The following is a 57,671-nucleotide window of genomic DNA, read 5'->3' as shown; positions in this document are numbered from 1 at the left end:
TCGGCTCGTTCGTGCCGCCGAAGCTTCTTCCGCAGATGGCTGACATCCGGGAAGTCGTGGCTCACGCGCTTTCCATCCCGGGTTTGCATGTAGCCGTGCTCGCGCCAAACCTGCGCGGTTGCCAGAAGGCTTTTGAGGCAGGTGTTCATAAAGTGACGCTGCCTGTTTCGGTGACGGACGAGCACGCGATGGCCAACATCCGGAAGACCACTGCCCAACTGATCGATGAAGTGCGCGAGATCGTGGCTTTGCGAGACGCCCGATTTCCCGGCATTGAAATCGAGGCCGGCGTATCAGTCGCATTCGGCTGCACCATCGCGGGCACCGTCACAGACGACCAGACGATACGGATGTGTGCGGCGATGGCTGAGTGTGGCGTCGACGAAATTGGTCTGTCCGACACGAGCGGTTACGCCAATCCGACGCAGGTTCGGCGCCTTTTCCGTCGCCTTCAGACCGAGTTCGGCGATAAGGCGGGCGGCGCTCATTTTCACAACACGCGGGGTCAGGGTCTGGCCAACGTCGTCGCTGCCCTGGACGCAGGAGTCTCGACTATCGATGCGAGTCAGGCCGGTTTGGGTGGCTGTCCGTATGCGCCGGGCGCAACTGGCAACATCGTCACGGAAGACCTGGTTTTTCTCCTTGAATCCATGGGCTACGACACAGGCGTCGACGTCGATGCGCTCATTGCAGCTCGAACGATCCTCGCCGAGGCGTTGCCCGGCGAAGCGCTCTATGGGCACGTCAAGGACGCTGGCTTGCCAAAGGGGTTCACGTATGCAGATGGTCGCGCACCGAGCGCGCCGCAACCCGAAGGGTGCCTCCTGGGAGTCGCGCAATGAGCGAAAGTCAAACCGGTCAATCGCTGCCCTACAGCGGCGTTCGCGTCGTCGAAATGACGCATATGGTGATGGGCCCCACGTGCGGCATGGTCCTCGCGGACCTGGGTGCCGAGGTCATCAAGGTCGAGCCCATCAACGGGGACAGCACCCGCGCACTTCGGGGTTCGGGAGCGGGCTTTTTTAGCACGTTCAATCGAAACAAGAAGAGTATCGCTGTCGATGTGAAAGACACGCGCGGCGTTGAAGTCGTGCACAAGCTCCTCTCAGGTGCAGATGTGTTCAGCGAGAACTTCAAGAGCGGGACGATGGACAAGCTCGGGCTCGGCTATAGCGCTCTGTCGAAGCTCAATCCACGCCTCATCTATGTTTCGCACAAAGGCTTCTTGCCGGGTCCGTACGATCATCGCACCGCTCTTGACGAAGTCGTGCAAATGATGGGCGGACTGGCATACATGACGGGCCCCGAAGGTCGGCCGCTGCGTGCCGGCACCAGCGTCAACGACATCATGGGTGGAATGTTCGGTGCGATTGGAGCGATGGCTGCGCTCGCTCAGCGGGAGCGGACCGGCCGAGGACAAGAAGTCCAGAGCGCACTATTTGAAAACAACGTTTTTCTGGTCGCCCAGCACATGATGCAGTTTGCCGTGACGGGTAAGGCAGCGGCGCCGATGCCGAGCCGGATTTCGGCATGGGCGGTCTACGACGTCTTCTCGGTCAAGAACGGCGAACAGATTTTCCTGGCGGTCGTCTCGGATACGCAGTGGGGGATTTTCTGTGACGCCTTCGGCCTCGCCGAACTGAAATCCGACGAGCGCATCTCGACGAATAATCAACGCGTACAAGCACGTGATTGGTTGCTTCCTCGGTTGCGCAAACACATGGAGGCGTTCACCGCCGCGGAGATAAGCGCGGTGTTCGAGCGTGCCGGCCTGCCGTACGCGCCCATTACCCGGCCCCAAGACCTGTTCGAAGACGAGCATCTGCTCGCAACGGGTGGTCTTGCCGATGTCACCTTGCCCGCGGATGCGAGCGGCGCGGGGCAGCCCATCGCTACCAAGACGGCATTGCTGCCCCTGACGCTCGGAGGTGAGCGTCTTCGACTGCGCGCGGCGCCCCCGTCGCTCGGACAGGACACGAGAACACTGCTTCATGAGGTCGGTTACTCGACGGAGGACGTGAGACAACTGACGGAGGCTGGCGTCGTTAGATGCGGCGAACGCCAAACGGGCGACGCATTGGACCCGTCAGCCAACGAGATTGCGAGCGCCTGAATTCCACGCAGAAAAAGCGACATGGCCCTGCGGAGAAACGTCCGCGGAGGGCCGCGATTTGTCCGGAGACGAAACATGACATCCATATCCACGAACATGACCGACGGAAGCTCGGCGATTTCTACGCTTGAACAACAGGCGGTCAGAAAGGCAGCGTGGAGATTCATTCCACTTCTCGCGCTTGCATACTTCTTCAATTACCTTGACCGCACCAGCGTCGGCTTTGCTGCGCTGACGATGAACCGCGACCTCGGCCTGACCGCTACGCAATTTGGTTGGGGCGCTGGAATCATGTTTGCCGGTTACTGCATATGTGAGGTGCCGAGCAACCTTGCGCTATATCGCTTTGGTGCACGGAAGTGGCTTGCGCGAATCATGATTACCTGGGGATTCTTTGCGGCGGCGACCGCGCTGGCAACGGGTCCAACCAGCTTCTACGTCATCCGCCTCCTGCTGGGCATTGGCGAAGCCGGATTCTTCCCGGGCGTCATCTTCTTTTTGGCTGTCTGGTTTCCGGCGAGCTACCGGACACGCGTTCTCGCCTGGTTCACCGTGTCGACACCCTTGTCGTCCTTCATTGGTGGCCCGCTTTCCGCATGGTTGCTGAAGCTGGATGGTGTCCTTGGACTCGCAGGTTGGCAGTGGATGTTCATCGTCGAGGGATTGCCCGCATGCGTGCTTGGTATCTTCGTGCTGAAAATGCTCGCCGACAAGCCGGCAGACGCGAAATGGCTCTCGGTTGAAGAGCGACAAGCCCTTCAGGCCGCCTTCGACCGCGAAGGCAACGCTGGCCAGAAGAAAAAGAACTTCCTGGCGGCGCTCAAAGACATTCGCATGTACATCCTCGCGATGATTTCGTTCGGCTTCACGATGGGCTCATATGGCATTGGTATCTGGTTGCCCCAGATGCTAAAGGCGCATGGGATGAGCGTCATCGAAACGGGCTGGATTTCGGCAGTTCCGTATTTCTTCGCCACCATCGCGCTTCTTTGGTGGGCTCAACGCGTTGACCGCCGGGGCGGCCATATTGCGAACCTGGCTGCGGGGCTTTTCATCGGCGCGGTGGCGCTCGGCGTTTCCACGTACTTCCAGCAACTGCTTCCCGCAATGACCGGCATCACGCTGGCACTCATTGGCACCATCGCAGGGCGCACCATCTTTTACACGTTGCCGGCACGCTTTCTGTCTGGACAGGCCGCGGCGGGTGGGCTCGCACTCATCAACTCCATTGGAGCGCTCGGTGGCTTTGCAGGGCCATATCTCGTGGGCTATTTGAAGGACAGCTTCGGCACATTTTCTGCCGGAATGATTGGTCTGTCCGTCGTACTGGGCATCACGACCTTGCTCACGCTGTCGCTTTTCGCTTTCAACCGGGGGGAGTGAGCATGCAAGGTCTTCGTTCTTCAAATCGTCGTCGTATCCTTCGCGCGGCTGCTGCCTCAATTCTGATTCCCGCAGTGGCGCAACGGCCAAGCTTCGCAAAGGAGGAATCGCGAACAATGTCTACATCGAGCAATTATCTTCCCGTGCGCGCCGAATGGCTGGCATCCGGTACCGAGCCGGCTCTTGAGCCCGATATGCCAATCATTGACGCGCACCATCACTTCTATGAGCGTCCAGGCTGGACGTACATGTTGGACCAGTATCTCGAAGATGTGACGTCCGGGCATAACATCACTGCATCGGTGTATATGCAGGCATTGACCCGGTATCGAACGTCCGGGCCCGAGGAACTGAGACCGGCCGGCGAAATCGAGTACGTCGCAGGCGCCACTGCACCTCTACAAAAGGGAAAGCCGCAGGTCGCGAAGGGCATGGTCGGATACGCGAACCTTCGCCGTGGCGCCGCGGTCCGTGAAGTATTGGAAGCAGAGCTCCAAGCGGGCGATGGGCGGTTCCGAGGCGTTCGGCATCTCGTGACCTATGACCCGGACACGACGCTGGCTAACCCGCTAACCGCGGCGCCCCGCGGGCTGCTGCTCGACAAGGAGTATCGAGCCGGTTTCTCGCAGTTGGCTCCTTTAGGCTTGTCTTACGATGCGTGGCTGTTCTTCCCGCAGTTACCGGAATTGTTCGACCTGGCGAAGACGTATCCGGAGACGCCAATCATCATCAACCACTGCGGCGGAGTGGTGAGAATCGCCAGCTACCAGGATCATCGCAAAGAGATCTTCGATAGCTGGTCGCGGTCGATGCGCGAGTTGGCACAGTTGCCGAACGTGTACGTGAAGGTAGGCGGGCTGGGCATGCGAATTAACGGCTTTGATTTTGAGAAAGGAGAACGACCGCCGTCCTCGAAGCAACTGGCCGAAGCATGGAAGCCATGGATGATGACGTGCATTGAAGCCTTCGGTCCGAACCGCTGCATGTTCGAGAGTAACTTTCCCGTTGACAAAGGTTCGTATCCCTACAGCAACGGATGGAACGCCTTCAAGCGTATGACGTCGCAGGCAAGTTCTGAAGAAAGAACGGCGCTTTTCCGAGGAACGGTGGAGAAGGTCTACCGGCTGGCTTAAGCCACCCTCGGTGGCAGGAGACGAGCTAGGCCCTGCGCGTCGAGCTCGAACACGCGAATGTACCCGACCTGCGGCCCGCGAGGCATGAACGGGTCAAGTCGGCCGGTTCCCGCCTTTCGCCGAGACCAACGCGCAGTCATCCAATCGGCTGTTGTACTCCAAACAGCGGTCTTCCGACGCGGGCCCGCGCCCCGATCGCGTTTGAGCACTGTGTTACCGCTTCTCCGTGCTATACGACGAAACCTCTCCCGTGACCTGTGCTGACAGATGCGTGCGTCCAGTGTTGCCCGGACAAGGTTCATTTCGGAAACGGTGACGAATTCATTTATCTACGATAGTGCCCCGCTTTGGCAGGGTCTTCGGGAATCGATACGAGCGGATGAGTCGAGTTGATTCTCGTTTCGACCCTGCATCGAAACGCGATCGACCGTTCAGACTTTTATCGACCGCAACGACTACCGATTGCCGCGCACAGTTCTCTTATCGATCTCATTGAATATGCGTAGGACGCCGCATCGACCTATACTCAGAGGTGAAATTCTCGCAGCGAGGCGGCTCATTCATGCTCTGAACGTGATAGATAAAACTGGCGGCAACGAACTCGGTGAAGGCGAAACGGCCAAGATCGAGCAGCACGCTGACTCCGCGGCAAGAAGAGATACTCGAACTGGTGACACGCGGCATCAGCAATAAGGCCATTGCCGCTCAACTTGGAATCAGCGTCGACACCGTGCGTCGCCACGGTGCACGAATAAAGAACAAGAAGGCGGCTTCGACGACCGCGTCTATCGCGTGTCAGCAACTCTGGCCCATCCTCGATCAGGCTCTCGTTTCATCGTTGCCCGAACGGCTGTTGAGTCCCGCGGAAATGCGCGTCGTGGCATTGCTTTGTCGCGGGCTGTCGAGCAAAGAGATCGCGCGTGCTTTGGAAATAAGCTCACGCACGGTCGATAAGCATCGCCAAAACGTGCTGAATAAGCTCGGCATGCATTCGACGCGTCAGCTCACATCGTGGATCGCGAGCCGATGCATCACCTCGACGCTATCTGCTTCTGATCCGGACGATCGAAGCTGAACAGGCGCACGATCATCGCGTCGATCACGCGGAAGAAGCCGTCCGCGCCATAGCCCGCGAGAAATGCGATCCCCGATGCCGACAGCGTCAGCACGCCCGTGCCCGACGTCGCCTGTCCCCCGACGGACGCCGGTGTGAAGAACAAGCCGACGGCAAGCCCGGCGATCGCGCCGAGTATCAGCCGGATGATCGCGAGCGTCTCATCTCGCGGTGCGAGAATGCTGCTGGTTATGCGGCTGCTGATATCGCGCAGAAATGATGCAATCGTCCCGACGAGCCCGAACATGACGGGCAGCACGAAGCTCGCATACGCCGATAAGACGAGCGTGATCGACTGAATGCTTTCCTGCTTCGATTGCGGATGCGCAACCGGGAACGGCACCGTCAGCCACGATGAAAGACCTTTGTCCGCGAAGCTCGCGTCATCGCTGATGGCTTGTTCATAGCGCGCCTGATGATAAGCCCATTCATTACAAAGCAGTCTCATCGGGTTGCTTTGCTCGTCGAGCTTGTCGGTGCAACGCGCGGAGATGCTCGCGTGACTTTGTTCTTCCTCGGGTAGCGCGGCGTTTTGCTTATCGGCGAGTGCATAGATTTGATTGGTCACTTCCGCCAAGCTCTTTTTCTCGTCCTCGAAGCGCGAAGTCAGCTCCGCGCCATACACAACGAGCCATAACAATATTGCCGCAAGGAAAGTTATCGCCGCGCCGGCGCGCGACACATTCCGATGAAACGAGCGGAAGCGCTTGGCGCTGCGGATCAGCCCCGGATAGGCCGATTTTGCGACATCGGCGCGCGTCGACTGATTGAGGTTCCACGCTTCTTCCTCGCGCTTCTCGCGCCGCGTCCTGGACGACGTCTCTTCGATAAACATATATGTGTAAGCGATCATCACACCGTTCGAAGGACTGGCGATCGAATTGAGCTTGTCCTTCATGCAGAGCAGCAACGCCGCATCGTCGGCGCGATCTTCGATGGTGCGCGTGTCAACCGGCGGGTAACGCAACGCGCAGATGCGCCGCAAGATATCGATGGACGCCAGCGTCGCGTTCGGCGCGTTTGCCTCGCCATTGCGCCGCACCGGATATTTGATGTCGCCGATATCCCAGATGTGCACGTCTTGTCGGCCGGAAATGAAGTCGAGCAGCAAAAGGACTTCGTTGAGGTCGCGATGCAGAAACAGTTGAGAAGGCGACAACGATGATTCATCCGCTTCGCGCGGGTTCTCGGATTCGAGCGTGACTGGGGAAGCGCTCATGTCTTTTTGCTAAACCAGCAACGCCGCACAACACGTCTTGTAGCGTGCGTCGCGTGCGGACTTGCCGTCCATCGCCGGATTGATCGCGCGCGTGCACGCGTCGAAGTCGCTGGAATCGGCGGCCTCGTTGCAACCGCGCGATTTCCAGTACCAGCCCGCGCTGCGTGCGGCCAGCAAATCATCATTTGCAAGCCGGTCCGGGTCGGCTACGAGATCGACGCCGAGCGCGCGGCCCGCATCGCGATAGTTGTCCTTGAACGTAACCTGCTTCAGCCCGCGACCACGATATCGCCAGCCGTCGCCGCTCGATGCGTCGCCGTTGCCGAATCGCCCGCCATAAGCGATGTTCGCAATCTGCGCCTGCCTTTCGATCGGCACGACTTTTTCACCGGCATGCCGTCCGAGATCCGCGCGCATGTTTGCAGGAATGCGCGAAAAGATGCGCAGTGCGTCCGGCGCATAGTTGAAGCTTTCGCTCAATAGCCTGAATCCGCCGCTCTCGTGTCCCATTTGCGCGATCCATGCTGCAAGACGCGCGGGCGAGTTGATATCGAACTCCTCCGCGGCCGATGTAATCGGCAAAAGCCAGCGTTCGGCGAGCGCAGGCGAAAGATTCGCCGCGCGCTGGAATGTCTCGATGTCCATACGACCTCCGATGAAGCCTCGCTCGATAACATGATAGGGCGCCTTGCCACAATTAGTTATCCAATTCTTTCCTGAAACGGCTAATCCGATAAGGCGATCTCGTGTGTGTTAGAAAATATATTCGAACCACATATTTTATCGACAGTCAATACGCAAAGAGTGGCATACCTATAGTGTCTGAAAAATCCTAAGTTAGATACGCCACGCCGCGCTTCTTTTACCGGGCGGCGGCGCCTAAGAACATCAGAAAAACGCAGCTTCCGCAAAGCCACCATAAAAAGCTGGACCACATCGGGATCGCGCAATCGCGGCGCGACACGCGCGATTGCGCGCCTTGAATTTCGCGTACTCACTCTCTTTTTTTCGATCGTTCGTTATGGATGACTTACGATAATGTGTCGTCGCTGAGCGATGACACCCGGAGGATGCATCATGCCAATAAGCGGAAAGGTCTCTGAAAACATCGAGCGCGGCCGGATCGGCATCAAGATCGAAAATGGAGCGGGAAAGCCGGGCGGCTTCTTTGTCGATGGTTCTTCAAGCGGCGGAACGATGCTCTTCGTCGTCCGCAATCAGCCGTTCATGTTTTCTGTTTCGGGCGCGGGCCGGCGCGGCTTTCAGGCCCGGCTCGAAGTGCGTGGCCGCGAACGTCCCGGCGCACCCACGCGAGCCGTCACGGTGCAAAGCGCGGACAACTTCGATCCGAATGGTGTCGACAGCACGGGCTCCGTTCTGATCGATCATTGGGGCGACAGTAATCGCGCGCTTTGCGCGGTGCCGCGCGAGGAGATCGGGCTCGATGGCGCGGACATCGACGCCGACGATCGCCAGATCATCACGCTCAAAGTCGTTCCGATCATCAAGGTCGATGCAGCCGGCTTGCGATGGACCGATCTCGGGCCTTTCTGCTCGCGTCAGGAATACGAGGAGCTCGCAGCGCTGATGGCCGCTTATGCGCCCGGGCGTTATCTCGGCAGCGTGCCAAAGGACGGCATCGCAAAGCTGATCAAGCATCTGCGCGAATTGAAAACCACCGAAGGCATTTTCGATGTCGATACGCAGTTCAGCTCCGTAGGTTTCGCGGGACGCGTGGAGCAACGCGAAGTCGTCGCGACGGATGAACTTTTCGACGTGCCCGCCGATTTCTCCAAGCCGATTGCGACGAAACCGAGCGCCATGCCGACGACGCCCACGCCTTCTCCGGCTCCGACGCCCGTCCAACCTGCGGTGCTGCAAGCGGCGTTGACGGGAACGTCCGCGCGCAAGGGTTATCTCGCGCATGGCACGCCGATTCCCGCGCGAGCCGCCGTGCCGATCGTGCTCGCTGAAGCCGGCGGGGAAGTGGCGGTGGATCTCACGTTGATCATCGTCGATACGGCGGAATCGCTGGAAGCCGCGCGCAAGAAGATCACGCCGGCATAGCGCAAAGGAGAGGCTCACATGATCAGCTACACGCTCCAGGCGCGCGATGGCAAGTCGCGCGCAGACGCCGCGCCCGACGCCGCGACGCTCGCCGTTCTGCGCAAGGTCTTCGTCAGCACGGGCGAAATGGACAGGGACGACCAGTTTCGCTGCGGCGACACTGCGGACGCGCTCAAGGCGGTCGCCGACGCCAGGGAAGATGCGACGCCGATCACCGATAACATGATCGTGGCGATCGTGCCGATTCGCCGCACGATCACATTCATCGACAAGAAGGGCAAGAAGCATCAAGTATTCGTTCGCCCCGACGAGACGCTCGCGCGGTTTCGCGAGAACAACACGGATATCGTCGGCAGCGCGGATGTGTTCGTCATCGACGGCGAACCCGTCGACACCGCCGACGAGGCCGGCACGTATCTGCGACGGCTCGATCAACTGGAAGTGGAGCGCGAATCCAAACCCGCGCCCATCAAGAACTACAAATTGCTGCTGCTCAAAGAGGGCGGCAAGCCCAAGGAGATCGACTGGCCCGGCGGCAGCGAAGACAAGACGCTCAAGGATTTGCGTGCGTTTCTGAAGGACGAGGCGCCGGCCGATCTGCCTTTTCTCGATACCGCGCAAAAGCCCGTGCCGCTCGACATGGAGCCGTTCGAAACCGTCGGCAGCAAGCTCGGTAAAGCCGACGAAAAGCTGCAGTACCTGCGCTTTCGCTTCGAGACCCCGCGCAAACGCAACGCCGCGACGCCGGCGGGTGCATCGTCCGGAGCAGGATCGAGCGCTGTCGCCGCGACGCCATCGAGTGCACCGGGCACGACGCCGAGCCTGCGCGATACGCAAGACATGCTATCGCCATTGCTCGGGCGGCCGAGCACGCCTGTCGGTGCGCCGGTGGACGTGTTCGATCGCATGGACATTGGGGAGCAAACCGCGCTGCTCGCGGCGATGCGTCATCTGCACGGCTTGCGCTTCGTGCTCGCCTCCGATGGCAGTTACGAGCTCGAACGCGCAATGCGCCCTGCGTTCGATGGCGATTCCACCGCTGATTTCCTGACGGTCGTGCGCCCGGTCACATCGACGCGCTTCTCGGCATCGGCGACGCAGGTGCGCACGCTCGACGCGATCTCGTCATCGCTTTCGTGGAACGTCGGCGGTTCGGTTGGCGTCGAGGGCAAGGCGGCGAGCTTGTCCGTCAAGTCGGATTACAAAGACGAGACGACGCGCTCGAACGAAACCGCGAGCAGTCAGTTGCATCTGCGCGTGGAATATCTCGTCGCGCGCGGCGAAGCGGTCATCGATCCGCGCAGCATCACGCTCTCCAAACCCTTGTTCGACGAAGTCAGCCAGCTCGCTGCGCTTGCGAAAAGCAACGCGAAAGCGGATTGCGTCGGCGCGCTCGCGCGCATTCTCGACAGCTACGGCACGCATGTGCCGCTGCGCACGATCTTCGGCGGCAAGCTGATTTATCGGCAAGACCGCAAGCTCGAAGCGACCACCGACAAGAACGAACGCGCGCGCGAGTTCAGCGCCGATGTGCAGGGAACCTACAAGGCCGTGACGGCGAGCGCGCGCAGCGGCTTCAAGTCGAAGGAAACGTCGACCAAGCTCTATGAATCGAACGATCAGGCGATCGAAGTGACCGCGTCGGGCGGCAATCCGGCGCTCGCGCTGGATCCCTACGGTTGGGCGGCGACGCTCAGTCATGCGGGATGGTGGAACGCGATCGCTTTCGCCGACGTCGTGCCCCTCTTGTCGCTGTTGCCGCTCGAGCTCAAGAAGGCGATCGTGCCGATCGTGCTGGAGAGAAGCGATCTTGCGAGCAAGCTGTCGACGCCCATCGACTGGGATGACTATCGCGCGCAGATGCTCAAGGAGCACGTCATCAGCCAGCGCGGCAGCGAGGAAATCAGTTTCGATGCGAGTCCGGCGATCGATGTCAATGAACCGCGGACGCCTTCGCCGCCGCAGCCGGTTGCGCCGCCGGTTGCGCCGCCCGTTGCAGCGCAGCCGGTTCCCGTGCAGGCGGGCGAACCGCCAGCTCAACCACAGCCGGTCAAGCCGGGAGGAGAGGAGGTGGACATCTGACATGAATGCGATGCCGCTCCCATCGTCGGCGGGCGGCGAGACTGCGGAGGAAGGAACATGAACATCGAAAAAATCAGCCTGAAGAACGGCGGGGGATTCGTCGCCAAACTACACGTGATCGCCGCGCCGGCCACGGGCGGCGACGGCAAGACATATCCCGATAACAGCGACATTCCGCTAGGCAAGGAACATACGGTCGATCTCGCGTCGCTGGGCGTGCCCGATGGCTCGAAGGTCAAGCTGAAGGCCATTGTGGTCTGGGGCAAGGACAACGAAGCGCAGCAGGCTTTCACATTCGAGAAAGGCTGCGGCAAGACCGCGCGATACAGCATCACGGGCACTACGCTGGGTAACGAACTCGGGCTGATCAACGTCAGTTAGTTCGATGTCGTTTTGGGTCGCGCTAATTGATTGGAAGTCCGAAGGACGAAAAAACTTTTTCAGGAGGTCGTATGCCGGATACTGTCGTGAGTCTGAAAACAACGGAACTTGCCAATAACTTCGTCGGATTCATGAACCCGACGAACGTCGGTCCGCTCGAGAATGCGGTCATGCAGGCGCTCAATGCCGCGCCGTACAACATGGGCGTGACGGCCGTGGATGCGTCGATCGAAGCGGACGGCAGAGTGGTCAAATTCACCTTGACCGCGCCTAACGACCTGGATCCGGCAAGCGTCAAAGCGGTGCTGCGCTAGTGTCGAGCTTCTGGTGATTTAACCGCCGGATCGGCGGTCCACGCCGATTCGGCGGATCGAACTCCGTCTCCGTGCATCCGCAGCTCGCTGCCAGCCCGTGCGAGGTGCTAGCTGAAACGGCTGACCGAAAACCGCTCCAGCACCGTCGTTCGCTTCCCGTCGACGAGTTGCGCCACCAATTCGCCCGTCGCGCCGCCGAGCGTGATGCCCAGATGCTGATGCCCGAACGCATAGATCACGCGCTTGTCGGCCGATGACGGCCCGATCACCGGCAGGTAATCCGGCATGGTCGGCCGCGACCGCGTCGGTGCGCGCATTGCGCTGCCTCTGGCGGTCGGCTGGTGGTCGCTATTTACCCCGCTTATCGCTGCGGCGACGACCGTGACGGGCATGTTCGGGTGCCGCCTGATGCTGGGCGTGGGTGAGGCGGGGGCCTATCCGTCTTGCGCCAAGCTCGTCTCTCAATGGTTCAAGCCTGAGCAGCGCGCGTTCGCAACCAGCATTTTCGACAGCGGCTCGCGCGTGGGCTCGGCGCTGTCGATTCCGGTTGTCGCGTTGATCATCAGCTCGTTTGGCTGGGAAGCGTCGTTTGTTATCACCGGAGTTGTCGGTTTCGTGTGGATCGTCGGGTGGTTCGCAATTTATCGCAACAAGTCGAAATGCGAACTGACCGGCGCGGAAGAAACGATTGCACAGCCAGTTGTTCAACGCAGCAAGGGTAGGCGGGATGCTGATGTCATCGGTGATCACGTTGTGCGCCTTCACGTCGAACATCTATCTGATGCTCGCGTTCTTCGCAATCGCCTACGGCAGTCTCGCTTTCGCCGCGGCAAGCATCTGGTCGCTTCCGGGAGACGTCGCGCCGACGCCGGATTACGTCGCATCGATCGGAGGCGTTCAGAACTTCGCGTCGAACCTTGCAGGCATCCTGATCACGACGTTCACCGGCGTGATGCTTGCGATCACGAAAGGCTCCTTCACGATTCCGTTGTGCGTCGCAGGCGGGTTCTGTTTCCTGGGGGCGTTCAGCTACCTCGTGATCGTCGGGAAAATCGAACCACTGACACAAGACGCGAGCGAGCGCGCGCCATCCGATTCCGGGCAAGCGGTCGGAACCTGAACTTCGAGCCAATGCCACGCGGCGACTCCGAAAGGCGTTTGTCGTTAATAAGTAGAACATTCGCCGTGCTCGCGGCGTTATCGAGTGTTGCTTACGCGCAAAGCAGCGTCACGCTTTACGGCGTTATCGACGCAGGTTTCCTTTATTCGCAGAACAGCAACGGTTCAAAGCTGTATGCAATGCAGGCCGGATGGCTGCAGGGGAATCGTTGGGGCTTGATCGGGACGGAGGATCTTGGGGGCGGCTACAAGGCGATCTTCAGGCTGGAGAGCGGCTATTCGCCATTGACGGGCGCGTTGGGGCAGGGCAATTCCATGTTCGGACGGCAGGCCTACGTGGGCCTCGATACGCCCTATGGTACGGCAACGCTCGGTCGCCAGTATGATCTCGTCGTTGATTACGTCGCACCGATCCGTGCCAGTACGGGTTTCATCGTGAATCAGCCTGCGGAATTCAACAACCTGGGGAACGACTACCGGGTCAACAACGCGATCAAATATGCAAGCAAGGACTATCGGGGGCTCAAATTCGGCGGGCTTTTCAGCCTGGGTAGAACGGCGGGTGACTTCCAGAGAAATCGCGTCTATTCGCTCGTGGCGTCGAACGCGCAAGGGCCCATTTCCGTTGCAGCCTCTTATCTGAATGCACGCGAGCCCAACTTCTCGTACTACGGCAACAATCCGTCTTCGAGCACCACTGCATCGAACATGAGCGCGTATACGATTTTTTCCGGCTACGCATCAGTTCAGACGCTTCAAACCATCGCGGCCGCGGTCGGCTATTCGGTGGGCAACTTCAGGCTCGCTGCTGTCTATACCAATGTTCAATATTGAGATCTCGGAGCGATTGCCGCGCTGAATCCACATGGCTATTCCGGCAATGCCGTCTTCAACACAGCCGAAGCCGATGCAGGCTACTGGGTGACGCCGAGCCTGGCGTTGAATACATCCTACGTGTACGTTCACGGCGCACCCGTGAGCGGTGGGACGGTAGGCCGCGTGACGTATCATCAGGCTAGCGCTTCGGTCGACTATTTCCTTTCGAAGGTTGGTGCGCCGGATGGCATGACACAGTGCCGGAGACGTCGTTGCGAGCGATCGGCGGAGCGAAGGGTTATTTGCCCGGACACGGCGATAAGTCGTCGGGACATTGGCCGTGTCCGGCGCTGCCGGCTTATTTGGGGTGGCTCGCGACGAAGTTCTTGAATGCCGTGTACGCAGCTTTCTTTGTCTTGCCGTCGCTTTGCAGCATTCCGTAATTGCCTTCCTGGGAGTCGTACAACTCGAAGCCCTGTATGGACTGGATGTTGTACTTCGACGCCTGCGTGTAGTACTGCAGCATCATCAGATTCCCGGTCAGGTAAGCGGCGATGGCGTCATTCGAGCCGTATTCCGGACGCACGCCGTACTCGTTGATCCAGACCGGTCTGCCGAACGAGCTGATGATGCCGAGAATGTCGTGGCATCCCGTGCCGCCGCAGGCATGGGTCATGTCGCCCTGGTCGGAGTACCAGTGCCATGCGGTGATATCCCAGCTGACCGTCGGGTGACCGTGCGTGCCGTCGGGCTGCGAGCCGTCGAGGAGCATCTGGAAGAACGCAATATGCTTCCACGTGCCATCGACGATGATCTTCGCCGAGCTGTCGACCGACTTCACACCTGCGATCATGCCGCGAATGACGCCGCGCGCGATCATGAACGGCTGGTTGCTGTACTGATACCAGATGTTGCCGTCGTAGTTGCCGGCCAGCGCGGCTGAGTCGAGCTCATTCGCAACTTCGTAGTAGGCGTACTTGTACGTCTGCGCCGTCTGTTGGCCCATCGTGTAGCCGGCGTTGTAGGCCGCTTCCTCGGTATCGAAACCGAGGCCGAGCAGCATCACCGGATACACCTGAACGCCGCCTGCCGCGAACTGCTTGGCAACCGTCGCGAGCACCTTGGCCGAGGCCAGGTTGTACACGTCGTTGCGGAAGATCTTCACGCCGAGGTCTTGCAGTTGCGAGAGCTGCGTCGCGTAGGACGTGTTGTCGTACGCGCCGCCGTTGGTGATGTGACCGTTCATGCCATAAAAGATCGAACCAGTGGTGGCAGCCTTCGCGGTCGCCTCGGGCATATCGGCGGCCTTGACCGTGGCGGCATCGACGGTGCCTTCGCTGCCGCCGCCGCAAGCTGCGAGCATCAGGCTGGTGGTGACTGCAACGGCGATAGCTGAAATCTTGCCGAGAGGGAAACGGTCGAGCAAAGAATTGCTCGCTTGATTTTGATTGGTCATTGTATTTAGTAATGCGTATTTTATTTTCTAAACCTAAGGCGGCGCAAACTGATGACCCTAGGGCTTTGGTCCAATCACCAGTCGTCGATATAAATCAGTAACTAACCGATGAAAGGACCGACTTTCACGAATCCGTAAGTACCCCATACGGATGCAGCGCGATAGCTGACCCGCCGCGACTTTCGCGGCATGGCAGCGGGTTTAATGGATGAGCCTCACTGGCGCTGCACGGCGTGCATGCGAGCTAGCTTGGCGGAAGAGAATCACAAAGACTGGCCAAAATTACCGTATGGCCGAGCCTTATAAATGCTTTTACGGCAAGACCTACGGATTTCTTTAGCTCATACAGGAAGATGCTACGGATTGCTCGCCCCGTTGCGGTGTAGTGAAGTATTAATTACAGGGGGAATTCCGAAACGGCCCGACGCAATGAGTGATCGTGTTTCGTTGGAGCCGATAGGCAAAAGTGGACACGGCGATCAAAATCCCTTCAAACCGATCAGGCGTCTGCATCGACGAACTCACGTGCCTGATGGTCTCGCATGACCCTTCCGGAATCGGCATGCCGCATCCCGACAGCTACGACACCCGTTCGAACGCGGACATCCTCAGAGAAACTCCAACACGGAATGCGCGATCAGCACCGCCGCAGTCGCAATCGTCGCGAGCCAGCTAAGCGCGCGTAACGCCCAGTGCGCAGCGAGATCGCCCACGGCTTCATGGCTCGTACTGAGCAGGACAAGCAGAACGAGCACCGGCGTGACAGTCATGCCGTTGAGCACCGCGCTCCAATAGAGCGCTCGCACGGGTTCGACATGAAAGGCGCTCAGCCCCACGGCGACCGCCATGCCGAGCACCATGATCGCGACGAGCAGCCACGCGATCCGCGTATCGCGCCGTTCGCCGGTCTCCCAGTCAAACGAGCTCGCTACCGCCAGCGCAGCCGAGCCCGCCAGCGGCGGAAGCGTCAGGAGAGCCGAGCCGAGCAGCGCGACTGCGAGCACATGGCCCGCATAGCCATGCGCGAGCGGCTCCAGGACGCGGTCCAGCTGCACGGTGTCGCCGGCAGGCGTGGACTGCATGAGATGCAGCGTCGCCGCCGCCGCGATCATCACGCATACCGCAACGGCATTGGACAGCAGCGTTCGCAGCAGCACTTCGCCGCGCATCCCGCCCATTTTCCGGTCCAGCGCTTGCCGGCGCGACGCCTCGTTTTCTTCGACATCCCGCACTTCCTGCTCGGCCTGGGCGAACAGCAGATAAGGACTGACGGTCGTGCCCAGCACCGCGATCAACATCGTCATATAGTTTTCCGACCAGACGACACGCGGAATGAGCAGACGGCTCGCGACCGTATGCCAGGGCACATCGACCAGCACGAGGACGCCGGCATAGGCGAACATCGCGAGTGTCAGCCATTTGAGGAACCTCGCGTAGCGTGCATAAGCGATGCCCCATTGCAGACCGAGCGACGCACATCCCGACAAGAGCGTGAGCCATACGAGAGACCCGCCGCTCAGTACCCGCAGTGCGACGCCCATGGCGAGCACATCGACGGCAATGTTGAACGTATTGGCGATCAGAAAGCGTGCGACGGCGAAGTAAAAGAAGGGAGGCCAGTCGTGCTTGCGCATGTTCGCGGTCAGACCGCGCCCCGTGATGGCCGCGACGCGCGCCGCGATGAGCTGCAATGCGACCGTCGACGGATACGACAGCACGCAGATCCATAGCTGGTCGAAGCCGTACCACGCGCCCGCGAGCGTATAAGTAGCGATACCGCTGGGATCGTTGTCCGACGCGATCGTGACGAGCCCCGGGCCGACGCGCGCGGCCCATGAATGCGCCGGGCGCGCGCGTCCTCGCAGGTCGCTGTCCGTTGCCGGCTTGTTATGACGAAAGAGCATGGGAAACTCATCAGCGTATCAGTGGCGCGTTCGCACGAAGCATTCCAGCGCGGATAAGATTGAAAATGCAATTGCCGCCACGCGTACTGACGAAACGATCTCGCTTCTGTCGGTGACATGGTTTCACGTAAGAAGAAAGCCTTCGCTGAAGAAGCGATGGGCGCTCACAGGAGACTGCCATGCTTATCGGTGTACCCAAGGAAGTGAAGAACCACGAGTATCGCGTGGGTCTCACGCCGGCCAGCGCGCGAGAGCTCACCGCTCGCGGACATCGTGTGGTGGTGCAGTCGGAGGCGGGTGGCGCCATCGGTCTGTCGGACGAGCAGTACCGGCTGGCGGGTGCGGAGATCGTGAAGGAGGCCGCCGAAGTGTTCGCCCGTGCCGACATGATCGTGAAGGTCAAGGAACCGCAGCCCGCCGAATGCCAGATGCTTCGGCCCGGACAGATCCTGTATGCGTATCTGCATCTCGCACCGGACCCGGCCCAGACGAAGGCGCTCGTGGAGTCCGGCGCGATCTGTATCGCTTACGAGACGATCACCGGACCGGGCGGTGGACTGCCGCTGCTGGCGCCGATGAGCGAAGTCGCCGGACGTATGGCGGTGCAGGCCGGCGCGCACTTTCTCGAGATCGCCCAGGGCGGGCGTGGCGTGTTGCTCGGGGGCGTGCCGGGCGTGACGCCGGGTCACGTCGCGGTGATCGGCGCGGGTGTGGTCGGCACGAATGCGCTGCAGATGGCGGTGGGTCTCGGCGCGCGCGTCACGGTGCTGGACAAGAACGTCGATCGCCTGCGCCAGCTCGATCTGGTTTTCGGCAACCGCATCAGGACCGCGTTCTCCGACGCGCAGAGCATCGAGGATGCCGTGCTCGATGCCGATGTGGTGATCGGCGGCGTGCTGATACCGGGCGCGTCCGCGCCGAAGCTCGTCACCCGGCAGCACGTCGCGGGCATGCGCAAGGGAGCGGTGATGGTCGATGTAGCGATCGATCAGGGTGGCTGCTTCGAGACGTCTCATCCGACCACGCACGCCGATCCGGTCTTCCTCGTCGATGGGGTCGTGCACTATTGCGTCGCGAATATGCCGGGAGGCGTGGCGCGCACGTCGACGTTCGCGTTGAACAACGCAACGATCGGCCTTGCAATCGTATTGGCGGACAAAGGCTGGAAGCGTGCGATGAAGGAAGACGTGCATCTTCGCCGCGGGCTGAACGTGTGCGATGGAAACGTCACTTACAAGGCGGTCGCACGCGATCTGGGATATCAATACGTCGATGCGGAGTCGCTTCTCGACTGAGGGTTCGGCTGCTCGGCGCGGCGCCGGCTCTCCGGCCGCAGAACGAAGGCGAGTCCGGGCGTCGATCACGGTAGTCGCAACAGCGCCTCATGCGGCTACCTTCACTCGCGCGACGACGGAAACCTGACGGTTCCCTGCATGACCGGCTTCTTTCGATCAATGCTGGACGGCTATTTCATGTGCCTGAAGGGGCGCCCGATGCGCCGGATCGTGGCAGATCAGGGATAGGCAGCCGCCGCGGCGAGATAGAGCACGACCGCTATCACGACCACTGCAGTAAAGCCCAGATGAATCGCCAGTATCGTCGCCAGGACCGCGGCCACCACGGACGTGCACGCGTTGACGCCCCAGGCCCAGGGCACGAGCGCTTCGGCGCAGCCGGCCACGCGGCTGAGCCCAAGCGGAAACGGCATGCCCATCGCGAAGCCGAGCGGCGCGATGAGCAGCACGGCAATCGCGATTCTGACCGGATCGGGCAGGGGGATCAGAAACGAGAACAGAGGGGGGAGCACGAGCAGGTAGCCGAGCGAGATGGCAGAGATGGCCACGATGGCCATCGCCGCGGCCGACCGGTGACTTCTGTTCCTGCGCCACCGCGACGCGGCACCGGCGACCTGTGCCTCGCGACCCAGCAGGCGCTGGGCGTACCGGCTCCCGAGTCCCGCGAACGAGAGGAATGCGCATAGCACGACCGCCACGGCGTAGAGCGGGTGACTCAGGAGTAGAACGAACTTCTGGATGAATGCGATCTCGATGAACATGAAAGCGAAGCCGATCGCGACGAAATAGATCGCGACTCTGTTTTCCGATATCGCCGCTACCGAACGGGTGCCATCACTGCGGGCAGTGCCGTCCAAACGCGTTGAACCGTGAGCCGTGGCGGTGCGGCGCTTCATCACCCACAGAGGGAGGAGGATCAACGCCAAGGCCATCGAGGTCGCCTGCAGCAGGGTCGCGATCAGTACCGGGTAGCCCCATTCCAGCAAGGGCATGCCGCCGCGCCCTTTCAACGCGATGAACTCGGGCAGCGAACGCCATTTGAAGAAGTGAAAGAAGTACGGTTTGTCGTCCGTGGCGGGGCGGATGTCGAACTTGTAGCGTGCCCAGAACGTTTCCCGCCCGGGACTCAGCAGAGCGTGCGCCGCTTCGAAGAAATAGGGTCTTTCGAGCACGTTGTAGCGATTCGCTTCGCCGGCCTGCATCCCCGGGTAGTATCCGACGTCGAACGAACGGGCATGGCAGAAGCTGCGCAGTGCGGCGACGTCCCGGTCATCGAATTCACCGTTCTTGACCAGCAGCGTCGCGGTCTTCCATCCGCGGATCAGCATGAGCCGGCGAAACGGTTGCCTCACGCCGGCGTGCTCCATCGCCAGCACGGCCGTCGCAAACAGCTTGAGGACGTCACGCGGGGGCAGCGTGACCCAGCGAGTGATCGCCAGTATTCCGCCCGGGTTGAGATGGCGCAGATAGTCCTGAAACGCCTGCACCGTGTACAGGTAGCTCTCGGACAGGGCGTAAAGCCCGGCCGATGTGGCACTGAAGGAGTCCAGCAGCGCGACCTGGATGAGGTCGTAGCGCTCGCCGCGCGCGGCGACGAAACCACGCGCTTCGCCGGCGAACAGGCGAACGTTGGGTGCGCTGTACGGCTTGCCGGAGAAGTCGGCAAAACGGTGCTGAACCGCTTCGACGATCTGCGGATTCAGTTCGACCGCGTCGATTGCGCTCGCTTCGTGGTACAGCGCCTGCAAGACGTCGCCGCCTGCCCCGCTGCCGAGCACGAGGACTTTGGGTCGCCGCAGCAAGTGATAGGGAAGCGCGGAGGTCAGAAAGTCGAGGTAACCGAGCGGCTCGCGCCGCCCGTCATAGCGATTGAGCGCGGACAGTCCGTCGCCGTCGGTGAACACGCCGAGTTGCGGCGGCGGTTCCATCGTCGCGTTGAGGCTCAGCCCGGGCGCATGACGGAAGGGAATCGAGGGGCTTTCCACCACCGTGACGAGACCCAGCGGGCTCGAGCTTTCGGCCACCACGTGCGCATCCTTGACGCGCAGGGCCTGGCTCAGTTCCTTGTATTCCGATGGCCGCAATACGATCCAGTCTCGCGGCAGGCCGACGGACAGCATCGCTGCGGCGCCGAGCAACAGGACCGGCAACCATTTCCGATGCCAGCGGCATTCGACGCATGCCAGCGCCGCTGCGGCGATGCCGGCGGCGCCCAGTAACCGCAGCGCATCCGGCGGACCGAGCACGAATAGCGCGCCGATGATCGCGACGCTGCCCAGGCCCGCCCCGCCAATATCGAAGCTGTAAATGCGCGGGATCTGGTCCTTGAAGCGTGTGAAGGTGAGACAGACGCTGGTTGCGGCGCAAAAGAATGGAACGAACAGGAGCACATAAATCAGGAGCAGTCGCAAGGGTTCGCGCGGATTCCAGAGAATCTCCAGCGGATTGAAGGCGATGCGCTGAGCGAGCGCGAACGAGGTGACCGCGAAGACGCCGAACAGGATTGCGCCGGCGACGAAAACGGCTGTGAACCGGAGGGCGAGCCAGCGCTGCGCAAGCGCGACCATCGCGCCGGCTGCTCCGTAACCCAGCAGCGCCGCGCTGATCATCATGTACGCAAAGTGATGCCATTGGATGATCGAAAAGAGCCGCATCAACAGCAGCTCGTAACCGAGGGCAGCGGCTGAAAGCAGCGAGACGGCGAGCAACGGCGCGGCAGGCATGATTGCACCTGAAGGGGATGCGGAAGGCGCGCGCTCAGCCATGCTGCCGGGAGGGTTCGCGGCGTCTGTTTACGTCGGTCGATTCAGTGTCCGACGAGAGGCACGAATCGGACGGGCAGAATCTGTCGGGTGGAGACGGTCCCATCGTTCGCCTTCGTGATCAGCAGCAGATATTGCGTGAGAAACTGCGCGCCTACGGGAATGACAATCCTGCCGCCCGGCTTCAACTGCCGCACGAGAGGAGGGGGGACGTGGCTCGAGGCGGCGGTGACGATGATGGCATCGTAGGGCGCGTGGGCTTCCCAGCCGTAATAGCCGTCTCCTACCCTGGTTTCCACGCGCTTGTAGGCAAGCCGCTGCAAGCGGTCCTGAGCCGCTTTGCCCAAAGGCTCGATGATTTCGATCGTATAGACCGATCGCGCGAGAGTCGAGAGAATCGCCGCCTGATACCCTGAGCCGGTGCCGACTTCCAGCACGACGTCAGTGGGCTTGATCATCATCAGGTCGGTCATCAACGCGACGATGTACGGCTGCGAAATGGTCTGGCCATACCCGATGGCAAGCGGCCGGTTCTCGTAGGCATTGCGCTCTTCGTCGGACGGAACGAACTGGTGGCGAGGCACCTCGTTCATCGCGGCGAGCACGCGCGGATCGATTGCGGCTCTGCCGGTTGCGACGGAAGTCTCGGTCGCAAGCTCCGCGATGTTCTTGATCATCGCCGCACGAAGGGGCGCAAAGTCGTCGGCGGCGTGCGTGCCGAAAGGCATCCACGCCAGTGCGATTGCTGGAATCAGGATGCGCAGCCAGCGCAGCATGACTCGGTTCACCGTGCGGCCCCGGTTGCTTGCCTGCTGAGATTCTACGCCCGCGCAGGCGGGGCCGGCGGGGTGCATCCGGCCGTTCGCCGCGTGTTTGGCGCAGCGTCGAGCCGGAGACGAACGTTGGCTCACGCGAGTGACTACGCGAAGGACGCACACCCCGACATCCGAACGGGCGCCCACCGACCCGCACAGAGCGAATCAATAGGATGATCACGGCGACGAGGCCGTTCAGCCTCCGACCTCATTCACGAATGACCTGCACACGTCCCGACTCGACCGCTGCCTTCAGGGACGTCCAGTCGACTTCATCCTGTTCTGCATAAACCGGCGCGCATCGCTCGATGGCGTCGTCGAATGTGCTCGACTTTCCGATGTATCCGCACAGCGGCGCAGGATCGCAGTCAAACTGATCAGGCGCATTCCCGCTCAGGTCAACAACTGTCGCGCTGTCAGCAGAATCGCCTGCAGTTCGACGTTGTCCGCTGGCTTGGCCAGGTGGCCGTCAAAGGAAGCCGCCAGGATCTGCTCCCGGTCGGTTTTTTGCCCGCGGCCAGTGAGCGCCACGATCTGCATCGGCGGATGATCCGGAAAGTCGCTGCGCAAATGCCGTGCGACCTCGAACCCATCCATCCCGGGCATGGCCAGATCCAGAAGCACCACGTCCGGCCGGCGCCGGTGCGCGCTTTCCAGTGCCTGCGGGCCTCCGTATGCCGCCTCCGCGTCGTGGCCGTCCAGCCGCAGCAACTCGGCCAGCGCATCCGCGCCGTCGCTCCTGTCGTCCACCACGAGCACGCGCAAGGGCCGGCTGGGCGAGGCCATCTCGGCGTGCGCCGCCACGGAAAGCCTGCTTGCGGTGGCGACCACGGCGACCGGCAGGCGCACGGCAAACGTGCTGCCCCGGCCCGCTCCGTCGCTCGCGGCGGTGACGCTGCCACCGTGCATCTCCACCAGTTGCTTGACCAGCGAGAGACCGATGCCCAGACCGCCCGCCGAATACGCCTGCTGATCACGGACCTGCGTGAAGAGCTCGAAGACCTGGGACAGCGCCGCGGGCGGAATGCCGATGCCGGTATCGCTGACTTCGACCAGCGCCTGCTCGCCGTCGCCTGCGATGCGCACCGTGATGCTGCCGCCATCATCCATATACTTCGTGGCGTTGGACAGCAGATTCGACACCACCTGCGTCAGGCGCACGCGGTCGCCTCGGACGACCAGCCCGGAGCCACCTTCGTCGATGACGGTCAGCCGGTGGTGTTTACGCTCGACCTCCGGCCGACAGGCATCGAGCGCAAGGTTCACGATGTCGCGCGGCTTCACGAGTTCGAGGTTCAGCTCGATCTTGCCGGTGCTGATGCGGGCGACGTCCAGCAGGTCGTCGACGAGGTGGACGAGATGCCGCAACTGGCGGTCGCTGCGGGCGAACAGCTCCTTCGTCAGCGCCGCGTTGTCCGGGCGGCTGTTGCCGATCTGAACGTTGTAGACCAGCGGTGCCAGGCCGTTGCGGAGTTCGTGCGCCAGCACGGCCAGGAACTGATCCTTGCGGCGGTCGGCGTCATGCAACGCTGCCTCGGCGTGGGCACGTTCCATGGCTGCCCACGTGCGTTCGGCGGCTTCCTCCAGCAGGCCGAGTTCCTCGTGCGTCCACGCCCTGGGTCCCGTGGTCGCGGCCACCAGGCCCCAGACGTAGTTGCGCTCGCCGCGTCGCAGCGGGGCCACGAGCAGCGCGCCGATCTGGAGCGCGCGCAGCGATTGCCTTTCCAGGTCCGAAAGCGCCGTATCGCTCGCGACGTCCGGATAGAACACCGACTGCATCTCCATCAGGGCGACGGCGTCGGGGAAGTCCTGCAGGCGGTATTCGCCCTCCACCGACGGCAGGTCGGGGCGCCGATATTCGAACTCGGCCCAGCACTTTCCGGCATCGCGCGACAAGCGGACGATGTAGCAACGGTCCACCCCCAGCTGCTTGCCTACCAGCCGGGTGGTGGCGCTGCCGATGATGTCCGGGTCCTGCTCGACGCGCAGCGCATCGCTCAGCTCCAGCAGGAAGGATTGTCGCTCCTCCCGCTCGCGCAGCACCCGCTCCGCGCGCTTGCGTTCGGTGATGTCGTTGAAGACGAGAGAAAGTTGCAGGCCGCCCTTCGGTCCGACCGGCGAAACGAACGCCGTGTACCAGCGTCCGATCTGCTCGACCTGATACTCCAGACGCGCCGCCTCGCCCGTAAAGGCGACCCTTGCGAACAGGTCGAGCCATTCCTCCATGCGGGGAAAAATGTCGGACGCACGCTTGCCGACGACATCGTCGAGCCCGGTTTGCCTCTGATAGGCAGGGTTGACCTCCAGCATGACAAAGTCGGTGGCGGTGCCGCTGTCATCCAGGATCATCTGGATCGTGCAGAACCCTTCGTCGATCGAGTCGAAGAGCATGCGGAACTTCTTGTCGCTCTCGCGCCTGGCCTGCTCGGCGTGGATGCGCTGCGTGATGTCGCTGCCCGCCCCGAACCATTCCGTGATCTCGCCATCCGGCCCCAGCAGCGGTACGGCGCGCGAGAGCACCCAGCCCACGCCGCCGTCGGCCAGGCGGACCCGATGTTCCAGCTCGAAGAGCGACTTGGTGCGGATGGCCGCCTCGATGGCTCGGCGCACCGCGGGCAGGTCGTCGTCGGGGATGTATTTCTCGACCCAGTCCTCGATAGGCGCCGCGGTGTTGGCCAAGGTTTGACCGTCGAGCTGAAACATCAGCCGCCAGTCGGGGCTCATCCGGTAGATCGAGTTGCCGCCCGCCGTGACCAGCGCACGGAACCGCGCCTCGTTCAGTCGCAACCGGGCATTGGCAACGTCGCGCTCGCGCTCGGCCTGCTCGGCCCGGTGGTTCGCGGTCACGTCGACCGTCACGTTCAGCAGTCCGGCGACCGCGCCCGATTCGTCTCGCATCGGCGAGTACGAGAAGTTCCACCACGTGTCCTCGGCATAACCGTGCCGGGTCATGACGAGCGGCATGTCGTCGAAACTCACCGTCTCGCCGGCGAACACTTGCTCCACGAACGGCTCGATGTTCTGCCAGATGTCGGGCCATGCTTCGCGAAAGGGGATGCCGAGCGCGCGTGGGTGACGGTCCCCCAGCATCGGGGCGTAGGCATCGTTGTAAAGGACGATCTTCTCCGGTCCCCAGGCCAACTGCATGGCATGACCCGACGCCAGGATCAGATCGACTGCGCTCCTCAGGCTGTACGGCCACTGCGCGAGGGGACCAAGCGAAGTCGCCCCCCAGTCGCACGCCCGAATGAGGCGGGACATCTCGCCGCTACCGCGTGGCCAATCCGTCATGAAGGTAATGCTCCTGCTGGGAATCGCCGACGATAGATTCGTGGCAAGCGCTCAAGACGAGGGCTGGCTGTGCAATGTTACGGATGGTTCAATCAAACGCAAGCAGTGCCTTCTGCCACGCGACCGCCGACATCGAAAGGCCGGCCGGGTTTGCCGCTCATCGCGCAAATGAACGCCTGGTCGAGTCGATCCTCGATGCCTTCGACGTCTTTCTGCAACCTGAACCACCTGGCGACGTTCGTAAGCCACTCCTTGTGGTGGACTTTGAAATCTCGTCTTTGCGATGTGGTCACTCTTCGCCTTCTGCACGCCCCCGCGCTCGATGGCTTCCGTAGTCCGAATACCGTTGCTTTACGTACGGTTCATCTTGCGAAACGGGCCGGGCCCGTTCAAAACGCTCGCGCGTAACGACGCCCGCGAGCCGGCCGGAGTCGCGACACGCAGGGAACAGGCAGGCCAGAGCCTGGAAGGGGAAGAGGTCCGGACCGGGCCGGCGACGCCGTGCGCAACGGCGAACGATCGATCAGGCGCTTTCCCGGTCCACGATCGTGAATCCGGTATCGACACGCAATGCGGCAGGTGCTTGCTCTTTTCCATCGAGCCTGCGCAAAAGCGCTTCGGCGGCGAGCTTGCCGATCGCCGCGCCGTCGATCCGAACGGTCGACAGCGCCGGATGGACGTGCGCGGCAGTGCTGAGATCGCCGAAACCCATCACGGCCACTTCTCGCGGAATGCTGATCCCGCGCCTCGCCGCTTCCGCGAGAACGCCCTGCGCGAGGGTGTCGGTGCTGCACGCGATCACGTCGGGCAAGCCTTTCTCGAGCAGGCGGACCAAACCTTCGCGCCCGGTTTGCAGGGTGGCGGGCGCGCGCAGGACTTCCATCGGCACGTCGTGCACGCCGTGCCGCTTCAATTCCTCGACGATGCTTCCGCTTCGCCGCAAGCCGCGCGGATCGTCGGCGGACAGGACCGCGAAGCGCCGATAACCCTTGTCCAGCAGATGGCGCGCAACGGCGCGCCCGACGGCCTCGTGCGAGAAGCCGATCAGCATGTCGATGGGATCGTCGGTCAGATCCCAGATCTCGATGATCGGCACCTTTGTCTTGAGCAGCCGGTCGCGCGTGATCGCGGAATGATCGGTGCCGGTCAGGACGATGGCATCCGGACGCCTGCCGAGCAACGTCTGCACGATCTGCTCCTCGCGATCGCGAAGATAGTCGGTCAGGCCGAGGAGCGTCTGGTAGCCGGAGGCGGCGAGCGTCGACATCATCGCCTGCACCATGTCCGTGAAGATGGATGTCGCGATGGTCGGCAGCAGCAGGGCGACGAGATGACTTTTGTTCGTCGCCAGGGCGCCCGCGAGCATGTTGGGGACGTAACCTGTGGCCTGCACCGCATCCAGCACGCGTTGCCTGGTCTCTTCCTTCACCAGTTCGGGCCGCTTCAATGCGCGCGACACGGTCATCGCCGTGACGCCCGCGAGGCGCGCGACATCCTCGAGCGTGACGCTCTCGTTCGCCTGATTCGATCGGCCAGCCGCGGGCCTGTAGCTCTCGTCCATTTCCACTCCGTTGTCATGTTCATTTTATCGGTACGGTCGAACGGATTGCGCCTTTCATGACATAAGACATCCTATAAGCAAGACGCGGGAAAACCCGAATTTTCTCAATGTTTGCGCTAACATATTCTCCAAACCCATGGGACATCACACAACACCGGAGACAAGAATGGAGAATGGCGTACAGCGGGCGCGAGATTCGCTTGCCCAGGAAAGTGCCCGTGGCGGCGTCGCCGCGGCTGGCAGGGCCGACGCGACCAGTTACGCGGGACGCAGCAAGGCGCGGTTCCTGATCGTGCTCATGCTGTTCCTCGTCACGACGGTCAACTACGCCGACCGCGCGACGCTGTCCATCACGGGTTCGTCGATTCAGCACGCGCTCGGCATTTCGCCGGTCGCGATGGGGTACATCTTCTCGTCGTTCGCGTGGGCGTATGTGATCGCGCAAATTCCGGGCGGTTGGCTGCTCGACCGCTTCGGCTCGAAGCGCGTGTACGCTTGCAGCATCTTCTTCTGGTCGGTGCTGACGGCGCTGCAAGGTTTCGTCGCGGGCTTGCCGGTCGCGGCGGCGATCGTCACGCTCTTCGCGCTGCGCTTTCTCGTCGGCGCGGCCGAGGCACCGGCCTTTCCGGGCAATTCCCGCCTGACGGCCACGTGGTTCCCGACGGCCGAACGCGGCACGGCGTCGGCGATCTTCAATTCGTCGCAGTATTTCGCGGCCGTGCTGTTCACGCCGATCATGGGCTGGATCACGCACACTTACGGCTGGCCGTACGTGTTCTTCGCGATGGGCGCGCTGGGTGTCGTGCTCACCGGCGTGTGGCTGAAGACCATCTTTGCGCCGCGCGAACATCCGCTCGCGAACGACGCCGAAGTCCGCTTCATCGCCGATAACGGCGCGATGGTCGACCTCGAAGACAAGCAGCTCGCGAAGGAGCGCCGCGCCGCGAGGGCGGGTTCGAAGGACGGCGTGCATGGCCGCAAGGTCTTCGCGCAACTGCTCAAGAGCCGCATGATGCTCGGCGTGTTCATCGCGCAATACTGCATCACGACGCTCACCTACTTCTTCCTGACCTGGTTCCCGATCTATCTCGTGCAGGAACGCCATATGTCGATCCTGAAGGCGGGCTTCGTCGCATCGATTCCGGCGATCGCGGGTTTTCTCGGCGGCGTGCTTGGCGGCGTCATCTCCGACCGGCTGATGAAGAGCGGCTTCTCGACGTCCACCGCGCGCAAGGTGCCGATCGTCGTCGGCCTGCTGCTGTCCACCTGCATGATCGTGTGCAACTACGTCGATAATCAGTGGCTCGTGGTGGGCATCATGGCCGCGGCGTTCTTCGGCAAGGGCATCGGCGCGCTCGGCTGGGCCGTGGTCTCCGATACCGCGCCGAAGCAGGCGAGCGGGCTGTGCGCGGCGCTCTTCAACACCTTCGGCAATACGGCGGGCATCACGACGCCGATCGTCATCGGCTATCTCGTGCAGGGCACCGGCTCGTTCGCATCGGCGCTCGTGTTCGTGAGCGCGAATGCGCTGATCGCGATCGTCTGCTATCTGTTCGTCGTCGGCAAGATTCAACGCTTCGAACTGGCCGAGTGACGCACACACGACGTCGACTCTCGCCGTACGCGCTTTACATGGAAACCCAGGGCGCCGTCTGATTCTCACGGCGCGCGCCATGTCTCAATCAACAACCGGTACTTCGCTCATGTCTACGACCTCAACTCGCGTCAACGCAACGCCTACCGTCACCGAACTGCGTGTCATCCCCGTTGCGGGGCGTGACAGCATGCTCATGAATCTCTCCGGCGCGCACGGACCGTTCTTCACGCGCAACATCGTGATCCTGAAGGACAGCGCGGGCAATACGGGCGTCGGCGAAGTGCCGGGCGGCGAGAACATCCGCAAGACCATCGACGATGCGCGTGCGCTCGTCGTCGGGCAATCGATCGGCAATCTTCATTCGGTGCTGAATCAGGTCCGCACCAAGTTCGCCGATCGCGACGCGGGCGGACGCGGCCTGCAGACCTTCGATCTGCGCACGACCATTCATGCCGTCACTGCGCTCGAAGCGGCGTTGCTCGATCTGCTCGGCAAGCATCTCGGCGTGCCCGTCGCGGCGTTGCTCGGCGAAGGCCAGCAGCGCGATGAAGTGGAGATGCTCGGCTATCTGTTCTATGTTGGCGATCGCAACAAGACCGACCTGCAATACGCATCCGGCGCGGACGGCAAGGACGACTGGGAACGCCTGCGCACCGAAGTCGCGTTGACCCCCGAAGCGGTGGTGCGTCTTGCCGAAGCCGCGCAGGCGCGTTACGGCTTCAACGATTTCAAGCTGAAGGGCGGCGTGCTCGCGGGCGATGAAGAAATCGAAGCGGTCACCGCGCTCGCCGAGCGCTTCCCCGATGCGCGTGTGACGCTCGATCCGAACGGCGCGTGGTCATTGGCCGAAGCGATCCGCCTGTGCCGCGACAAGCACGATGTGCTCGCCTACGCGGAAGATCCGTGCGGCGCGGAGAACGGCTATTCGGGCCGCGAAGTGATGGCCGAATTCCGCCGCGCGACGGGCCTGCCGACCGCGACCAACATGATCGCCACGGACTGGCGCCAGATGGGTCACGCGATCCAGTTGCAATCGGTCGATATTCCGCTCGCCGACCCGCATTTCTGGACGATGCAGGGTTCGGTGCGCGTCGCGCAGATGTGCAACGACTGGGGCCTCACGTGGGGTTCGCACTCGAACAATCACTTCGATATTTCCCTCGCGATGTTCACGCACGTCGCCGCTGCCGCGCCGGGCAAGATCACCGCGATCGATACGCACTGGATCTGGCAGGACGGCCAGCGTTTGACGCGCGATCCGCTGCAGATCGTCGGCGGCAAGGTGAAGGTGCCGGAAGTGCCGGGTCTCGGCGTCGAGCTGGATATGGATGAAGTCGAGAAGGCGCATGCGCTGTATCAGCAGCACGGCCTCGGCGCGCGCGATGACGGCGTCGCGATGCAGTATCTGATCCCGAACTGGAAGTTCGACAACAAGAAGCCGTGCCTCGTGCGTTGATGCGATAGCGGTCTGCGGCGGGCAGTTGTTGTGGCAACTCGCCCGCGCCGATGGCGATGGCGGTCTCGTTCTTCGCCTCGCGCGGGTCGCCATGGAACTGCTTGCGGGCAGACGCGTCGCATGCCGAATACAATCACGCGAATTGTCTTCTGCATCCATAAAACCATGAGTCACTTTCTTCCCGTGAAGCTGGAGCACGCCAGCCGCCTTATCAACCATGGCCCGACCGTTCTCGTGACGAGCACGCATGGCGGCCGCCGCAACGTGATGGCCGCCGCGTGGTCGATGCCGGTGGAGTTCACGCCGCCGCGCATCGCCGTCGTGATCGACAAGAGCACGTACACGCGCGAGCTCGCCGCCGCGAGCGGCACGTTCGGCATCATCGTGCCGGGCGCCGCGATGATCGATCTCACTTATGCGGTCGGCTCGTCGAGCGGGCGCGACATCGACAAGTTCGAAGCCTTCGGCATCGAGACGGTGCAGGGGCCGGTGCTCGGCCTGCCGCTCATCGAAAAGAACTGCGCCGCGTGGCTCGAATGCCGGTTGATCGACGAGAAACACACCGAAGACGCCTACGACACCTGTTTCGCCGAAGTCGTCGCGGCCGCCGCCGATGCGCGCGTGTTCGCCGACGGCCACTGGATCGTCGACGAGTCGAACCAGCCGCTGCATACGATTCACCATCTGGGCGCGGGCAAGTTCGTGCGCGCGTCGGCGATGGAGCAGGCGAAGCCGCTCGTGCGCTGAGGTTGTCGAGGCTGCGTCGCGTTCCGTCGACCGGAGCGGCGCATGCGCCATTCGATGATGCGGGCGCGCAGGGCATTGAGCCCGTCCACCGGCTCAGCGTGCGGTCTGCGCTGCTGTCGGGGGAGCGGTCGCTGCTGACGGAAGGCCGGGCGGTGGTCCGCTGTCCGCGAGTGCGAATATCGGCATCCCGCTGGGGCAACGGAAAGTCGTGAGGAGATCGCTCGTGAGCGGGTTGGCCACGCTGCCGGGGCTCGCGATATCCAGAACCGCCTTACGGCCGTCGAACTCCAGTGCGACGCGTGTGCGTCCGGGCGTGGCCGTCGGAACGACTTGTCCCTTGCGCAACAACCGCATCAAGGCCCACGGACCATCGACGGCAATCGTCGACGTTTCCTGGCGGATTCTCGGGCTCGCCGTGATCTCCGCATGCACGCCGCCGCGCGGTCCGGGCCATGCGGCGAACAACGGCCGCACCGGGCCATGTTCGTACAGCATGCTTTGACCATCGATATCGATTGCAAGACTCAGGACCGTCGGGTCGAGGTCGGGCACGCGCAGTTCCATCTTCCACGACAACTGCTTACCCTGTTCCCCAAAGAAAACGTTGCGGATATCGCGAGCATGCTCGAAGGGCTCCAGATCCGGGCCATGAACCGGCTCCGTGGCGCCAGGCAGCGTCTTGTAGCGCCACGGCTTGCCGGATACGTCGACGAGCGGCCCGAGATTCTTGGTGAAGAAATCATCGATGACGCCGCCCTGGGCGAACATGCGCGTGAAGTCGTCGATGCTGACATCGCGCTTACTGTCGGGCGAAAAAGGGAAGTTGCCCTCGATCGCAAGGCGGCAGACATCGCCGACGACCGACTGCATCTGACGCGAAAGCAGCTGGCCGATGCCTTCAGCGACCTCGCGCGAGCCTTGTGACGACAAGCCGAGGAGCACTTCGCGAAAGGGCGCGGGCATCGTGTTCGCCGCCATCTTCAACTTCGCCGACGCGTCGCTCGCGGGAGGCAGACTATTGTTCGTGAGCGCATTGTCCGCGACGGTCATCGCCGTGTAGTTCTCGTTGAGCAACGCGCTCACGCCGTCCAGCCCCGTCTTGTTTCCCGGTGTGCCCGGTGTGGACGCGCCGTCCTGGGCGGACGCGTCGCCGGTGACCATTTCCCGTAATGCGGCGAAACGATTGTCGACGAGCTCTCGCTCGATACGTTCCTCCGCCCGGATGCCGAGCGCCTTGTCCGCCTTCTGCGCGAGCTGGTCGCTGGTCTTTTGCAACAGCGAGTCATTGGCGCCGGGATTGCGCGTCAATGTGGTTTCGCGGACGGCCGCTCGTGCGAGACGCGCGAGCGGCGAATCCGGTGCCGCGAATTGCCTCAGGATCTGCAGATTGAACGAAAGGCTCGTGCCGGTCACCGGACGGATATCGGCGAGAAAGGCCTCCCATCGCTGGGCATATTCCGTCAGATACAGCCGACGAATGGCTTCGCTGAGGGAATCGTCGGCACCCGCCGCGGATTTCACGAAGTCAGCTGTTTTTTTTTGATCCGTGTTCGACCAATCCTCGAGATACGACCGCCCCATGACCCACGCGTCGTCGTTGCGGGCGCGCTGGACGAACTCGTGCAGGCGCTTGTCGAACAGGTTGCGATAACCGTCGTAGCTGAAAAGCCCCGCCACGCCGCGCGAAAGCGGTGCGCCGCTCGCCCGCGTAACTACGGTACCGGCCTGTGGACCCACCGCGCGCAGCAGCGTGAACTCGTCCGGCGATTCCGCCGTCATCGCGGCCTTGGCGCGCTCGTAGAGGCGCTGCGTTCCGTTGCTGGTGTCGAGCAGGGCGCGGGCGCGCTGAATCAGCGCGTCATTGCGGATCAGGGGCGATTGCACGATTCGATCGCCGGAGAATAGTTGCTGCACGTGATCGATCATCGACGCGCGGCCGCCGAACACCGACGCGCTGTCGGTTCGGGCCCAATCGTCGAGCACCCATGCCTTGACTTCGCCGGCGTCGAATTTCTCGCGGTCGTACAGCATCAGGTAGACGCGCAGGGCGTTATAGGAGGCTGCGGCGTCTTTATCGGTGATCGCTTGAGAGAGCGCATCCTCGAGGCGATGCACGATATGCGGTAACAGCAAGTTGTTCTCCAGCGCGCGATACGTCGCGTCGCTTGCGTCAACGACCGCGGGCGCCGAATAGAGGCCGAAGCGGAAGCCCGGATCCGGCGCGGAGAGATCGAGTCCCGTCCAGGTGGGCAGATAACGCGCCTCAGTGAGCGCGTCCGGGACGCTCTCCGCTTTCGGCTCACGATAAAGCTGCGTGATCTTCGCGGACAACGCATGGGTCTTGCGCGTGATGGCGTCGAGATAAGCGCTGTTATTGCCGAAGCTCGTGAACAGGCCCACTGCGAGCCATCCGAACAGCAGCAGGGGGAGCGCGTGGCCGACGAGCCGCAGCGCGCGAAACCGGTATTCCCACCGCAGATTCGGCCGCACGAGGTGTGCTTCCCGCAGGATCACCCTGGCGAAGAGCGTATGCAGAAAGTAGCTCTGATTGCCTGCCTCGTGCGTGCGATCTACAAGCTTCTCCGCTGTGATCCGTCGCATCACGGTCAGCGGCTCGGCAACGACGTCCATGCCGCCTTGCATCGCGCTCGTGAAATAGACGCCGCGCAACATCGCGCGTTGCTGCGTGTCGTCGTAGCGCGAGTCGACGAACAGTTCGCCGAGCACATCGCACAGCGGCGCGATGATCGCGGCGAACGCTTCGGGTAGTCTCGCGAGACTGCGTCGGCAGTTCATGTCGTACTCGTCGTCCAGGCGCGTGTTGACGCCGGAGGCCACGCGCGAAGCGAGTGCTCGCAGTTGCTCCTCGCAGAACGTCCGAAGCGCGAGATGCTCGGGCGACGCGCCAGCGGGCAAGGTGACGCCCCATATCTGGGCGCGGGTTTCTTCGGTCAGCGACGCGAAATAGTCCAGAAAGCCCGGCAGACGATCCATCTGCGTGATCATCACGTACACCGGAAAGCGAACACCGAGCGTGCTGCGCAAATCGGCGAGACGTTCGCGAAGCGCGTGCGCTTCGGCGATGCGCGCGGAAGCGTCAGGGGAGGTCAGCGTATCGAGCCGGATGGTCAGCAACGCACCGTTGACGGGTGCGCGCGGACGCCGGCGTCGCAGCAGCGCGAGCAGGCCGAACCACTCATCATTGTCGAGAAGGCGATGATGATCCGTGTCGGAAACGGGAACGCTGCTCTTGCTCGAATTCGGACCGCGGGTCAGCGGTTCCCGGTTCCGGGTGTTTTGATCGCGGGTGTCCTCCGCTGCGTCCGGCAGCGAGTGCAACGACGTGCCCGGGCGAACATAGTAGCCGGCGGTGTCGATCAGAACGGCTTCATTCGCGAGCCACCAATCGACCTGCTGTGTGGCGCCGGGCGCGCTGCCCGCCCGCAAGGTGGAATTGCCCTCGGGGAATGACAGTCCCGAATTGAGCAACGCGCGCGACTTGCCGGAAGACGGGGCGCCCAGCGTGATGTACCACGGCAGTTCATAGAGATAGCGCGTGCCCTGGAACAGGCGAGTGAGCCCCCTCGCACCTGTGCGCATCGATTTCAGTCGCGCCAGTGCGACATTCATGCGCGCCTCGATCTGTCCGATGCGTGCGGCTGCCGGGGATACCGTCTTGCTGTCGAAGCGCAGCGCCTTCTTCAGGAACTGTTCGTCGCTGCGCATCCGCTTCCAGACCCAATGAAGGCCGAAGAGGGCAAACAGGACGATCACCGCGGCGATCAAGCCGACGCGCGCCGCAGGGGAAGCCAATGGCCGTGCCTGACCGATGCTCAGAAGCGGCGCGCCATGCCAGATGGCGAGACATGACAGCACGCCGAACACAATGGCCGTCGACCAGCCGTTCAGCCACAGCAAGACACCGCACAACAATAACGCGATGACCAGCACCCGTATGCCGACGCCCTCCAGAGGCTTCAGTTCATTGAACGCCAGATAGGGGCCGATGAACCATATCGCGAGAGAGAGCAATGCCAGCGCAAGCAGCGCCAGAAACCAGCGCGAAACGAGAAACGACAACTTCTTCATGCTTTGATTCCATTCGACGAAAGTCGAGAGTGGGCTGCGTTCAGGGTGCGATCGAGATTTCGACGCGCCGGTTCCGCGCGCGCCCCTGGACTGTGGCGTTGTCGCCAATAGGGTTGGACGCGCCCTTGCCAATGGCTTCGAGACGACCAGCGGGAACGCCCGCGGCCTGCAACATCTGCATCACTTGCGTGGCGCGCTCTTCAGACAAGCTGTCATTCGATGCGAACTGACGGCTCTTGACGGGCACGTTGTCCGTGTAGCCCGCGACCGTAACCTTGCCGGGCACCTTCGCGATCTCCTGAGCGATCTTCGCGATGAGCGGGCCCATCGTTGTGTTGACCGCGACGCCTCCCGGGGCGAACATCGCATCGCCGCGGAAAATCACGGCGCTGCGCTTCGCATCTTCCTCGACGCTGACCGTGCCGGTAGCGATCTCATTCTTCAAGAGTTCTTTCAAATGCGGGCGGCGCGGTGCCGGGGGCGGCATCATCCGGCCGATATCGACGATCTGTTTCTCGAGGCTTGTCTCAGCGGTCAGCAATTGATACTTGAACCACGCGAACAGCGAAAGCAACGTCACGCCGAGCACGGCGACCGTGATCCACACCGGGAAGTCGTGGAACGTGAGTCGCCGGCCTCGTGCGTCGGACAGCGCATTCGGGGACAGCAGGCCGTGCGAACTGGTCTGGTTCGTGCGGATCTCATGAAAGAGCCGTTCACGAATGGCGTCGCGACTGCGCGTGTCATTGACGTGGTTGCGATAACGGCCCATGAAGCCGAAGCTCAGAACCCGATAGATGACTTCGAGCAAGTCGAGATGCTCGCGCGGCTCGCTCATGAGACGGCCGATCAGCAAATAAACCTTTTCGCCGCCGCGAACATCGTTGTGGAAAGCGACGGCGAGCGTATTCGTGCTCCATTCGCCCCCCGCCTCCTTGCGGCCCCACGGGGTCTCCATTGCCGCTTCGTCGAGGGCCACGCAAAGGGTATATCGAGCGCCCAGGATATGGTCGCGCCTGATCTTCGCTTGCTCGCAGAGGTTGTCGAACACTCGCACCTCCTGCTTGAGCACGTCGAGCAGGTTCGTCGCGGCGTTGTCGTCCAGCGCATCGGGCATGTCGGCGAGTGCGCGCAGCAGCGGGCGGGCGGCCTCCAGCAACGGATTTGCCGCCTGCTGGATTGCGCGAAGACGTTCGGCTTGCGGCTCGCCGACGGGCAGGGATGCCGCCCCACGCTTCTCGTGCCTGGACGCGCTCGCCTGCGGGTCAGGCTCGGCAGCCGTGTCCGTTGCCGCGAAGTTTGTTGAGTCGTCCACCATGTTCATGCTTGATCCGTTTTTTTAGGTTCTCACGCGTGAAGGCGTCTTCTCCAAAAGCGCTTCGCTCACGGTATTGATCGGTGCGTCATTTCAGCCGCGCACACCCCATAGCTCGAGCTTGAGCGATGGAAATTCTCCCGCCACATGCAGCGCGATACCGCCATGATTCGCGACCATGTCCCAAAGTGGACCCGTGCGCGCGAGCTCGTAGTAGATGTATCCGGCATTGAACGGAATCTGCCGCGGCGGCACGGGCAGCACCCGCAGCCCGATGCCGGGAAGATGCGCGCGCACGAGATCCGGCAGGCGCTCGGAAGGCCCTATCTTCGATTGAGCGGCGAAGCGCTCGGCGAGCGCATCCGTGGGCATTTGCGCCGCTACCGCGAGCACGAGAGACGTGAACCCCTGGACGTCGTGCGGATCGACGGATGCGTTGCGCATGCCGTAGCCCGCTTCCTTGAACTCGATGCGCTGTGCCGCGCGGATCAGCACGGCGTTCAGCAGCCATTGAATGTCGTCGATGAGCGGCTTGAGGCAGACGTGCGGCTCGTTGTGCCGGTATGCCGGATGCGAATCCAGCGGCCTTCGCGTCTCAGGGCGAACGTAAGTCGACAGTTCTCCGGCCATTCCCACCAGCAGGGCATACAAGTCGGCGGGAGACGTGCCCGGGACGCGCCGCAAATGCTGAAGCACCGGTTCGTAGCGATTCAGCGTCTGCAGCAGCAGATAATCCGAGACTTCCGCCACCGAGCCCGCCTGACCATCGCCGCCCGTCAGGCGTTTGGCGAGGGACTGCGCGCGCAGGCGCGCCAGCTCATGCACGTTGCCTAGCCATTTGGTCAGCAAGTCGCTTGCGCCGAAACCGGAGACGGGCGGGACCAGCGTTTCGTCGAGTTCGATGCTGCCATCGGCCCGCAATGTCTTCACACGCGTGAGCGGAAGGCCGATCCACGCGTCCGTGAGTTCCTTCTCAGGCAAGAGACGCAGCCGCAAATTCGAAAGCTGCACGGTCTTCTGACCTTGACCGATCGAATTGGCGTCACGCAAGTCGGTTTCAAACACGCTGTACCGAGCAAGCGAGTCAGGCGTGTCGTGGAACGTCGTCTCTTCGCCATTGGGCACGCGCACCGGCACGGCCAGGTGAATGAGTTGATCCAGATGCTCGGCGCGAATCGTCAGCGGCGCGGGCAAGGAGGTTTGTGCTGGCGCATCGAAAGGCGTGCCGTCCGGAAACACGCCGTTCGCGGACTTGGCGATGACCTTGCCCAGCGCGAGCGCTTCGAGATCGATCTCATACCGGGAGAACCCGAAGAAGAACGGCGACAGCGGCGCCGCGCGCTTGTGCGCGAACTGCTCCAGGTAGCGTTCCTGTTGCTGGAAGAGTTGCGGGCGAAGGAAGAGACCTTCGCTCCAGGTGACTTTGTTATGCCAGGTCATGCGGATTGCTCGTCACTTGTTCTTGAGGGCGGGATCGGTGATCTTGATCGCGCTCGCATCGAGGTCGACGACGAGCGTGAGCTTGGGGGCACGGCGATACCACGCGGCTGTCGTGGAAGGCAGTGGCCAGGTGGCTCGCCAGACGGAATTGGGCAGGTCGCGATAGGCCGCAAGCACACCAAGCACGCTGGCGGCCGAGTTCGTGCTGCGCCGGATGGACTTCTGTTCGCCCGGGCGGAGCTGGAATTGATCGCGCTGAACGAGATCGTCGTTCAGAACGGTCTTGTCCTTGTCCTGAAGAGAGTAGAAATCGGCCTGATTGAAGGCGTCGGCGTCCTTGAGTTCATAGACGCGCACCACGATGGGCGCGGCACGCTTTTGATCATCCGGGTTGACGCCGGAGGATGCCACGATGGACATGTCGAGCTTGACCGGCTCACGCTGTGGTTTGCTATCGCTTCCGGCGCACGCGGCGAGCAGAAGCAGAAAGGTCAGCGCGGCGATGCGAGCGGGCGAGCGCATCTTCGAGATCCAGAAACAGGGAAGAAAAAGGGAACCCCGCCGCGACGGCAGGGCTCCGGAGCTAGCCAAAGTATTTAGACCACCTTGTTGGCCTTCACGTCCAGCGTGGCGGTCACCGCGCCGCCACTGCCGCCTTGTGCGTTCTGCACGATGTATTCCTGCTTGACCTTGGAGAACGACAAATGGACCTGCTCGCGCACACCCGTGTCGCTATTGCTTCCTGACGGCTGCACGAGCGTGACGACAACGTCGCTGATCGTTATCTTGAGGAATTCGAGCGGGCTGCCTCCGGCCTTGCGAACCGTCAGCACGGCCTGATCGATGTGCTTGCCTCCGAAGCAGTATGAAACCAGGTTCGGGCTGGACCGGTCGACGAAATGTTCGAATGCCAGATCGGCAACGGAGGCCTTCCCAGCGCCGCCGCCGCTGCCGGAGTGCATCGATGACTGCTGTTCGACGCGCCAACCCCAGCTCAACACTTCGATCTCGCCCTTGTGCGAGGAGTCTTGCGACTCGCCTTCGATGCCATTGATCTTGATGAAGATGTCTTGTGCCACTTGTTAACTCCTTCGTTGTTGAAACACCATTCCAATTCCTGCTTTACTTCACGCCTCACATCCCTGAATGAGCGGTAACCCTGCTGCTTTGGGCCCACCCATCGCGGTCCTGGCGCTCTTCGCCGGCTCGTCGGTCAGGGCGGCCCCGGCGGTTGCCTGGCTATACGAAGGTAAGGCCGTGCGTCCTGCTCAGGCCGCTTCCTTGACCGAAGGCAGGCGCGTCACCAGCCGCAGCGACACCGTCAAGCCCTCGAGCTGGAAGTGCGGACGCAGGAAGAACCTCGCCTGGTAATAGCCAGGGTTTCCTTCGACTTCTTCGACGACCACTTCGGCGGCAGCAAGCGGACGGCTTGCCTTCGTCGCTTCGGTGGAGTTGTTCGGATTGGCATCGACGTAATTCATGATCCAGTCGTTGAGCCACTTCTGCATGTCCTCGCGCTCCTGGAACGAACCGATCTTGTCGCGAACAATGCATTTCAGGTAGTGCGCGAAGCGCGAGCACGCGAAAAGATAGGGCAGGCGAGCGGACAGGTTCGCGTTCGCGGTCGCGTCCGGATCGTAGTACTCGGCGGGCTTCTGGAGCGACTGCGCGCCGATGAACGTGGCATGGTCCGTGTTCTTGCGATGAATCAGCGGAATGAACCCGTTCTTCGAAAGCTCAGCTTCGCGCCGGTCGGAGATTGCGATTTCAGTCGGGCATTTCATGTCCACGCCACCATCGTCCGTCGGGAAGGTATGGCAAGGCAGATTCTCCACCGTGCCGCCCGACTCGACGCCACGAATCAGCGAGCACCAACCGTAGTGCTTGAAAGAACGGTTGATGTTCACGCCCATTGCGTAAGCCGCGTTGGCCCACGCGTAGTTGCGGTGATCGGCGCCGTGAGTTTCTTCCTCGAAGTCGAATTCGTCGACGGGATTGGTCTTGGCGCCATACGGCAGACGGGACAGGAAACGCGGCATGACGAGACCGACATAGCGTGCGTCTTCGGTGCTGCGCAGCGAATTCCAGGGTGCGTACTCTAGGTTCTGAGCGAAGATCTTGGTGAGGTCGCGCGGATTGGCGAGTTCCTGCCACGACTCCATCTGCAGCGCGGACGGCGACGCACCCGAGATGAAAGGCGTATGCGCGGCCGCCGCGACCTTCGCGATAGAACCGAGCAGATCGACGTCGGGCGGCGTGTGATCGAAGTAATAATCTGCGACGAGGCAGCCATACGGCTCACCGCCGAGCTGTCCATACTCTTCCTCATAGATCTGCTTGAAGAGCGGGCTCTGATCCCATGCGATGCCCTTGTAGCGCTTCATCGTGCGGCGCAGGTCATCCTTCGAGACATCCATGAAGCGAATCTTCAGACGCTCATCCGTTTCGGTGTTCGACACGAGATGGTGCAGACCGCGCCACGCCGATTCCAGCTTCTGGAAGTCCGCATGGTGAAGGATCAAGTTGATCTGCTCCGAAAGCTTGTTATCGATCTGCGCGATGATCGCCTCGATGCTCTTGTAGGCATCGTCGCTCATGGTCATCGATTGCCGCAACGCCTGCTCTGCGAGCGTCTGCACCGCCTGTTCGACGGCCTCACGCGCATGTTCGGTCTTGGTGCGGAATTCCTGCGCGAGGAGATGGGTAAATTCGGAGTGCGTCGTAGTCTGAGCGGCCTTGAGCTGTGCCTGATTGACTGCCATGGGTTTCCTCATTCTTGATTCGGTCGCGGCGTGGCGCCGCAGGGCGCGAGCGCTGCCGGTGTCGATTAGTGCGTGGACGGTTCCGAGACGTCCGATTCGGCCTTCTTCGGCTTCGGCTCCGACGCCAGCGATTTGAGCAGCGCGGGATCGGCAAGCATCTGGCTGACGAGCGCCTCTGCGCCCGATTTGCCATCCATGTAGGTCTGCAGATTGGCCAGCTGAGTGCGTGCCTCGAGCAACTGGCGCAGCGAATCGACCTTGCTGGCGATTGCCGCGGGCGCGAAGTCGTCGATGCTTTCGAAGGTCATGTCGACCATCAGTTGGCCTTCTCCGGTCAGCGTGTTGGGGACTGCGAACGCGACGCGCGGTCTGATCGCCTTCATGCGGTCATCGAAATTATCGATGTCGATATCGAGGAAGCGGCGGTCGGCCACGGGGGGCAGAGGCTCCACTGGCTTTCCGGAGAGATCGGCGAGCACGCCCATCACGAACGGAAGCTCGATCTTTTTCTGCGAGCCGTACACCTCGACGTCGTACTCGATCTGCACGCGCGGGGCGCGGTTGCGCGCAATGAACTTCTGCGAACTGTTGGACTGGGACATGCGTGACTCCGTGCTCTCTAAAGTTGAAGCGACTTGACAGGTTTATTGAGTGGCTTCTTCGGCGAACCGCGTGTCCGTACACGTCGCTTCCGACGCGTGAAGGACGATCGCGGAGCGCGGCGTTGCGGCCGAATCGGCAATGCCGATGTCGATCCGGCTCAGCGCGCGTTTTGCGGCGATTGCATCGAGCCACAGCGCGGAAAGCCTTGGCAGAACGTGTTGCTCGATGAAACCGATCAGGACGCGGGCGCCGGTTTCCTGCACCAGACAGCGGCCGACGATGTAATCGACGAGCGCGTCACCGTACGCGACGGCAATGCCGTGACTCCCGGACATGCGCTGCGCCACGCGCTCGAGATGCAGGCGCACGATGCTCGCGAGTGACGCATCCGCCAGAGGGCGATACGGCACGAGGGTGACCCGCCCGAGGAATGCTGCGGGGAATGTTTTGAGCAGCTCGGACGCCAGCGCTTCGCGAAGTCCATCCTGATCGGGCATGAGCGCGGCGTCGGCGCACAGGCTCGCCGTCAGCTCGGAGCCTGCGTTGCTCGTCAACAGAATGGTCGTGTGGCGGAAGTCGATATATCGGCCGTCACCGTCTTCCATATATCCCTTGTCGAATACCTGGAAGAACATCTCGTGCACGTCGCGATGCGCTTTCTCTATTTCGTCCAGCAGCACGACGGAGTAAGGCCGCCGACGTACCGCCTCAGTGAGTACGCCGCCCTCGCCATAGCCGACATAGCCCGGCGGCGCGCCCTTCAACCCGGAGACCGTGTGCGCTTCCTGATACTCGCTCATGTTGATGGTGATCAGGTTCTGCTCGCCGCCATACAGTGCCTCGGCCAGTGCGAGCGCGGTTTCGGTCTTTCCCACGCCTGAAGGACCCGCAAGCAGGAACACACCGAGCGGTTTCCCCGGATCCGAGAGCCCGGCACGTGCTGTCTGGACGCGCTCACAGATCGAGGAGAGCGCGTCGGTTTGTCCGATCACGCGGCGAGCGAGCGTCTCGGGCAGCGTGCGGACGGCGGAGATTTCATCGGTGACCATGCGGCCGACGGGGATTCCGGTCCAGTCGGAGACGATGCCCGCGACGACGGCTTCATCGACTTCCGGAAAAACCATTGGCGTCTCGCCTTGCAGATCGCGTAAGGAACGCTCCAGTTCGCGCAACGAGAAGAGGGAGGGGCGCGGTTCGCGTTTCTCATCGCCGCCATCCGGCGCGGCATGGCCGGGCTCCGCAGCCAACGCGGCCTCACGTGCGCTTGCGAGCGACTGCGCGGCCGCAGCCTGTGCACTCCAGTGCGCGTCGAGAGCGTGTTCCTCGGCGAGCAGCGCATCGATGTATGCCTGCGCGCGAGGCAGGTCACCATCTCCGATGCCGATGCGGGCCTCCTGCTCCAGCAGGTCATATTCGACGCGCGCCGCCTGCAGACGCTGGCGCACATCCTGCAATTCGCGCGGCGGCGCATGTTGAGACAGCGCAACGCGCGCGCACGCGGTGTCCAGCAGACTGATCGCCTTGTCAGGCAGTTGCCGTGAAGGAATGAAGCGATGCGACAGCCTGACGGCTGCGCGGACAGCCTCGTCGCGCACGATCACGCGGTGATGCCGCGAAAATGCCTGAGCGAGTCCGCGAACCATGTCGATTGCAGCGGCCTCGCTAGGCTCAGCGACCTGCATGACCTGGAAGCGGCGCGTCAGCGCGGGATCCTTTTCGATATGGCGCTTGTACTCCGACCACGTCGTTGCGCCAATGACGCGAACCGTGCCGCGCGCCAGTGCGGGTTTGAGGAGGTTGGCGGCATCGCCGGTTCCGGCTTGCCCGCCCGCTCCGACGAGCGTATGAATCTCGTCGACAAAGAGGATGACTGGCACCGTGGCTTTCGTCGCAGCTTCCAGCACGCTCTTGAGGCGCGCCTCGAATTCGCCCTTCATGCTCGCACCGGCAAGCAGGGCGCCGACGTCGAGCGTCATGAGGCGAACGTCGGCCAGCGCGGCGGGAACGTTGCCATTCGCCAGTGCGAGCGCCAGCCCTTCCACCACAGCGGTCTTGCCGACACCGGCTTCTCCGGTGAGCAGCGGATTGTTCTGGCGCCGGCGCAACAGAACATCGATGAGGGACCGAATCTCCTGCTCGCGGCCCGTCACGGCGTCGATTTCGCCTGCGCGTGCCTGAGCCGTCAGGTCCGCGCAATATTGATCGAGCACGCTTTTGCTGGATGCCACCACCGCGTGGGATGCTTCGCCCGGCACCGCGGGCGCGAAGTCGCTGCCGTCGTAGGGCGCGTCGTCGGTTTCCGGCGAGCCGCTGACCCATGCCGGCAGAATGTCGTGAAGCGTTTCGACCGGAATGCGGGCGAACAAGGGGGAAATAGACAGGAGCACCCGCCGCAGCTCAGGTGTGCAAACCAATGCGGCGACGAGCCACGCACCGCGAATCCGGCGGTCGCCGAACGCTAGCGAGGACAGGACCCAGGCGCGCTCGATCGCGGCTTCGACGTGATGGGAGAAGTCGCTGATCGAGCTCGCGCCAGAGGGCAGCGCCAGCAGCGCACGTCCGATATCGCGCTCGAGCGCCGCGATGTCGATGTCCGCATGACGCAGGATCCGGGGCAGATCGCTGTCGCCCGATTGCATGAGCTGATGCAGCCAATGCACGAGTTCTACATATGGATTGCCGCGCAGCTTGCAGAAGGCGGTTGCGGACTCGACGCTGCGAAAGAGCGTCGATCCGAGCTTACCGAATAGTGCGTGGCGAGAAATCATTTGGAGATGCCGACCTGAGTTACGCGAGAGCGGTGATCGTCGTGATAACGACGTCATAAAAACCTTTGCCAGAGTGATTCAAGCGGATATGAATTACGCTTTTGATGGCGCATTTCAATCTGGCGCCTTTCTGCGAATTATTGAATCGAGAATTTGCGGGTGTCAACGTCTCTACGATATATGCTCGTCATCAAATATAAATGACTGAAGGCAATTATGTGCTCGATCGCCTGCTCTAGTGCTCTGAAAAATAATGATAATAGCTCACCCGAGATAAATTATTGAAGCTCCGTAAGTAACTGAAGAAGCGAGATTTTAGATGTAATTCCATCCAACAATGGGATTTATCTGAAGTTTCCCGGTAGGGTTGCGAAGATTAATTCGATATTGTTCCAAAAATAATCCAATCAAACTGCTTTTCTGCAGCTAATTAACGATGGACAAAGCGCTATCAACTATGCGTTAATTGCTCCGTATTGATTTGCGAGAAGTTTTCCCGAGTTTTGTATTGATGCAGAAGTCCAATCTCGTGGACTTCCGAACCAGGCATGGCCATGAAAGAGCGGATGGAGCCGGTTGGGCTTGTTCCTGCGGAAAGCCGCACTGCATTGGACGATGATTTGAATTTCGAGGATTTGGAATTCGCGTCCCTTTTGCACGATGGCGCGGTGCTCAAGGCACGTCTGCGTGGTGGTGCAACGGTCGCACGCGCGCCCGCGTTCGTAGACGGCAGCTCGGGAGATACCCTCAGCGTCCTTGCCGCAAGCTGTTACGCTGCCCTCGAGAACGCGCGCATTCTGCCGGCGCACAGTTGGGACTTTCCACAGACCAGTGCTGCACAGTCGATCGCCGCGTCAGAGACGCATGCGCCTGACCCGGATCCGGAGGGCCATGTGCCGATCAGTGAATGGCTCGGCGCTGTCGAAACGATCGAGGAGGCTTTCGGGCCACTCGTAGACATCAACGACGCAATGGCGGCTCCTCGCGCCGTCCCGGACATTCTCGAAGTTTTTGCGCCCGGGCAATACCAAGTGAGCGATGCGGAGGGGAGTGCATGCAGCGCGCCCCAACTGGCGCGTCGCGATCACCATACGCTCGCGATCGATAGCCCGATGCAACAAACGAACAGCGAAGCCAGGCATCTCGAACAATATGTTTCGGATAACAAATGATGGAACAAATCGTGATGAGCCATGTCCCGCATGGCGCCAGTGTCTCGCCTTCACAGGCGATCGCGGAGACGGAAGCGCGAATCCGCGCCGAACCGGCGGTCGCGGCGCATCGTTGGGCGCTCTTTCAGTGGCTTTGCATCACGCAGCAATGGGATCGGGCGATCCGACAACTGCAGGCCTTCGCGCAACTGGACGAGGCACAAGGCAAGATCGCGCACGTCTATCGCGATCTCGTGCGCGCTGAACGTGTTCGTGCCAAGGTCATGTCGGGAGCGCAGGAACCGGGTTTTGTCTTTGACGACAATCCCGCCTGGATGCACGGCTTGCATGCCGCGCTCGGTCTCGCAGCCAGCGGCGATCTGGAAGCAGCGGATGCCGCCCGGGAAAGCGCACTCGACGCGGCCCCGCTGATCTGCGGGGCGAGCCGGCTCGGTTCCTTCGACTGGATCGGCGACAGCGACAGCAGGCTCGGGCCGGTCTGCGAATTCATCGCCGCCGGTCGCTACAGGTGGCTTCCAATAGCCGATATCGCGGCCTGGCGCATCACGCGCCCCGGCTCACTCGTCGATCTGATCTGGGCGCCCGGCACGCTGACGCTCGTCGACGGTACGGAGCTCAATGGCTTCCTGCCCGCGCGATATCCGGACACGCCGGCGCTTGAGCAGACCGAGCGCGAGGCCCTGCTGCTGGGCCGGCGCACGGTCTGGCGCGATGCCGGCCGCACCGGCGTGTTCGCGTCGGGGTGCAAAACCTGGGCGACGAGCGCAGGAGACTTCGGCGTGTTCGATCTCGTGGAGTGCACATTCGGTGATACGGCGCGTGCGGGCGAGAGCGCTCGCGCCGGTGCCGGCAGTGGGCTCGCGCAATGACCAGGCGGAAGCAGGGAAGCGGCTCACCGGGCGTGCCGCGCAGGGCGGAGGCGTATTTGTTGCCTACGCTCATCGATCGTCTGCGTGACGATGCACCCTACCGGCAGACCGAAGCGCCGGAGGAATACGCAATGACACGCGCGCAGATACGCGACATCATTCAACGTGACCTGGCCTATCTGCTCAACGCGGCGAATCTCGAGGATCAGATCGACCGCGAGCGATATCCCCTCGCCGCCGCGTCTACCGTGAATTTTGGCGTGCCGGCGCTTGCCGGAGCGTTCATGGCTTCGCGCGAGTGGGCGCATATCGAAGCGATCGTCAAACAGGCCATCAAGGATTTCGAGCCACGCCTGATTGCGGACTCGCTATCCATCGTTCCCCTGCAGGACAAAGCGAAGCTGGGCAGACATGCCCACCTGACATTCGAAATCCGCGGACTGATCCGCATGGACCCGTATCCGCTCGAGTTCCTCGTGCAGAGCACGCTGGACCTGGAAACGAGCCGCCTGCACGCCACGTCCCAGCGTGCCTGAGTCATCTTCATTCGTTAATAAAAGTATTCATGGATCCGCGCCTGCTCCACTACTACAACCAGGAGTTGCTCTACCTGCGCGAGAGCGGCAGCGAATTTGCGCGAGCGCATCCGAAGATCGCGCGGCGTCTCGGCATGCAGGCCGAGGAAATGACCGACCGCTACGTCGAGCGGTTGATCGAGTCGTTCTGTTTCATGGCCGCGCGCGTGCAGATCAAGCTCGATGCGGAGTTTCCGCGCTTCACGCAGCGTTTGCTCGAGGTCGTATATCCGAACTACGTCGCGCCTACGCCGTCGATGGCCGTTGCGCGTTTTTTTCCCGGCACGAGTGAAGGCACGCTCGCCGAAGGCCTCCGCATCGCGCGTGGAACGCCCTTCAAGACCCATGTGCCGCGCGGCGAACGCACGGCGTGTACGTTTCGCACGAGCCAGGACGTCGTGCTCTATCCGCTGGAGATCGTCGGGGCGCGCCTTACGGGTGTTCCGCCCGACATTCCCGCCCTCGAGCGTTATGTGCCCGCGCATGCACACGTGCGCGGTGCGCTGCGGCTGCGCGTGCGGACCACGGGTGGCACTCGCATCTCGCAGCTTCAGGGACTGGACCGGTTGCCCATCTACCTGGCTGGCGACGAGCAGGTCGCGTCGAATCTCTTCGAGCTCCTGCATGCGGGAAGCGTAGCGTCGATCATCGGCGAACCGGGCGCGTTCGGTGAGCCGGAACGGCGCTTCGCCGCGGTCAGCGCGCAAGCAGTCGTGCACGAAGGGCTCGGTGTCGACCAGGGCATGCTGCCGCTCGTGTGGTCGAAGTTTCATGGACACAACCTGCTTCACGAGTATTTCGCCTGTCCGAGCCGATTCTATTTCTTTACGCTCACGGGCTTGAGTGAAGGGCTGAAGAAGGCGCGCGGCAACGAGGCGGAAATCGTGGTGTTGCTGGACCGGTCGACAGATCGTCTCGCGGGCCTCATCGATGCCTCGCGTTTTGCGCTGTTCTGCACGCCGGTCATCAATCTCTTTCCGCAGAAGCTCGATCGCGTCGAACTGTCGAACAACGAGTCGGAGTTTCATCTGGTGCCGAAGCGAGCTGCACCGCTGGACTACGAAGTCTTTTCGGTGGAGACGCTGCACGGTCAGGTGACGGAAAATCCGGCCAGGATCGAATTCCGTCCGCTTTATCAGACGCTCAACGAGGACGAAGGCAATCATGGGCGGTACTTTTCGCTGCGTCGCGAGCGCCGGCTGTTGTCGGACTCGGCGCGTCGCTATGGATCGCGCACGCCTTATATCGGCACCGAGACGTTCGTGTCGCTGGTCGACCAGCAGGAAGCGCCGTATCGGGAGAGCATGCGCTATCTGTCGGTCGACGCGTGGCTCACCAATCGCGACTTGCCGAGCCTCGTGCCACGCAACGGTGTCGACGATTTCGAAAGGGTGCAATCGGCTCCCATCGCGAGCATCGGCCTGATTCGCGCGCCTAGCGCGCCGCGACCGCCTTATGCGGACGGCGAGGTGGCATGGCGCCTCATCCGGCAGCTCAACTTCAACTACCTGCCGATGGAGGACATCGATCATCGCCCGGGCGGTCAGGGACTTCGCGACATGCTCAGGCTCTTCCTGAACGCCGAAGACACCGAGCATCAGCGTCAGATCGAGAGCCTGGTCGGCGTCAAGACGCATCCCGTCACGAGGAAGCTGCCCGGCGGTGGGCCGCTCGTTTTCGGTCGTGGCATCGAATGCCAGTTGACCGTCGACGAAACAGGATTCTCTGGTGTGAGTCCGTACCTCTTCGGCCTGATTCTCGAGCATTACCTGGCGCGTCATGTGTCGATCAACTCTTTCACACAGACCGAATTGCATTCGATGCAGCGCGGCCGCGTGATGCGGTGGCCCGTGCGCATGGGCACGCGCGGAGTGGCCTGATGGAACGTCTGCCTGTCGCATCGTTGCTGCGCGATTCGGGGCTCTCTCCGGAGACGATCGCGCGTCTTGAGGCTGAGCCGTGGCGTTATGGCTTCCTGCCGCTCATGCGCCGCATCGGCGCGAACGCGTCGCTCGATCCGATCGGCACGGCGCGGCGCCCGGGCGCGGAGCCGTTTCGTCTCGGCCAGCAACCGAGCCTGACGTTCGCGCCGCGCGAAATCGCGAGCGTGGGCGCGCTTGACGGGCGTCTGCAGGTTCGCCTGTTCGGACTCGGCATGCTTGGGCCCAACGGGCCGTTGCCGCTTCACGTGACCGAAATCGCGCGCGAGCGCCAGGAGTCGCGGCGCGACAGGACGCTCGTCGATTTCCTCGACGTCTTTCACCATCGCTATCTGACGCTGCTGTACCGGGCGTGGTCATCCGCGCAGGCGGCGGCGGGGCTCGACCGGTCCGATGACGAGCAGTTCTCGTTCTATGTGGCGAGCATCACCGGACAGGACCCGAGTGAAATAAGAAGTCGCGCCCTCCCGGCGCACGCGCAACTGGCCGCCGCGGCGAACCTCGTGCGCGAGGTGCGCGATCCCGATGGCCTTCGCATGACGCTCGAGCGTTACTTCGGCGTGCCGGTGAGCATCGAGGAATACGTGTTTCACTGGATCGAAGTCGCGCCCGAGGAGCATACCCATCTCGGGCGGGCGGACCCTGCCGCGACGATGGGCGTCGGCGCATTGCTGGGCGAGCAGGTTCCGGACAGGCAATACCGGTTTCGCATCGTCATCGGTCCCATCGAGCTGGATCGGTATCTGCGCTTTACGCCGCGTGGCGAGGATTTGCCCATGCTCGTCGATTGGGTGCGCAGCTTCGTCGGGTACGAGTTCGAGTGGGAACTCGAACTACGCATCCTGTCCGAAAGCGCGCCTGCCGCAAAAATTGGTGGACCGCAGCAGTTGGGCTGGTCGGGGTGGCTGGGATGCTCTTCGGACGGTCAGCCAGTCACGGGCATGCGTTTCGATCCGGAGCGATATGTCGATCAGTTCGCACGGCGCGCACGCGAGCGCGACACCTCGCATGCCGGCAGAGGAAAGGGATGAACAGGAAGAGCAACACGCGTATGGCGCAACAACAGGCTGTGCCAAGCCGCCTGACCAACGATAGTCCAACGCACGACTGGCTGGCCGCGATCAATCCAGATTCGCCCTGCGGAGTCGATCTCGAATACGACCCGGAATTCGTCGTTCTGACGGCACAGGTCGCGGCGAAGATGGACGTGCAGTACGGCGATTTCGTCGGCAGCGCGGAGCCGATCAACTGGAGCGATGTCGACCGCGATTGTCGCCGGATGATGATGCGCAGCAAGGACATCCGCATCGCCGTCCTGTTCGCGCGTTGCCGCACCCGCCTTGCCGGCGCGGCGGGTCTGGCCGAAGGGCTGCGGCTCCTCGCGTCCTGGCTCGGTGCGTTTCCGGACGCCATTCATCCGCAGCCGGGCGTCGACGAGGACCGCGACGCCGCGCTTGAGATTCGCATGAACGCGTTGCAGGCGCTGACCGACACCGAAGGCCTGCTGTCCGATGTGCGGGAAATTGCGCTTGTACGCACCGGCGCCGCGCGGCTGCAGGTGCGCGATGTCGAGCGTGCCTTTGCGCAGCCGCGTGCGAGCGACGCGCTCACGGTCGAATCCGTGACGCGGCAACTCGAAGATCTGCGCGCGCAGCAGCCGGCGGTTCTCGCTGGTTTCGACGCCTCACTCGCGAGTCTCGACGAAATCGATGCGTGGAATCAGCAGCATCTGGGCGTCTATACGGCGGACCTTTCGGTGCTTGGCCGCGTATTGCGTCGTGTGACCGGAGCGAAAGGGCCGGCGAAGCAGCAGGCGTCGGCATTGCCCATGGACGATACGTCCGGCAGCGGGCCAGCCGCCGAGGACGAGCCAATGCATACCGGCGCCCCCGGTCTTGATGACCTGCCGATCGAGCTTCCGGCACCGACGCCATGCGGCAGCGCACGCCCGCAAGGACGCGACCACGCGCTCAACCTCATACGCACGGCACGCTTGTGGTTCGAGGAGCATGAACCGAGCAGCCCGATTCCGCTTTTGCTGCGGCGTTCGGAAAGCCTGGTGGGCAAAGTGTATGCAGAGATCGTCGGAGCCATTCCCGTCGACCTGATCGAGAAATGGAGCAGTGAGGCGAACGACGCGCCCTGAATCAGGCGTGCGCGCAATGGAATAAATCATTGGGAGCGAGTTTATGTCGCATCTGAGAGCGAGCAAGTGGACCTACCATGCCGATACCGAGCACGGCGTGAGTGCCGATATCCTCATTGCATCAGGCGGAGTGATCACGCTGAGCGATCCGGGTGGAAAGCCTCAGCGCCTGTACTTCGGACGGTCGCGCGTGGATGCGCCCGAAAGCGGGACCTTTCCGCCCATCACGCTGCCGCTCATGGTGCTGCCCGACGGGTTGCGACATTCGATGTCGAGGCCGCTGTTCGCCGCTAAAGCCAAATCGACATTGCCGGTTGCCGATACACGCGTGGACGGCATCGTGGCTTCGGTCAGCACGGCGGTCGCGGGCGGTTCCGATTCCCTGATCGACCCGGCGCAGCTGTTATCCCGAGGGGCGGGCCGTGCGGAGAAGAAGCCGGCACCGCCGCTCGCTGCCGACGCGACGAAGGCAGCCGGCGACGAAACCGCTTCGCTCGCCGCGACAGAAAGCGATGCGATAGAGAAGAGGCCGCTCGTGAACGAGGCGTCGAACGAGGAGAAAGACGCCGCCTCAGAGCCCGCGTCTGCCACGGTGCTCATGACGGACGCCTTCTTCGGTGGCGAGCTGAGCCTGTCGGCCTTGCGCGGTGGCGCCATATTCGTGGACGCGAGAATGGGCCTCTTTCCCGGTACGGCGGTCAGTGCGATGCTGCTTGGCATCAACGCGTCGGAAATGATGATGGGCCTGGCATCATCGGAGACGTTCTGGATGGCAGAGAGAGCGATCGCACAAGCGCGCGCGGTCCTGCTTATGCGCGATGCGACCGTGGGATTGCACGTGGATCCGCACCTCGGCATGTTGCTGGGCTATGCGAACTGAGCCAGTGACCTACGAGGTCACGTATCTGAATAATATTTTGCATAACTAAGCGGAAACGATAAAAAGTTCGATTCACCATCGATCCGCAACGTCTCCTGGAGAGTCTCCCGTCATGATGAATCTATTGACCAAGCGCACCGTGAGTATCACCGGAGCAGCGTTGCCGGCCGGGCCTGCGGGGGAGCCCGCACTACAAGTACGGTCGCTGTCCGGCACCGAAATGCTGTCGGATATCTACAAGTACACGCTCGACTGCTGCACACCGCTCGAATCGCTCATGCCGACCGAAGCCGCGGCCAACCTCGATCTCACTGCGATGATCGGCAAGGAATTGACCATCAAGGTCCAGCTCGAGGGCATGGGCATGCCGATGGGCGGATCGGCGAATATAGGCGCGGGCACGCGCGAGATCAGCGGCATTGTCACGCAGGCGCACTATGTTGGCCAGTTGCAGCGCCAGAGCCTGTATCAGCTGCAACTCAAGCCCTGGATTTCGCTCGCCGATAAGCGCTCCGACTTCCGGATCTTCCAGCGCAAGACGGTGACGGAAATCATCGAGGAAGTCTTCGCGAATTACATGTACTCGTATGAGTTGAGGCTCAGCGAGACTTATCCGGTGCTGGATTATCAAGTCCAGTACGGCGAGACGGATTTCAGGTTCATCCAGCGCCTGATGGCCGAGTACGGCATTTACTGGTTCTTCGAGCACACCGGCGGATTCCACCGCATGGTGCTGGTGGACCAGCTCGGAGCGCACAAGCCGGTGAAGAGCGCTGCTTACCAGACTCTCTGGTACGTGCCACCGGGACGGCGAGTCGACCGCGAGCACATCGATTATTTCGACATGTCGGGCAACCTGCAGCCGGGCCGCGTGACGACCAACGACTACGACTTCAAGAAGCCGACGGCGCAACTCATCTCTCAGAACGACCTGCCGCGCGACACCGCGCATAACGACTTCGAGCGCTATGAGTGGCCCGGCGACTATACCGATCCGTCGCAAGGCGAGCAGATTGCGCGGCTGCGGATGGAGGAAGTTCGCGCGCAGGCGGAACGGGCAGGTGGCGGAGGCGCTTTGCGCGACGTCGAATGCGGCACGACATTCCGTCTGGAAGGTTATCCGCACGAGGCGGCGAATCAGGAGTATCTCGTGATATCGGCAACGTTCGCCGCTTCGGAAGCCGATGACGCGAGCGGTGGGGGAGCCTATCGGCTGCATAGCGACTTCGTGGTTCAACCCGCGACGACGGTGTATCGCCCGCTGCGCAGCCCCTATCCGAAACCCCGCACGAACGGCCCGCAAACGGCAACGGTCACGGGGCCGGCCGGGCAGGAGATCTGGACCGACCAGTACGGCCGCGTGAAGCTGAGCTTCCGATGGGATCGCTCTGGCGTGAAGGATCAGAACTCATCGTGCTGGGTGCGGGTGTCCTATCCGTGGGCGGGCGGCGGCTTCGGCGGGGTCAATATTCCGCGAGTGGGAACCGAGGTAATCGTCGATTTCGAAAGCGGCGATCCGGACCGGCCGATCGTCGTCGGGCGCTTGTACAACGCGGAGACCATGCTGCCGTGGGGTCTGCCGGGGAATGCAACGCAGAGCGGCATGCTTTCCCGATCGATGAAAGGCAACGCCGAGACCGCGAACGGGCTGCGCTTCGAGGATAAGCAAGGGGCGGAGGAAGTCTGGCTGCAGGCGCAGAAAGACATGAACACGACCGTCAAGAACAACGAGTCGCATACGGTCAATGCGAGCCGAATCAAGACGGTGGGTGGCGACGAGACGACGTCCGTCACCGGCAAGCGCACGGAAACCGTTACGGGCGATGAGGACATCACGCTCAAGGCGAATCGAAAGCGCGCGGTGACGAAGAACGACACGCTGACCATCGGCGGAGATCAGGAAACGACGATCACCGGCAAGCAGACGCATACGGTCAACAAGACCCGCGACGCGACGGTGGTCGGCATCGACACGTTCACGGCCAAGTCCAACCGCGTGGCGGAAGTCGTCGGCACGGAAACCGAGAAGGTTCACCAGGCCAAGACGACGAAGCTGCTCTCTACCCACACCCTTGACGTGACTGATCACCAGTCCGTGACGGTCGGTGCGGGACAGACCGTCACGGTGACGGGAAAGATACTCATGACCGCCTCGGAGCAGATCAAGCTTCAGTGTGGTGCATCGAGCATCACGATGAATGCGGACGGGACCATCGAGATCAAGGGCGTGAAGCTATCGTCCGTCGGCTCGTCGAGCCACGCAATTGCAGCGCCCACCGTGACCGTCGATGGCAAAACGCTGACCAGTTCGGCCACGGCCGAGCATACGGTGAGCGGCGCCACGCTCAAATTGAACCCCTGACGAGATTGCTTGCTCATGCAGAACTGGCAACCCACCAATCCGGTCGAGCGCCGCATGATGGCCGCGCACGAAGACTGGCTCGCCTTCGCGAACGACAAATCGGCGCGTCTGTTGTATTGGCATACGAACGAGGCCGATGTCGAATTGCTGAAGGTCTTCTTTCAAGGGCAACGCGAGTTGTCCAATGCCGTGCTCGAACTGAGCGCGCCATTCGATCGCGCCGATCAATACCCGGCTGACTTGGCCGAAGAAATCATCGCGTTTTACGATGCCCGGCGAGAAGGCTCAGTGCGCACGGGCATAGTCGCCGACTGGAGGCCGCCCGTTCGTAACCAGACCGAAGCCTCGCACTATCTGTTCGCGGTGCTGGACAGCTTGATGAGTTATCACCCGGACGTGTTTCCGGGCATGGTGCTCGTACTTGCACCGGCTGGGATCAGCAAGCCGAAGGCGTTCGAGGCGTGCCTCGACGAACTGCTGGAGTTGCTCGAAGCACGGTATGCCGGACTGTCGCGCCGCATGAGGCTCGTTCTTTGGGGCACCGACGCGGATGCTTATACCTGGCTCGAGAACCGGCAACCGCAGACCGTGCGCAGGGCAGAAGGCGTCTATCAGATGCAGGCGCTTCCGCGAGAACTGGCCGCGCAATCGGGCGAGCGTGGGGCGGCGGGGCAGTTCCGAAGACTCTTCGTCGAGTTGACGGAGAGCCTTGCGCATGAGGATCCGTCCCGCCTGGAGCGGTTGCGCGCCTCGGCGCTCGCCGTGAGCGACGGGAAAAAGTGGTTCGATCAAAGCGCGACCGTCCATTTGCTCGCCGGCGCGGCGTACCTCAAGTGGGGCTCCGAGGATCACGCACTGAACGCGTATCGCGAGGCCACGATGTCCGCGCATCAGGCGCGAGACGCGTCGCATCCGGCGGGCAACAAACTTGTGGTGAACGGACTGTTCGGCGAAGCGAGCGTGCAGATCACGCGCGGACGCTATCTGGAAGCAGCACGTTGCTATGCGAAGGCCGCGGAATATGCGGATGCTGACAAGGACGGCGTCCTACTGGTCGAGTCGTACCGTATGCAGGCGTGGTGTCTGGATCGGGAGCGCGAACGCGATGCTGCACTCGATGCCGGTTTTCAGGCGCTTCGTGCCGGTGAAGGCATCGAACCGGCGCTTCGTTCGAACAGCAACTTGCAACTAGCGGCGGGTTGGATGCTCGACCGCATCAACTGGCTGCACATTCGACGCGGTGAGCTGGAGCGCACGCTGGAAGCGCTATACGGAGCGCACTGGAAGGAGGCGCTGAATTCGCTCTCACCCGCCGACGTCTCGGCGCAGCTGATGGACGACGAAAAGAGCAAAGAGGACCCCGCTTCATGACGATGCTGGCAGTGAACCACCTGACGCCGGTGGTCGGAATCGACGTCCACATGGTGATCGTGCCGCCGGCGCCCAGCCCCATTCCGCTGCCGCATCCGCACGTGGGCGTGGTGCTGGATCTGCGCGAATACGTCAATGCGGCGATGGCGGCCATCGGCAGCATCGTGTTCAGCTTCGTCGAAGAACAGGCTGAGGCTTTCGTGCAGGCGCACGAGCAGCAGATCGAGCAGGTCATGCACAGCGAGTTCGTGCAATCAGGCATGGGTGCGGTCAATGCCGTCATGAACAACGACGCCGTGCAGGCCGGCATGAGCGCGATGAATAAGCTCGGCGCGCTGCAGAACACGGTCAACGACGCGTTGGGCGGCAATGTCGGCCAGGGCGGGGGCGGAGCGCCGATCTACATCAACGGCATGTTGCGTGCGACCGCCGGCACGCACACGTTCCACGTGCCTGGCCTGCATTTTCCGCTGGGCGCGAGCTTCGCGGCAACCGATGCGAAGGGGCCGTCGCAGGATTCCGAGTCCTTCATGGGCAGCCGCACGGTGCTGGCCAACGGCGATCCGATGTCGTTTCTCGCGCTGCCCGCGCTCAGTTGCTGGTGCGCGGGCATGCTGCCGATGTCGCACAACAGCGCGCACACCGATCGCAAGTACATGTCGCTGCCCACCTCGGTGATGCTGCCGATCCCGGCCGAGCGTCCGGTGCTCGTCGGCGGGCCGCCCGTGATGAACATGATGGCGGTGGCCGCGGCACTGTTCAAGGCGTTTCGCGGCTCGAAGCTGGCCAAGAAGCTCTTCGCGAAGTTTCCGTCGGGCTTCATCAAGTGCGTGATCTTCGACGCTGAGCCGGTCAACTCGATCACCGGCGAAGTCGTGGTGCAGCAGAACGACTTCACGGTCGAGGGTCGATTGCCGCTGGTGTGGGATCGCTACTACGCCAGCCACGATGACTTCGCGGGCGCGCTCGGTCACGGCTGGCGCAGTCCGGCCGACATTCGACTGGAACTGGTGCGAGAGCGTGAGCAGTTCGGCGCGGCGGTGTACTTCGCGGATCACGCCACGGCGTTCGACGACCTGCCTGCGCAGCCGGGCTGGACGGAGCGTGTCTACGATCGCCAGCATGGGCATGCCCTATTTATTCGGGATGACGAAATTCGAATCCGAGCCCGCGTCGGCATCGAGTACGCGTTCGCCTTGCCTCGGCAGTGGCGCGAACGCGTACCGAGCGTCGCGGATGGCCGCACCTTCGGCGTGCCGCTCGCGCGCCTGTCGGACCTGAACGGCAACGCGTGGCACATCGAGCGGCGTGTCGAGCCGCGCGACGGCAGCCTGTCGATGCGCTTCATCGAGCATGCTGGCGACCAGCCGACGGGTCGTGAAGTGCTCGCCGGACCCGGCAGCGTGAGGGGCTGCATCGGCGCAGTGGTTTTGCGCGATGCGCAGGGCGTCACGCACCCACTGGCGACGTACCGGCAGGACGAGCAGGGCAACCTGGGCGCGGTGCTCGACGCGCACGATGTGCCGTACAGCTTCGAGTACGCGGATTCGCACCAGATGGTGCGTCACACGGACCGCAACGGCCTGTCGTTCTACTACAACCACACGCGCCATGACGATGACGTCTGGCGCGTCGATCACGCCTGGGGCGATGGCGGCCTGTACGACTATCGCTTCGAATACGACCTCGCGCATCTGGAGACGCGCTTCACCGACTCGCTCGGGCATGTGACGGTGCTGCAGTACAACGACCAGCAATGGCCGGTGGCGCGCATCGACGGATTGGGCGGCGTGCGCAGCTACCAGTACGACAGCCAGGGGCGAACCATTGCGGAAGTCGATCCCAGCGGCCACATCGCGCAGTGGGAATACGACGCGTACGGCAATCTGCTGACGCATCGGCTGGCGGACCGCACGGTGGTGCGCACGGAGTACGACGCGGATCATCGTCCGGTGTCGATCGCCGATCCCGAAGGCGGCGAGTGGAAGCAGTCATGGGATGCGCGGGGCAATCTGATCGCGCAGACGACGCCCTCGGGCATCGCGACGGCCTTCATCTACGATGCGCGCGGCCAACTCCGGCACGTCACCGATGCCGCGCAGCGCACCACGACGCTCCACTACGACGACTGCGGCCATCTGTCGAGCCTGAGCGATGCATTGGGCCGCATCACGCGCTTCACGCACGATGGGCGTGGCAATCTGCTGCGTCGCGAATCGCCCGGCGAGGCGCCCACGCGTTATGTGTGGGACGCGAAGGATCGCCTGGTGGCGTGCGATCTTCCGGGCGGGCGGCAGGTGCGCTGCGAGTACGACCGTGAGGACAATCTGGTTCGCTACACGGACGAAGCGGGGCAGATCACGCGCTTTGGCTACTACGGGCAAGGGCAGTTGCAGACGCGCACGGACCCGGACGGCAGCATCACGCGGTATCACTACGATACGGAAGAGCAGCTCATCGGCGTGAGCAATCCGCTGGGCCAGACGTGGCAGCTCAGGCGCGACGCGGCGGGGCGACTGATCGAGGAGATCGACTACTACGGCCAGTCGCGGCGCTATGCGTATGATGCGGCGGGCCATCTGAGCCGCACGGTCGATCCGCTGGGCAAGGCGCTGGCGATCGCGTGCGATCCGCTGGGGCGCATCACGCGTCGAAGCGCGGACAGCGGCGCGTGGGAGGAATACGCGTACAACCGTCGCGGGCAACTGATCGAAGCACGCAACGCGCATGGCGTGGTGGAGCGCGCGTATGACG

General features: G+C 62.4%; 41 protein-coding genes and 1 pseudogene (2 of these 42 cut by a window edge). 25 read left to right on the top strand and 17 right to left on the bottom strand.

Annotated elements, in window-relative coordinates; all coding sequences use genetic code 11:
• The 5 genes from AWB78_RS22810 to AWB78_RS43780 all read left to right on the top strand — a co-directional run.
• Positions 1 to 842, top strand: the 3' portion of a protein-coding gene (locus AWB78_RS22810) for a hydroxymethylglutaryl-CoA lyase (protein ID WP_062608248.1). 136 nt of this gene lie to the left of the window's left edge; 842 of the gene's 978 nt are visible here — the last part of the coding sequence; its start codon lies off the left edge, out of view; it ends in the stop codon at positions 840 to 842.
• Positions 839 to 2,113, top strand: a complete 1,275-nt coding sequence (locus tag AWB78_RS22805; RefSeq protein ID WP_062608247.1) for a CaiB/BaiF CoA transferase family protein — start codon at positions 839 to 841, stop codon at positions 2,111 to 2,113. Before AWB78_RS22810 ends, AWB78_RS22805 begins: the two co-directional genes overlap by 4 nt.
• A gap of 75 nt (positions 2,114 to 2,188) precedes the next feature.
• Positions 2,189 to 3,496: an MFS transporter gene (locus tag AWB78_RS22800; protein WP_062608246.1), complete on the top strand. Its 1,308-nt coding sequence runs from the start codon at positions 2,189 to 2,191 to the stop codon at positions 3,494 to 3,496.
• A 2-nt stretch (positions 3,497 to 3,498) separates the two neighbouring features.
• Positions 3,499 to 4,629 (top strand): amidohydrolase family protein, encoded by a 1,131-nt coding sequence (locus AWB78_RS22795; RefSeq protein ID WP_062608245.1) that lies wholly within the window; start codon positions 3,499 to 3,501, stop codon positions 4,627 to 4,629.
• 604 nt (positions 4,630 to 5,233) lie between these two features.
• Complete coding sequence (locus AWB78_RS43780) at positions 5,234 to 5,704, top strand: response regulator transcription factor (protein WP_074173519.1); 471 nt, start codon at positions 5,234 to 5,236, stop codon at positions 5,702 to 5,704.
• Here the strand turns inward: AWB78_RS43780 and AWB78_RS22790 are convergent.
• Together AWB78_RS22790 and AWB78_RS22785 are read right to left on the bottom strand one after the other, a co-directional pair.
• Positions 5,661 to 6,962: a hypothetical protein gene (locus AWB78_RS22790; RefSeq protein ID WP_062608244.1), complete on the bottom strand. Its 1,302-nt coding sequence runs from the start codon at positions 6,960 to 6,962 to the stop codon at positions 5,661 to 5,663. The genes AWB78_RS43780 and AWB78_RS22790 overlap by 44 nt on opposite strands.
• A 9-nt stretch (positions 6,963 to 6,971) precedes the next feature.
• Complete coding sequence (locus tag AWB78_RS22785; protein ID WP_062608243.1) at positions 6,972 to 7,607, bottom strand: glycoside hydrolase family 19 protein; 636 nt, start codon at positions 7,605 to 7,607, stop codon at positions 6,972 to 6,974.
• A 432-nt stretch (positions 7,608 to 8,039) separates the two neighbouring features.
• Here AWB78_RS22785 and AWB78_RS22780 point away from each other — a divergent pair, with 432 nt between their 5' ends.
• From AWB78_RS22780 to AWB78_RS22765, 4 genes are all read left to right on the top strand, one after another.
• A complete protein-coding gene (locus AWB78_RS22780) occupies positions 8,040 to 9,029 on the top strand; it encodes a hypothetical protein (RefSeq protein WP_062608242.1) in 990 nt (329 codons plus the stop codon).
• Positions 9,030 to 9,047: 18 nt separating this feature from the next.
• The gene (locus tag AWB78_RS22775) at positions 9,048 to 11,111 is read left to right on the top strand and encodes an MAC/perforin domain-containing protein (RefSeq protein WP_062608241.1); all 2,064 of its coding nucleotides are present in this window, start codon (positions 9,048 to 9,050) and stop codon (positions 11,109 to 11,111) included.
• Positions 11,112 to 11,168: 57 nt separating this feature from the next.
• Positions 11,169 to 11,492 carry a hypothetical protein gene (locus tag AWB78_RS22770; RefSeq protein ID WP_063959006.1) on the top strand — a complete coding sequence of 108 codons (324 nt, stop codon included), beginning with the start codon at positions 11,169 to 11,171 and terminating at the stop codon, positions 11,490 to 11,492.
• Between the two features lie 86 nt (positions 11,493 to 11,578).
• Positions 11,579 to 11,806 (top strand): hypothetical protein, encoded by a 228-nt coding sequence (locus AWB78_RS22765; RefSeq protein WP_198399324.1) that lies wholly within the window; start codon positions 11,579 to 11,581, stop codon positions 11,804 to 11,806.
• Between the two features lie 107 nt (positions 11,807 to 11,913).
• Here AWB78_RS22765 and AWB78_RS22760 read toward each other — a convergent pair whose 3' ends face one another.
• Complete coding sequence (locus AWB78_RS22760; protein ID WP_074173518.1) at positions 11,914 to 12,093, bottom strand: FAD-dependent oxidoreductase; 180 nt, start codon at positions 12,091 to 12,093, stop codon at positions 11,914 to 11,916.
• A gap of 10 nt (positions 12,094 to 12,103) precedes the next feature.
• Here AWB78_RS22760 and AWB78_RS45340 point away from each other — a divergent pair.
• A pseudogene (locus tag AWB78_RS45340) lies at positions 12,104 to 12,926 on the top strand (MFS transporter); the annotation flags it as partial.
• An 11-nt stretch (positions 12,927 to 12,937) separates the two neighbouring features.
• A complete protein-coding gene (locus AWB78_RS45335; RefSeq protein ID WP_082883401.1) occupies positions 12,938 to 13,759 on the top strand; it encodes a porin in 822 nt (273 codons plus the stop codon).
• A 340-nt stretch (positions 13,760 to 14,099) separates the two neighbouring features.
• On the opposite strand, the gene AWB78_RS22745 is transcribed toward AWB78_RS45335, so the two are convergent.
• Positions 14,100 to 15,167: a lipopolysaccharide biosynthesis protein gene (locus AWB78_RS22745; protein WP_232477794.1), complete on the bottom strand. Its 1,068-nt coding sequence runs from the start codon at positions 15,165 to 15,167 to the stop codon at positions 14,100 to 14,102.
• A gap of 638 nt (positions 15,168 to 15,805) precedes the next feature.
• Positions 15,806 to 17,101, bottom strand: a complete 1,296-nt coding sequence (locus tag AWB78_RS22740; RefSeq protein WP_062608235.1) for an NRAMP family divalent metal transporter — start codon at positions 17,099 to 17,101, stop codon at positions 15,806 to 15,808.
• A gap of 179 nt (positions 17,102 to 17,280) precedes the next feature.
• On the opposite strand from AWB78_RS22740, the gene ald reads away from it, so the two are divergent.
• Positions 17,281 to 18,396, top strand: coding sequence for an alanine dehydrogenase (gene ald, locus AWB78_RS22735; protein ID WP_062608234.1), 1,116 nt, complete (start codon positions 17,281 to 17,283; stop codon positions 18,394 to 18,396).
• Between the two features lie 218 nt (positions 18,397 to 18,614).
• Here the strand turns inward: ald and AWB78_RS22730 are convergent, their stop codons facing one another.
• The 4 genes from AWB78_RS22730 to AWB78_RS22715 form a co-directional block, all read right to left on the bottom strand.
• Positions 18,615 to 21,119, bottom strand: coding sequence for a spermine/spermidine synthase domain-containing protein (locus tag AWB78_RS22730; RefSeq protein ID WP_062608233.1), 2,505 nt, complete (start codon positions 21,117 to 21,119; stop codon positions 18,615 to 18,617).
• A gap of 83 nt (positions 21,120 to 21,202) precedes the next feature.
• Complete coding sequence (locus AWB78_RS22725) at positions 21,203 to 21,946, bottom strand: protein-L-isoaspartate(D-aspartate) O-methyltransferase (RefSeq protein ID WP_374729485.1); 744 nt, start codon at positions 21,944 to 21,946, stop codon at positions 21,203 to 21,205.
• A gap of 420 nt (positions 21,947 to 22,366) precedes the next feature.
• Positions 22,367 to 25,264, bottom strand: coding sequence for an ATP-binding protein (locus AWB78_RS22720; RefSeq protein ID WP_082883400.1), 2,898 nt, complete (start codon positions 25,262 to 25,264; stop codon positions 22,367 to 22,369).
• A gap of 523 nt (positions 25,265 to 25,787) precedes the next feature.
• Entirely contained in the window at positions 25,788 to 26,825 is a 1,038-nt protein-coding gene (locus AWB78_RS22715) for a LacI family DNA-binding transcriptional regulator (protein WP_062608231.1), read from the bottom strand.
• A gap of 166 nt (positions 26,826 to 26,991) precedes the next feature.
• On the opposite strand from AWB78_RS22715, the gene AWB78_RS22710 reads away from it, so the two are divergent.
• The 3 genes from AWB78_RS22710 (at position 26,992) to AWB78_RS22700 (ending at position 30,625) form a co-directional block, all read left to right on the top strand.
• Entirely contained in the window at positions 26,992 to 28,419 is a 1,428-nt protein-coding gene (locus AWB78_RS22710) for an MFS transporter (protein WP_082883399.1), read from the top strand.
• Positions 28,420 to 28,528: 109 nt separating this feature from the next.
• On the top strand, positions 28,529 to 29,878 hold the full coding sequence (gene gudD, locus AWB78_RS22705) for a glucarate dehydratase (RefSeq protein ID WP_062608230.1): 1,350 nt from the start codon (positions 28,529 to 28,531) through the stop codon (positions 29,876 to 29,878).
• Positions 29,879 to 30,043: 165 nt separating this feature from the next.
• Positions 30,044 to 30,625, top strand: coding sequence for a flavin reductase family protein (locus AWB78_RS22700; RefSeq protein WP_062608229.1), 582 nt, complete (start codon positions 30,044 to 30,046; stop codon positions 30,623 to 30,625).
• Between the two features lie 93 nt (positions 30,626 to 30,718).
• On the opposite strand, the gene tssM is transcribed toward AWB78_RS22700, so the two are convergent.
• From tssM to tssH, 8 genes are all read right to left on the bottom strand, one after another.
• Positions 30,719 to 34,714, bottom strand: coding sequence for a type VI secretion system membrane subunit TssM (gene tssM / locus AWB78_RS22695; RefSeq protein ID WP_062608228.1), 3,996 nt, complete (start codon positions 34,712 to 34,714; stop codon positions 30,719 to 30,721).
• A gap of 40 nt (positions 34,715 to 34,754) precedes the next feature.
• Entirely contained in the window at positions 34,755 to 36,038 is a 1,284-nt protein-coding gene (tssL, locus tag AWB78_RS22690; protein ID WP_232477793.1) for a type VI secretion system protein TssL, long form, read from the bottom strand.
• 84 nt (positions 36,039 to 36,122) lie between these two features.
• Positions 36,123 to 37,469: a type VI secretion system baseplate subunit TssK gene (gene tssK / locus AWB78_RS22685; RefSeq protein WP_062608227.1), complete on the bottom strand. Its 1,347-nt coding sequence runs from the start codon at positions 37,467 to 37,469 to the stop codon at positions 36,123 to 36,125.
• 12 nt (positions 37,470 to 37,481) lie between these two features.
• Positions 37,482 to 37,991, bottom strand: a complete 510-nt coding sequence (gene tssJ, locus AWB78_RS22680; RefSeq protein WP_062608226.1) for a type VI secretion system lipoprotein TssJ — start codon at positions 37,989 to 37,991, stop codon at positions 37,482 to 37,484.
• Between the two features lie 74 nt (positions 37,992 to 38,065).
• Complete coding sequence (locus AWB78_RS22675) at positions 38,066 to 38,548, bottom strand: Hcp family type VI secretion system effector (RefSeq protein WP_062608225.1); 483 nt, start codon at positions 38,546 to 38,548, stop codon at positions 38,066 to 38,068.
• Positions 38,549 to 38,737: 189 nt separating this feature from the next.
• Positions 38,738 to 40,231, bottom strand: coding sequence for a type VI secretion system contractile sheath large subunit (tssC, locus tag AWB78_RS22670; RefSeq protein ID WP_062608224.1), 1,494 nt, complete (start codon positions 40,229 to 40,231; stop codon positions 38,738 to 38,740).
• Positions 40,232 to 40,296: 65 nt separating this feature from the next.
• Positions 40,297 to 40,833, bottom strand: coding sequence for a type VI secretion system contractile sheath small subunit (gene tssB, locus AWB78_RS22665; protein WP_062608223.1), 537 nt, complete (start codon positions 40,831 to 40,833; stop codon positions 40,297 to 40,299).
• 42 nt (positions 40,834 to 40,875) lie between these two features.
• Complete coding sequence (gene tssH / locus AWB78_RS22660; protein WP_062608222.1) at positions 40,876 to 43,602, bottom strand: type VI secretion system ATPase TssH; 2,727 nt, start codon at positions 43,600 to 43,602, stop codon at positions 40,876 to 40,878.
• 548 nt (positions 43,603 to 44,150) lie between these two features.
• On the opposite strand from tssH, the gene AWB78_RS22655 reads away from it, so the two are divergent.
• From AWB78_RS22655 to AWB78_RS22610, 10 genes are all read left to right on the top strand, one after another.
• Positions 44,151 to 44,774 (top strand): TagK domain-containing protein, encoded by a 624-nt coding sequence (locus AWB78_RS22655; protein WP_062608221.1) that lies wholly within the window; start codon positions 44,151 to 44,153, stop codon positions 44,772 to 44,774.
• Positions 44,774 to 45,643, top strand: a complete 870-nt coding sequence (locus AWB78_RS22650) for a type VI secretion system accessory protein TagJ (protein ID WP_232477792.1) — start codon at positions 44,774 to 44,776, stop codon at positions 45,641 to 45,643. The genes AWB78_RS22655 and AWB78_RS22650 overlap by 1 nt, the downstream gene beginning before the upstream one ends.
• Positions 45,640 to 46,179, top strand: coding sequence for a type VI secretion system baseplate subunit TssE (gene tssE, locus AWB78_RS22645; protein WP_062608219.1), 540 nt, complete (start codon positions 45,640 to 45,642; stop codon positions 46,177 to 46,179). The genes AWB78_RS22650 and tssE overlap by 4 nt, the downstream gene beginning before the upstream one ends.
• Positions 46,180 to 46,208: 29 nt before the next feature.
• Entirely contained in the window at positions 46,209 to 48,098 is a 1,890-nt protein-coding gene (gene tssF / locus AWB78_RS22640) for a type VI secretion system baseplate subunit TssF (protein ID WP_062608218.1), read from the top strand.
• Positions 48,098 to 49,189, top strand: a complete 1,092-nt coding sequence (gene tssG, locus AWB78_RS22635) for a type VI secretion system baseplate subunit TssG (RefSeq protein ID WP_062608217.1) — start codon at positions 48,098 to 48,100, stop codon at positions 49,187 to 49,189. The genes tssF and tssG overlap by 1 nt, the downstream gene beginning before the upstream one ends.
• The gene (locus AWB78_RS22630) at positions 49,186 to 50,304 is read left to right on the top strand and encodes a type VI secretion system protein TssA (RefSeq protein ID WP_082883398.1); all 1,119 of its coding nucleotides are present in this window, start codon (positions 49,186 to 49,188) and stop codon (positions 50,302 to 50,304) included. Before tssG ends, AWB78_RS22630 begins: the two co-directional genes overlap by 4 nt.
• Positions 50,305 to 50,401: 97 nt before the next feature.
• Positions 50,402 to 51,184: a hypothetical protein gene (locus AWB78_RS22625; RefSeq protein WP_157697598.1), complete on the top strand. Its 783-nt coding sequence runs from the start codon at positions 50,402 to 50,404 to the stop codon at positions 51,182 to 51,184.
• Positions 51,185 to 51,296: 112 nt separating this feature from the next.
• Complete coding sequence (locus AWB78_RS22620) at positions 51,297 to 53,546, top strand: type VI secretion system Vgr family protein (RefSeq protein WP_074173516.1); 2,250 nt, start codon at positions 51,297 to 51,299, stop codon at positions 53,544 to 53,546.
• Positions 53,547 to 53,561: 15 nt separating this feature from the next.
• A complete protein-coding gene (locus AWB78_RS22615; RefSeq protein WP_062608215.1) occupies positions 53,562 to 54,917 on the top strand; it encodes a hypothetical protein in 1,356 nt (451 codons plus the stop codon).
• Positions 54,914 to 57,671: the 5' portion of an RHS repeat-associated core domain-containing protein gene (locus AWB78_RS22610; RefSeq protein WP_062608214.1), read on the top strand. 1,676 nt of this gene lie beyond the right edge of the window; 2,758 of the gene's 4,434 nt are visible here — the first part of the coding sequence; its start codon is at positions 54,914 to 54,916; its stop codon lies off the right edge, out of view. The genes AWB78_RS22615 and AWB78_RS22610 overlap by 4 nt, the downstream gene beginning before the upstream one ends.

The organism is Caballeronia calidae, assembly GCF_900044055.2.
Lineage (GTDB): Bacteria > Pseudomonadota > Gammaproteobacteria > Burkholderiales > Burkholderiaceae > Caballeronia > Caballeronia calidae.
The sequence above is the reverse complement of the archived record's forward strand: the minus strand, read 5'-3'. Positions and strand labels throughout refer to the sequence as shown.

Bases quoted from the DNA above. Each gene is read 5' to 3' on its own strand.
- AWB78_RS22805 (WP_062608247.1), top strand. From the start codon at position 839: ATGAGCGAAAGTCAAACCGGTCAATCGCTGCCCTACAGCGGCGTTCGC.
- AWB78_RS22800 (WP_062608246.1), top strand. From the start codon at position 2,189: ATGACATCCATATCCACGAACATGACCGACGGAAGCTCGGCGATTTCT.
- AWB78_RS22795 (WP_062608245.1), top strand. From the start codon at position 3,499: ATGCAAGGTCTTCGTTCTTCAAATCGTCGTCGTATCCTTCGCGCGGCT.
- AWB78_RS22790 (WP_062608244.1), bottom strand. From the start codon at position 6,962: ATGAGCGCTTCCCCAGTCACGCTCGAATCCGAGAACCCGCGCGAAGCG.
- AWB78_RS22785 (WP_062608243.1), bottom strand. From the start codon at position 7,607: ATGGACATCGAGACATTCCAGCGCGCGGCGAATCTTTCGCCTGCGCTC.
- AWB78_RS22780 (WP_062608242.1), top strand. From the start codon at position 8,040: ATGCCAATAAGCGGAAAGGTCTCTGAAAACATCGAGCGCGGCCGGATC.
- AWB78_RS22775 (WP_062608241.1), top strand. From the start codon at position 9,048: ATGATCAGCTACACGCTCCAGGCGCGCGATGGCAAGTCGCGCGCAGAC.
- AWB78_RS22770 (WP_063959006.1), top strand. From the start codon at position 11,169: ATGAACATCGAAAAAATCAGCCTGAAGAACGGCGGGGGATTCGTCGCC.
- AWB78_RS22760 (WP_074173518.1), bottom strand. From the start codon at position 12,093: ATGCCGGATTACCTGCCGGTGATCGGGCCGTCATCGGCCGACAAGCGC.
- AWB78_RS45335 (WP_082883401.1), top strand. From the start codon at position 12,938: ATGCCACGCGGCGACTCCGAAAGGCGTTTGTCGTTAATAAGTAGAACA.
- AWB78_RS22740 (WP_062608235.1), bottom strand. From the start codon at position 17,101: ATGCTCTTTCGTCATAACAAGCCGGCAACGGACAGCGACCTGCGAGGA.
- ald (WP_062608234.1), top strand. From the start codon at position 17,281: ATGCTTATCGGTGTACCCAAGGAAGTGAAGAACCACGAGTATCGCGTG.
- AWB78_RS22730 (WP_062608233.1), bottom strand. From the start codon at position 21,119: ATGCCTGCCGCGCCGTTGCTCGCCGTCTCGCTGCTTTCAGCCGCTGCC.
- AWB78_RS22720 (WP_082883400.1), bottom strand. From the start codon at position 25,264: ATGACGGATTGGCCACGCGGTAGCGGCGAGATGTCCCGCCTCATTCGG.
- AWB78_RS22715 (WP_062608231.1), bottom strand. From the start codon at position 26,825: ATGGACGAGAGCTACAGGCCCGCGGCTGGCCGATCGAATCAGGCGAAC.
- AWB78_RS22710 (WP_082883399.1), top strand. From the start codon at position 26,992: ATGGAGAATGGCGTACAGCGGGCGCGAGATTCGCTTGCCCAGGAAAGT.
- gudD (WP_062608230.1), top strand. From the start codon at position 28,529: ATGTCTACGACCTCAACTCGCGTCAACGCAACGCCTACCGTCACCGAA.
- AWB78_RS22700 (WP_062608229.1), top strand. From the start codon at position 30,044: ATGAGTCACTTTCTTCCCGTGAAGCTGGAGCACGCCAGCCGCCTTATC.
- tssM (WP_062608228.1), bottom strand. From the start codon at position 34,714: ATGAAGAAGTTGTCGTTTCTCGTTTCGCGCTGGTTTCTGGCGCTGCTT.
- tssL (WP_232477793.1), bottom strand. From the start codon at position 36,038: ATGAACATGGTGGACGACTCAACAAACTTCGCGGCAACGGACACGGCT.
- tssK (WP_062608227.1), bottom strand. From the start codon at position 37,469: ATGACCTGGCATAACAAAGTCACCTGGAGCGAAGGTCTCTTCCTTCGC.
- tssJ (WP_062608226.1), bottom strand. From the start codon at position 37,991: ATGCGCTCGCCCGCTCGCATCGCCGCGCTGACCTTTCTGCTTCTGCTC.
- tssC (WP_062608224.1), bottom strand. From the start codon at position 40,231: ATGGCAGTCAATCAGGCACAGCTCAAGGCCGCTCAGACTACGACGCAC.
- tssB (WP_062608223.1), bottom strand. From the start codon at position 40,833: ATGTCCCAGTCCAACAGTTCGCAGAAGTTCATTGCGCGCAACCGCGCC.
- tssH (WP_062608222.1), bottom strand. From the start codon at position 43,602: ATGATTTCTCGCCACGCACTATTCGGTAAGCTCGGATCGACGCTCTTT.
- AWB78_RS22655 (WP_062608221.1), top strand. From the start codon at position 44,151: ATGGCCATGAAAGAGCGGATGGAGCCGGTTGGGCTTGTTCCTGCGGAA.
- AWB78_RS22650 (WP_232477792.1), top strand. From the start codon at position 44,774: ATGGAACAAATCGTGATGAGCCATGTCCCGCATGGCGCCAGTGTCTCG.
- tssE (WP_062608219.1), top strand. From the start codon at position 45,640: ATGACCAGGCGGAAGCAGGGAAGCGGCTCACCGGGCGTGCCGCGCAGG.
- tssF (WP_062608218.1), top strand. From the start codon at position 46,209: ATGGATCCGCGCCTGCTCCACTACTACAACCAGGAGTTGCTCTACCTG.
- tssG (WP_062608217.1), top strand. From the start codon at position 48,098: ATGGAACGTCTGCCTGTCGCATCGTTGCTGCGCGATTCGGGGCTCTCT.
- AWB78_RS22630 (WP_082883398.1), top strand. From the start codon at position 49,186: ATGAACAGGAAGAGCAACACGCGTATGGCGCAACAACAGGCTGTGCCA.
- AWB78_RS22620 (WP_074173516.1), top strand. From the start codon at position 51,297: ATGATGAATCTATTGACCAAGCGCACCGTGAGTATCACCGGAGCAGCG.
- AWB78_RS22615 (WP_062608215.1), top strand. From the start codon at position 53,562: ATGCAGAACTGGCAACCCACCAATCCGGTCGAGCGCCGCATGATGGCC.